Source organism: Flavobacterium sp. IC2-16 (assembly GCF_055521455.1).
Genome location: NZ_CM145480.1, coordinates 634,386 through 692,056, shown reverse-complemented (window position 1 = coordinate 692,056; position 57,671 = coordinate 634,386). Strand labels below are relative to the sequence as shown.

At 35.3% G+C, this 57,671-nt stretch carries 48 protein-coding genes and 1 tRNA gene (2 of these 49 cut by a window edge); 27 read left to right on the top strand and 22 right to left on the bottom strand.

The annotated features are described in order from the left end of the window. From ACZ1JT_RS03105 to ACZ1JT_RS03095, 3 genes are all read left to right on the top strand, one after another. Positions 1–259, top strand: partial view of a DUF3467 domain-containing protein gene (locus ACZ1JT_RS03105; RefSeq protein ID WP_465094706.1) — the 3' portion only. Its footprint begins 50 nt before the window's first position; 259 of the gene's 309 nt are visible here — the last part of the coding sequence; its start codon lies off the left edge, out of view; it ends in the stop codon at positions 257–259. 123 nt (positions 260–382) lie between these two features. After that, positions 383–2,449, top strand: a complete 2,067-nt coding sequence (locus tag ACZ1JT_RS03100) for a hypothetical protein (RefSeq protein ID WP_465094705.1) — start codon at positions 383–385, stop codon at positions 2,447–2,449. Positions 2,450–2,561: 112 nt separating this feature from the next. Next, entirely contained in the window at positions 2,562–5,966 is a 3,405-nt protein-coding gene (locus ACZ1JT_RS03095) for a hypothetical protein (RefSeq protein WP_465094704.1), read from the top strand. 54 nt (positions 5,967–6,020) lie between these two features. Here the strand turns inward: ACZ1JT_RS03095 and ACZ1JT_RS03090 are convergent, their stop codons facing one another. Together ACZ1JT_RS03090 and ACZ1JT_RS03085 are read right to left on the bottom strand one after the other, a co-directional pair. Then, positions 6,021–6,236: a hypothetical protein gene (locus ACZ1JT_RS03090; protein WP_465094703.1), complete on the bottom strand. Its 216-nt coding sequence runs from the start codon at positions 6,234–6,236 to the stop codon at positions 6,021–6,023. Between the two features lie 64 nt (positions 6,237–6,300). Next, positions 6,301–7,890 carry a peptide chain release factor 3 gene (locus tag ACZ1JT_RS03085; protein WP_465094702.1) on the bottom strand — a complete coding sequence of 530 codons (1,590 nt, stop codon included), beginning with the start codon at positions 7,888–7,890 and terminating at the stop codon, positions 6,301–6,303. A 222-nt stretch (positions 7,891–8,112) separates the two neighbouring features. Between ACZ1JT_RS03085 and ACZ1JT_RS03080 the strand changes: the two genes are divergently transcribed. From ACZ1JT_RS03080 to ACZ1JT_RS03070, 3 genes are read left to right on the top strand one after another with little or no spacing between them, the layout of a single operon-like run. Then, a complete protein-coding gene (locus ACZ1JT_RS03080; protein WP_465094701.1) occupies positions 8,113–10,086 on the top strand; it encodes a peptidylprolyl isomerase in 1,974 nt (657 codons plus the stop codon). Positions 10,087–10,134: 48 nt separating this feature from the next. Beyond that, positions 10,135–11,499, top strand: coding sequence for a peptidylprolyl isomerase (locus ACZ1JT_RS03075; protein ID WP_465094700.1), 1,365 nt, complete (start codon positions 10,135–10,137; stop codon positions 11,497–11,499). 21 nt (positions 11,500–11,520) lie between these two features. Next, the gene (locus ACZ1JT_RS03070; protein WP_465094699.1) at positions 11,521–12,474 is read left to right on the top strand and encodes an AAA family ATPase; all 954 of its coding nucleotides are present in this window, start codon (positions 11,521–11,523) and stop codon (positions 12,472–12,474) included. Positions 12,475–12,506: 32 nt separating this feature from the next. Here the strand turns inward: ACZ1JT_RS03070 and ACZ1JT_RS03065 are convergent, their stop codons facing one another. Then, a complete protein-coding gene (locus ACZ1JT_RS03065; RefSeq protein WP_465094698.1) occupies positions 12,507–13,649 on the bottom strand; it encodes a hypothetical protein in 1,143 nt (380 codons plus the stop codon). A 32-nt stretch (positions 13,650–13,681) separates the two neighbouring features. Between ACZ1JT_RS03065 and ACZ1JT_RS03060 the strand changes: the two genes are divergently transcribed. The 5 genes from ACZ1JT_RS03060 (at position 13,682) to ACZ1JT_RS03040 (ending at position 22,067) form a co-directional block, all read left to right on the top strand. Continuing rightward, positions 13,682–14,791 (top strand): acyltransferase family protein, encoded by a 1,110-nt coding sequence (locus tag ACZ1JT_RS03060; protein WP_465094697.1) that lies wholly within the window; start codon positions 13,682–13,684, stop codon positions 14,789–14,791. A gap of 261 nt (positions 14,792–15,052) precedes the next feature. Further along, positions 15,053–17,824 (top strand): bifunctional aconitate hydratase 2/2-methylisocitrate dehydratase, encoded by a 2,772-nt coding sequence (locus ACZ1JT_RS03055; protein ID WP_465094696.1) that lies wholly within the window; start codon positions 15,053–15,055, stop codon positions 17,822–17,824. Positions 17,825–17,952: 128 nt separating this feature from the next. After that, a complete protein-coding gene (locus tag ACZ1JT_RS03050) occupies positions 17,953–20,217 on the top strand; it encodes an aconitate hydratase (RefSeq protein ID WP_465094695.1) in 2,265 nt (754 codons plus the stop codon). Between the two features lie 102 nt (positions 20,218–20,319). Next, positions 20,320–20,868 (top strand): TlpA family protein disulfide reductase, encoded by a 549-nt coding sequence (locus ACZ1JT_RS03045; RefSeq protein ID WP_465094694.1) that lies wholly within the window; start codon positions 20,320–20,322, stop codon positions 20,866–20,868. Between the two features lie 65 nt (positions 20,869–20,933). Beyond that, entirely contained in the window at positions 20,934–22,067 is a 1,134-nt protein-coding gene (locus ACZ1JT_RS03040; RefSeq protein WP_465094693.1) for a C40 family peptidase, read from the top strand. A 16-nt stretch (positions 22,068–22,083) separates the two neighbouring features. Here the strand turns inward: ACZ1JT_RS03040 and ACZ1JT_RS03035 are convergent, their stop codons facing one another. The 4 genes from ACZ1JT_RS03035 to ACZ1JT_RS03020 form a co-directional block, all read right to left on the bottom strand. Next, on the bottom strand, positions 22,084–22,608 hold the full coding sequence (locus ACZ1JT_RS03035; protein WP_465094692.1) for a GNAT family N-acetyltransferase: 525 nt from the start codon (positions 22,606–22,608) through the stop codon (positions 22,084–22,086). A 6-nt stretch (positions 22,609–22,614) separates the two neighbouring features. Continuing rightward, positions 22,615–23,139, bottom strand: a complete 525-nt coding sequence (locus ACZ1JT_RS03030) for a GNAT family N-acetyltransferase (protein WP_465094691.1) — start codon at positions 23,137–23,139, stop codon at positions 22,615–22,617. 75 nt (positions 23,140–23,214) lie between these two features. Then, entirely contained in the window at positions 23,215–24,663 is a 1,449-nt protein-coding gene (locus tag ACZ1JT_RS03025) for a glyceraldehyde-3-phosphate dehydrogenase (protein WP_465094690.1), read from the bottom strand. 138 nt (positions 24,664–24,801) lie between these two features. Further along, on the bottom strand, positions 24,802–26,196 hold the full coding sequence (locus tag ACZ1JT_RS03020; RefSeq protein WP_465094689.1) for a Do family serine endopeptidase: 1,395 nt from the start codon (positions 26,194–26,196) through the stop codon (positions 24,802–24,804). A gap of 134 nt (positions 26,197–26,330) precedes the next feature. Here ACZ1JT_RS03020 and dapF point away from each other — a divergent pair, with 134 nt between their 5' ends. The 5 genes from dapF (at position 26,331) to ACZ1JT_RS02995 (ending at position 30,397) form a co-directional block, all read left to right on the top strand. Next, complete coding sequence (gene dapF / locus ACZ1JT_RS03015; protein WP_465094688.1) at positions 26,331–27,116, top strand: diaminopimelate epimerase; 786 nt, start codon at positions 26,331–26,333, stop codon at positions 27,114–27,116. Then, positions 27,117–27,653, top strand: a complete 537-nt coding sequence (locus ACZ1JT_RS03010; RefSeq protein WP_465094687.1) for a GNAT family N-acetyltransferase — start codon at positions 27,117–27,119, stop codon at positions 27,651–27,653. It begins immediately after the preceding gene. A 4-nt stretch (positions 27,654–27,657) separates the two neighbouring features. Beyond that, positions 27,658–28,698 (top strand): endolytic transglycosylase MltG, encoded by a 1,041-nt coding sequence (gene mltG, locus ACZ1JT_RS03005; RefSeq protein WP_465094686.1) that lies wholly within the window; start codon positions 27,658–27,660, stop codon positions 28,696–28,698. A 3-nt stretch (positions 28,699–28,701) separates the two neighbouring features. Next, positions 28,702–29,658, top strand: coding sequence for a DUF2279 domain-containing protein (locus ACZ1JT_RS03000; protein WP_465094685.1), 957 nt, complete (start codon positions 28,702–28,704; stop codon positions 29,656–29,658). A 97-nt stretch (positions 29,659–29,755) separates the two neighbouring features. Next, a complete protein-coding gene (locus ACZ1JT_RS02995; protein WP_465094684.1) occupies positions 29,756–30,397 on the top strand; it encodes a peptidoglycan-binding protein LysM in 642 nt (213 codons plus the stop codon). Here ACZ1JT_RS02995 and ACZ1JT_RS02990 read toward each other — a convergent pair. The 3 genes from ACZ1JT_RS02990 to dnaA are packed head-to-tail and all read right to left on the bottom strand — an operon-like array spanning position 30,394 to position 33,009. Beyond that, positions 30,394–31,110, bottom strand: a complete 717-nt coding sequence (locus ACZ1JT_RS02990; protein ID WP_465094683.1) for an SAM-dependent methyltransferase — start codon at positions 31,108–31,110, stop codon at positions 30,394–30,396. The genes ACZ1JT_RS02995 and ACZ1JT_RS02990 overlap by 4 nt on opposite strands. Before the next feature lie 8 nt (positions 31,111–31,118). Continuing rightward, positions 31,119–31,580 (bottom strand): low molecular weight protein-tyrosine-phosphatase, encoded by a 462-nt coding sequence (locus ACZ1JT_RS02985; RefSeq protein WP_465094682.1) that lies wholly within the window; start codon positions 31,578–31,580, stop codon positions 31,119–31,121. 1 nt (position 31,581) lies between these two features. Then, positions 31,582–33,009 (bottom strand): chromosomal replication initiator protein DnaA, encoded by a 1,428-nt coding sequence (dnaA, locus tag ACZ1JT_RS02980; RefSeq protein WP_465094681.1) that lies wholly within the window; start codon positions 33,007–33,009, stop codon positions 31,582–31,584. Positions 33,010–33,198: 189 nt separating this feature from the next. On the opposite strand from dnaA, the gene ACZ1JT_RS02975 reads away from it, so the two are divergent. Then, entirely contained in the window at positions 33,199–33,603 is a 405-nt protein-coding gene (locus tag ACZ1JT_RS02975; RefSeq protein WP_465094680.1) for an acyl-CoA thioesterase, read from the top strand. Between the two features lie 10 nt (positions 33,604–33,613). Here the strand turns inward: ACZ1JT_RS02975 and ACZ1JT_RS02970 are convergent, their stop codons facing one another. The 3 genes from ACZ1JT_RS02970 to ribD are packed head-to-tail and all read right to left on the bottom strand — an operon-like array spanning position 33,614 to position 35,865. Next, positions 33,614–34,225: an IMPACT family protein gene (locus ACZ1JT_RS02970; protein ID WP_465095269.1), complete on the bottom strand. Its 612-nt coding sequence runs from the start codon at positions 34,223–34,225 to the stop codon at positions 33,614–33,616. A 3-nt stretch (positions 34,226–34,228) separates the two neighbouring features. Beyond that, a complete protein-coding gene (locus ACZ1JT_RS02965; protein ID WP_465094679.1) occupies positions 34,229–34,828 on the bottom strand; it encodes an HAD family hydrolase in 600 nt (199 codons plus the stop codon). Then, positions 34,825–35,865 (bottom strand): bifunctional diaminohydroxyphosphoribosylaminopyrimidine deaminase/5-amino-6-(5-phosphoribosylamino)uracil reductase RibD, encoded by a 1,041-nt coding sequence (gene ribD / locus ACZ1JT_RS02960; RefSeq protein WP_465095268.1) that lies wholly within the window; start codon positions 35,863–35,865, stop codon positions 34,825–34,827. The genes ACZ1JT_RS02965 and ribD overlap by 4 nt, the downstream gene beginning before the upstream one ends. Positions 35,866–35,975: 110 nt before the next feature. On the opposite strand from ribD, the gene ACZ1JT_RS02955 reads away from it, so the two are divergent. Then, positions 35,976–36,461 (top strand): GNAT family N-acetyltransferase, encoded by a 486-nt coding sequence (locus tag ACZ1JT_RS02955; RefSeq protein WP_465094678.1) that lies wholly within the window; start codon positions 35,976–35,978, stop codon positions 36,459–36,461. Positions 36,462–36,498: 37 nt separating this feature from the next. Further along, positions 36,499–37,362 carry a peptide chain release factor N(5)-glutamine methyltransferase gene (gene prmC, locus ACZ1JT_RS02950; RefSeq protein ID WP_465094677.1) on the top strand — a complete coding sequence of 288 codons (864 nt, stop codon included), beginning with the start codon at positions 36,499–36,501 and terminating at the stop codon, positions 37,360–37,362. Between the two features lie 28 nt (positions 37,363–37,390). Here the strand turns inward: prmC and ACZ1JT_RS02945 are convergent, their stop codons facing one another. Beyond that, the gene (locus ACZ1JT_RS02945; protein ID WP_465094676.1) at positions 37,391–38,638 is read right to left on the bottom strand and encodes an ABC transporter permease; all 1,248 of its coding nucleotides are present in this window, start codon (positions 38,636–38,638) and stop codon (positions 37,391–37,393) included. Between the two features lie 131 nt (positions 38,639–38,769). Here ACZ1JT_RS02945 and ACZ1JT_RS02940 point away from each other — a divergent pair, with 131 nt between their 5' ends. Further along, positions 38,770–39,051, top strand: coding sequence for a four helix bundle protein (locus ACZ1JT_RS02940; protein WP_465094675.1), 282 nt, complete (start codon positions 38,770–38,772; stop codon positions 39,049–39,051). Positions 39,052–39,185: 134 nt separating this feature from the next. Continuing rightward, positions 39,186–40,556, top strand: a complete 1,371-nt coding sequence (hisS, locus tag ACZ1JT_RS02935; protein WP_465094674.1) for a histidine--tRNA ligase — start codon at positions 39,186–39,188, stop codon at positions 40,554–40,556. A gap of 29 nt (positions 40,557–40,585) precedes the next feature. Here the strand turns inward: hisS and ACZ1JT_RS02930 are convergent, their stop codons facing one another. Together ACZ1JT_RS02930 and ACZ1JT_RS02925 are read right to left on the bottom strand one after the other, a co-directional pair. After that, positions 40,586–45,721, bottom strand: coding sequence for a PKD-like domain-containing protein (locus ACZ1JT_RS02930; RefSeq protein WP_465094673.1), 5,136 nt, complete (start codon positions 45,719–45,721; stop codon positions 40,586–40,588). A 332-nt stretch (positions 45,722–46,053) separates the two neighbouring features. Next, positions 46,054–46,127 (bottom strand) — tRNA-Met (locus ACZ1JT_RS02925). Between the two features lie 161 nt (positions 46,128–46,288). On the opposite strand from ACZ1JT_RS02925, the gene ACZ1JT_RS02920 reads away from it, so the two are divergent. Beyond that, a complete protein-coding gene (locus tag ACZ1JT_RS02920; protein WP_465094672.1) occupies positions 46,289–46,681 on the top strand; it encodes an START-like domain-containing protein in 393 nt (130 codons plus the stop codon). 49 nt (positions 46,682–46,730) lie between these two features. Continuing rightward, on the top strand, positions 46,731–47,570 hold the full coding sequence (locus ACZ1JT_RS02915) for an aminotransferase class IV (protein WP_465094671.1): 840 nt from the start codon (positions 46,731–46,733) through the stop codon (positions 47,568–47,570). A 1-nt stretch (position 47,571) separates the two neighbouring features. Here ACZ1JT_RS02915 and ACZ1JT_RS02910 read toward each other — a convergent pair whose 3' ends face one another. From ACZ1JT_RS02910 to ACZ1JT_RS02890, 5 genes are all read right to left on the bottom strand, one after another. After that, complete coding sequence (locus ACZ1JT_RS02910) at positions 47,572–48,132, bottom strand: YqgE/AlgH family protein (protein WP_465094670.1); 561 nt, start codon at positions 48,130–48,132, stop codon at positions 47,572–47,574. A 147-nt stretch (positions 48,133–48,279) separates the two neighbouring features. Beyond that, positions 48,280–48,558: an HU family DNA-binding protein gene (locus ACZ1JT_RS02905; protein WP_465094669.1), complete on the bottom strand. Its 279-nt coding sequence runs from the start codon at positions 48,556–48,558 to the stop codon at positions 48,280–48,282. Positions 48,559–48,744: 186 nt separating this feature from the next. Next, on the bottom strand, positions 48,745–49,692 hold the full coding sequence (gene fmt / locus ACZ1JT_RS02900; protein WP_465094668.1) for a methionyl-tRNA formyltransferase: 948 nt from the start codon (positions 49,690–49,692) through the stop codon (positions 48,745–48,747). Then, positions 49,692–51,581 carry a RecQ family ATP-dependent DNA helicase gene (locus tag ACZ1JT_RS02895; protein WP_465094667.1) on the bottom strand — a complete coding sequence of 630 codons (1,890 nt, stop codon included), beginning with the start codon at positions 51,579–51,581 and terminating at the stop codon, positions 49,692–49,694. Before ACZ1JT_RS02895 ends, fmt begins: the two co-directional genes overlap by 1 nt. A gap of 27 nt (positions 51,582–51,608) precedes the next feature. Further along, on the bottom strand, positions 51,609–52,148 hold the full coding sequence (locus ACZ1JT_RS02890) for an AAA family ATPase (RefSeq protein WP_465094666.1): 540 nt from the start codon (positions 52,146–52,148) through the stop codon (positions 51,609–51,611). A 147-nt stretch (positions 52,149–52,295) separates the two neighbouring features. Between ACZ1JT_RS02890 and ACZ1JT_RS02885 the strand changes: the two genes are divergently transcribed. The 4 genes from ACZ1JT_RS02885 to ACZ1JT_RS02870 all read left to right on the top strand — a co-directional run bounded on the left by ACZ1JT_RS02885 (position 52,296) and on the right by ACZ1JT_RS02870 (position 55,457). After that, positions 52,296–52,580, top strand: coding sequence for a DUF493 family protein (locus ACZ1JT_RS02885; RefSeq protein WP_465094665.1), 285 nt, complete (start codon positions 52,296–52,298; stop codon positions 52,578–52,580). A gap of 11 nt (positions 52,581–52,591) precedes the next feature. Further along, a complete protein-coding gene (locus ACZ1JT_RS02880) occupies positions 52,592–53,302 on the top strand; it encodes a DUF4290 domain-containing protein (protein ID WP_465094664.1) in 711 nt (236 codons plus the stop codon). 12 nt (positions 53,303–53,314) lie between these two features. After that, on the top strand, positions 53,315–54,625 hold the full coding sequence (murA, locus tag ACZ1JT_RS02875) for a UDP-N-acetylglucosamine 1-carboxyvinyltransferase (protein ID WP_465094663.1): 1,311 nt from the start codon (positions 53,315–53,317) through the stop codon (positions 54,623–54,625). 64 nt (positions 54,626–54,689) lie between these two features. Further along, positions 54,690–55,457: a sulfite exporter TauE/SafE family protein gene (locus tag ACZ1JT_RS02870; RefSeq protein WP_465094662.1), complete on the top strand. Its 768-nt coding sequence runs from the start codon at positions 54,690–54,692 to the stop codon at positions 55,455–55,457. Between the two features lie 36 nt (positions 55,458–55,493). On the opposite strand, the gene ACZ1JT_RS02865 is transcribed toward ACZ1JT_RS02870, so the two are convergent. Next, positions 55,494–57,671 carry the 3' portion of a DUF5686 and carboxypeptidase regulatory-like domain-containing protein gene (locus ACZ1JT_RS02865; RefSeq protein WP_465094661.1) on the bottom strand. 306 nt of this gene lie beyond the right edge of the window, so the window shows 2,178 of its 2,484 coding nt (coding positions 307–2,484); its start codon lies off the right edge, out of view; it ends in the stop codon at positions 55,494–55,496.

The window sequence follows — 57,671 nt, the reverse complement described above, 5'->3', positions numbered from 1 at the left end:
AACGGCAGAAGGGATTTATTCCAATCTGGCTATTATTAACCATTCTAATACTGAGTTTGTTTTAGATTTCGTGAGCATCATGCCTGGTGTTCCAAAAGCTAAAGTAAAATCTCGTATTGTTTTGACGCCACAACACGCAAAAAGATTGTTAAGAGCTTTAGGTGAAAATATTCACCGTTTCGAATCGGCACACGGCGAAATTAAAGAGGTGGAGCAGGCTCCAATCCCCTTGAATTTTGGGCCTGCAGGTCAAGCATAAATATAAAAGTCTTTCGTTTGAAAGACTTTTTTTGTATTGATTGCCAGTTTATTAATTGTATCTTTGCCATTATTATTGTATATTGTTCAGCAAAAGCCCCAAATTTGATTAAACTTTTACACGATGAATATTTCGAAAACCTACAAAACGACTTATTTAGTCCTATGTTGTCTATTTGCTAACCTCGCTTTTGCCCAATTGCAGGTTACAAACGATTTAGATAACATCAATACTGATATCTGCTTAAACAGAACAAAGTCTTTTCTTTATTCCGTTAAACAAGGATCTTGCGCTCCTTTTAATGGCGATCTTAATTCAGTTACCTTTACATGGCAAATTGAAACAGCTCCCAATGTTTGGGTGGATGTTAATTCGTTTCCCATTTCTGGAATTTCTTACGGAATTAGTAAATCATTTAATGCAGCTCAGACTCAAATTACAGCAAAACTTATTTTTCAAGCTGGATGGACTGCTCCTGAAGGAACCTACAAATACCGAGTGTTGGCTCAGGGAAGCGTTGGTTGTCCTTTAAATACTTCATTGCCAGAATCTGCTTCGGTTGTTCCTAATACATGGATTGGCGGTACGAGTACAGATTGGGATGATAGTTCCAATTGGAGTTGTGGTCGTGTTCCAGGCTCAAGTGAGCGTGCTTTAGTTCAAGGAGGAAATCCGTGTATTGTTGTTGCAAATAATACCGTGAAAGGGGTTGAAGTTGCAAATGCAGCATCGCTTACTATTAATTCAGGCTATAATTTTACAGTTGAAGGACAAGTTAAAGTTCAGGGAACCGGTAATTTTACATTGCAGAATAACGCAAACCTTCTTCAAAATACCTATACTGGAGCAAATTCAGGTCCAGTTTCTGTCATTCGTAACAGCTCTGCTTTAATGCGTCAGGATTATACGATGTGGTCTTCACCTGTTGTAGGTCAAAATTTATTAAACTTTTCGCCATTAACACTTACAAGTCGATTTTACACCTATAATTCGGCAACAAATGCTTATAGCGCAATCGATCCAACTTCAAATGATTTTCAAACCGGTAAAGGATATTTAATTCGTACACCAAATAATCATCCAACAACACCAACAATTTGGACAGGACAATTTACAGGTGTTCCTAATAATGGAAATATTATTGTGTCATTGTATAATGGAGGTGCAGGTTTCCGATTTAATGCAATTGGTAATCCATATCCATCACCAGTTAAAATGAGCACTTTTGTAAATACCAACAGTTCGAAAATTACTGGAACCTTATATTTTTGGAGAAAAACCAATAATGCTGCTACAGATCCAGGATATTGTACGTGGACGTTAGCTGGTTTTGTAAGCAATGGGGAAGCAGAGGTTTATAATCCCAATGGTATAATTAGAACGGGACAAGGTTTTATAGTGGAAGCTATTAATACTGCTACCACGGTTAACTTTACTAATGCTATGCGTATTGGGAATACAGAAAATCAATTTTTCAGACCAAGTCAAAATGCAGAAGCTCAAATTGCTGTAAACGGAGAACTTTCTGGAGATAAAATTTGGTTGGATATTGTTCGTAATGATGGAGCAAATAATCAAATGTTGGTGGCTTATTTAAGTGCAGCAACAACTGGGGTTGATTATGGTATAGATGGTAAATCGATTGAAAATCCACCAGTTGCTTTAAATATGCTAATTGATAATATGGAGTATGTAGTACAAGGAAAGCCTTCATTTGTTGACACCGATGTTGTGCCTTTACTTTTTAAAACTGATACTCCTGGAGATTTTACTATTAGTATTGATCATGCTGAAGGTGTTTTTACAGCTAGTCAATCGGTTTTTCTGAAGGATAACGATTTGAATGTTACTCATGATTTAAGACAAGCTGCATATTCTTTTTCAAGTGATTCTGGAGTATTTGAAAATCGTTTTGAGATTGTTTACCAAAATTCAAACTTAAGTACGACATCATCAAGTTTGTCCGAAAACAATTTAATTGTTTATAAAGAAAAAGATGTGGTTTTTGTAAAAATGCAGAATTCTAATATAAAATCAATTGTAGTTTATGATTTAAGAGGTAGAAGACTTCAAAACTTTGAATCGGTAAACCAAGCAAATTTTAATTTTTCTTTACCAGTTGACAACCAAGTTCTTTTAGTACGAGTTGAATCAATTGATGGAAAAATAGAAACAAAAAAAATATACTAAGACATTTTTTACACAGCTAAAGTGTTGAAATTGTGTGTTGTTTGTCGATTTTATGCGTTTGGGTTCATGAACTAGCCAATAAATACTTAATTTTGAATTAAATATAAGGCAAATGAATACAACACTACATAGGATAATTTGCAAAAAGACTTTAGGAAATTCAATATCAAAAAACATTTTAAATGTGTTTTTGGTGTTGTTTTTGTTGCTAAATAGTGCTGTTTTTTCTCAATCTATTCAAGTAAACAATGTTAGTCCTAATCCCGTTTGTGCCGGTCAAACTGTAACAATAACGTTTACAACTACTAGTGGAAATGGAGCAAATAGATACGATTCTAATTCTAGATTTTCTGCCTATTTAAGTAGTAATACTGGAGGAACACCCTATACTTTGTTGGGCGCTATTACTTTACTACCCTATACATTCAATACTAGTAACGGTGCAGTAAATGCTAATATTCAGGGGACTATAACATTGCCGTCAAATGCATCTGGCACCTACAAAATAGCTGTTGGTTCAACAAATCCAACTTTTGATGCGAGTACGGGAGCTGGTGCTTCACCAAATTTTACGATTAATGCAATACCAAACGGTGGAACGATTTCTGGAAGCGCAACAGTTTGTCCAGGTACTAATAGTACCGTGTTAACATTGTCTGGTTATACAGGAAGTATTGTGAAATGGCAATCGTCAACAGTAAATGATTTTTCTTCTGGTGTTGTTGATATTGCTAATACTACGGCTTCATATACGGCAACAAATTTATCTGTCACAACCTACTATAGATCGGTTTTAACCAATGGAACATGTCAGTCTTTTAGTAGTATAGCTGCAGTAACGGTTAATCCAAATCCAGGAGTAGCTGCTTCAAATCAGTCTATTTGTTCAGGTTCTCAACCGGCAAATATTGTTTTAACAGGAAGTAATGGGACAATTCAGTGGCAGTCTTCCATAAATAATTTGGTGTATACAAATATTATAGGGGCGACAAGTGCTACATTAACTTCAGCTCAAATGGGTAATCTTTTGGTAACAACCTATTATAGAGCAGCGGTTACTGGAGGTTGCGGTACTGTAAACAGTAATGTAATAACAGTTACTGTTAGTCCACCATCTGTTGGAGGTACAGTCGCTTCAAATGCAACAGTGTGTTCGGGTAACAATTCTACAACATTAACCTTGAGTGGTCATGTTGGCAATGTTGTAAAATGGCAGTCTTCTACACAGCCTAATTTTAATAGTCCGACCGATATCGCAAATACAACAACGTCTCTTACTGTAGTTAATATTACGACTACAACCTATTATAGAGCGGTTGTTCAAAACGGAGGATGCGCAACAGCAAACAGTAGTAGTGTTAAAATAACGGTTCAAAATGCGCCAACCGGAGGAACATTAGCTGGAAGTGCTACTGTGTGTTATGGGACTAACAGCACGACGTTAACATTGTCTGGATTTACAAATACTATTCAAAAGTGGCAATCCTCACCAGTAAGTAATTTTTCATCTGGAGTTACAGATATTGCTAATACGGCCACTACCTATACAGCTACAAATTTAACAGCAACAACGTATTATCGGGTTGTGGTTACAAATGGTACTTGTACCTCATTTAGTACTGTGGCAACAATTACTGTAAATCCACAATTGGTTGCCTCTATTTCGGGAAATAATAGTCCTGTTTGTTCTGGAGGAAACGCTAATTTCTTTTTGACTGGCTCTGCTGGAGTTACAGTAACATATACAATTAATGGTGGTTCTAATCAAACAATTGTTTTAACAGGTGGTTCGGCTACAGTTGTTGTGCCGGCTATAGTTGCAAATCAAACACTATCTCTTGTGTCGGTAAGTTTAGCAAGTTGTACAAGAGCAATTACTGGTACTTCAACAGTAGTTGTAAATGCAACAAATACCTGGACAGGTGCTGTAGATAACACTTGGAATCAAGCTGGAAACTGGAGTTGTTCCATAATTCCTAATGCTTCAACAAGTGTAATTATTAATTCTGGTAACGTGGTTGTGGCTAATGCTAATGCTTTAGCAAATACAATTGCTCTTAACGGAACATCAACACTAACAATAAACTCAGGTAGAAATATAACAGTTACTAATGCTATTACGGTGGCTTCTGGAGCAGCAATGGTAGTACAAAACAATGGTAACTTGCTTCAAGTGAATAATGTGGCAAATACGGGTAATATTACATTACACAGAAATAGCTCTGCATTAATGCGATTGGATTATACTTTATGGTCTTCACCAGTGGCATCTCAAAATCTTTTGGCATTTTCACCGTCAACGTTAACGAATCGCTTTTACGTTTATAATTCAGCGTCAAATGTGTATAGTGCTGTAAGTCCGAGTGGAACTAATTTTCAAACGGCTAAGAGTTATTTAATTCGTATGCCAGACAATCATCCAACAACACCAACCGTTTGGGATGGAGTATATACAGGTGTTCCGAACAACGGAAATATTGTTTTTAGTGCATACAATGGTGGTGCTGGATTTGGATATAATGCTGTTGGAAATCCTTACCCTTCTCCGGTTGATATGACTAGTTTTGTAAATGGGAATTCTACTAATATTACAGGAACACTTTATTTTTGGAGAAAAACCAATAATGCTGCTACAGATCCTGGTTATTGTACATGGACAACAGCTGGTTTTGTGAGTAATGGTGAAGCACAAGTTGTTAACCCGAATGGAATTTTAAGAACGGGGCAAGGTTTTATTGTAGAAATGTTAAACGGAGCCTCTACGGTAGTATTTAATAATACAATGCGTAGTACTAATACAGCCAATCAGTTTTTTAGAGGAAATACTGAAAATAGGGAGTTAACCGGCGATAGAATTTGGTTGAATGTTAATAATGATTCTGGTGCTAACAATCAAATGTTAGTAGGTTATTTTTCCAATGCAACACTTGATGTTGATAATGGAATTGATGGAAAAACTATTGAAGATGCTCCTGTTTCGCTTACCATGGATATTAATGGCGGACTGTATATAATTCAAGGACGTCCAACTTTTGATGTTGCAGATGTGGTTCCGTTACGATTTAAAACAAGTTACTCAGGAATGCATTCTATTTCAATTGATCATATGGATGGTGTTTTTTCGGGAACTCAAAACATTTATCTGCGTGATAATGATTTGAATGTTGTACACGATTTAAAATCTGGATTGTATTCATTTTCATCAGCGGCAGGAACTTATACAAATCGTTTTGAAATCATTTATCAAAATGGAACTTTAGGAACCGATACTGTAGAACAGGCATCGAAAAGTTTATCTGTTTATAAATCGAATTTAAATTCACTGACTATAATGTCTGGAGTATCCGATTTGGCATCAGTTGAGGTTTTTGATGTGGAAGGAAGAAAAATTAAGAGTAATTATACCATAAACTCTAAATCCATTGTATTGGATAATTTGAATATAGCTTCTCAAGTTTTATTGGTTCGAATTACAACGGCAGATAAAATGGTAGTGGTTAAAAAGATAGTGTTTTAATATGCAGCAATAAATAAAAATAAAAAAGTCAACTTTTAAAGTTGACTTTTTTATTTAAGCTTTATTTTGTTCTCTTTTTCGGAAATAATTGAATGTAAAAATTATTCCAATTAGCGCTAACCAAATAAGTTTGCTATTAATTGGTGCTGGAGGCGGATCGTCACCTTCTAAACCACCACTTCCATCATCTGTTCCTGGTTGGGCAAATAATACAAAATCAGATAAGAATAAAAAGCTGAAAATGTAAAATTTCAATACGTTTGACTTCATAAATATTATAATTTGATAGTAAATATATAAATTATAGTTACTAAATTGATTTTCAAAATGTTAATTATTCAAATTCCGACGTGAAATGCAGCTTAACCGTTGGGTATTTGCTTTGTGTCATTTGAATTGAAAAATCAGAATCGGCTAAAAATACCAACTGACCGTATTTGTCGGTAGCTAAAAATTTTTGTTTGATACGTTTAAATTCAGCAAACTCTTCGTTTTTAGGGTCTTCTGGTTTTACCCAACAAGCCTTAAACGCTGGGAAATTCTCATACGAACATTTAGCGCCATATTCGTGCTCCAAACGATATTGGATTACTTCATACTGTAGCGCTCCAACCGTTCCAATTACTTTTCGTCCGTTCATTTCAAGAGTAAACAACTGCGCAACTCCTTCATCCATCAACTGGTCGATTCCCTTTTCTAGCTGTTTTGCTTTCATTGGGTCGGCATTGTTAATGTAACGGAAATGCTCCGGAGAAAAGCTTGGAATTCCTTTAAAACTCATTATTTCCCCTTCGGTAAGTGTATCTCCAATTTTGAAGTTACCGGTATCGTGCAATCCAACAATATCCCCAGGATACGAAATGTCTACGATTTCTTTTTTCTCTGCAAAAAACGCATTTGGACTCGAGAATTTTAAATTTTTCCCATGACGCACGTGTAAATACGGTTTGTTTCTTTCGAAGGTACCCGAAACAATTTTAATAAACGCTAAACGATCGCGGTGTTTAGGGTCCATGTTAGCGTGGATTTTAAATACAAATCCTGAAAATTTATTTTCATCTGGCTTTACTTCACGAGTGTCCGAATCTTTTGGTCGCGGAGTTGGAGCAATTTCAATAAAGCAATCTAATAATTCGCGCACTCCAAAATTATTTAAAGCCGAACCAAAGAAAACCGGTTGCAATTTACCTTCTAGGTATGCTTCTCTGTTAAATGCAGGATATACTTCCGAAACAAGTTCTAGTTCTTCACGAAGTTTATTAGCCGGTTTTTCGCCAATTATTTTTTCAAGTTCTGGGTTGTTTACATCATCGAAAGCTATAGTTTCTTCAATGTTCTTACGGCTATCTCCTTCAAAAATATTGATATTTTTTTCCCAGATATTGTATATTCCTTGGAAATCATATCCCATACCAATAGGGAAACTCAATGGCGTAACATGAAGACCTAGTTTTTTCTCAACTTCATCCATCAAATCAAAAGCATCTTTACCTTCACGGTCCAATTTGTTGATGAAAACAATCATTGGAATATTTCGCATGCGGCAAACTTCAACTAACTTTTCTGTTTGTTCCTCAACCCCTTTAGCTACGTCTATTACTACAATAACACTGTCAACCGCAGTTAAAGTTCTAAAGGTATCTTCAGCAAAATCTTTGTGACCTGGAGTATCAAGAATGTTGATTTTTTTGTCTTTATAATTAAAAGCCAACACCGATGTTGCCACAGAGATTCCTCTTTGACGCTCAATTTCCATGAAATCGGAAGTGGCTCCTTTTTTAATTTTATTGCTTTTTACGGCCCCCGCTTCTTGAATTGCTCCTCCAAACAATAATAGTTTTTCAGTTAAAGTCGTTTTTCCGGCATCGGGGTGGGAAATAATCCCAAATGTTCTTCTTCGTAATATTTCTTTTTGAAAGCTCATGAATCAAAATTTGTGGTTGCAAAAGTAATTATAATTTGCGAGAACTCATTGACTACATACTAAATCTGAAGGAACAACATTATTTGTCTATAATTTTTTGTTAATAGTTTGTCGTATGATTGTATAATAGGTTTGAATTGTTATTTTTGTTGGTTGCAAATCGCTCTGTTTTTAAACAGAGAGGCTGCCTTAAATTATAAAAGTATTTAAAGTTCATAATATATGAAGTTGAAACAGATTTTAGTTAGTCTTTTTATTGTAATAAAGACTGTTGCTTTTGCACAGGAAACAAAAAAAGAAGTTCTTTTTACAATTGATGATAAACCATATTATACCGATGAATTTGCAAGGGTTTATAAGAAGAATCTGGACTTGGTGAAAGACGATTCTCAAAAAGACCTAAATCAATATCTAGATCTTTTCATTGGGTATAAATTGAAAGTAAATAAGGCAAACAAACTTGGCTTGCAAAACGGAATTGCCTATCAAAATGAGTTGCATTCATACAGAACTCAACTTTCTAAAAATTATTTAAGCGATACTAAAGTTACCAAAGAACTAATCGAAGAAGCGTATAAGCGTTCTTTGAAAGAGGTAAATGCATCTCATATTTTATTTTCGTTAGATGAAAACGCCATGCCGGCCGATACTCTAAGAGTATACAATCAGGCTATGGAAGTACGTAAGAAGATTTTAAATGGTGAAATTTTTGAAGATGCTGCAGTTAAATATTCTCAAGATCCTTCTTCTAAAGATAATAAAGGAAATTTAGGATGGTTTAGCGTTTTTAGAATGGTTTATCCTTTCGAATCAGCAGCATTTAAAACGCCAAAAGGAGAAATCTCTAAACCGGTAAGAACCCGTTTTGGATACCATTTGGTAAAAGTAAATGATGTTAGAGATAACAGAGGAGATGTTGTTGTAGCTCATATTATGACTTTAAAAGGAGATAATCCAACTGAAGCTGAAAAATCGAAAACTACAATTGAAGATGTTTATAAGAAATTAAAACAAGGCGAAAACTTCGAAAGTCTAGCACAACAATTTTCTCAAGACCGTTCGTCTTCTGGAAAAGGAGGGGTTTTACAACGTTTCGGTTCGGGAGAATTAAGTTCAGAAATATTCGAAAACAAAGCATTTTCATTAACTGAAAAAGGACAAATAACAGAGCCTTTTCAATCAGAATTTGGATGGCATATCGTTAAATTAATTGAAAAAATACCGGTTAAAACTTTTGAAGAATCAGAAGCTGAACTGGATAATAAAATTAGAAAAGACGATCGTTCGAAATTAATCAGCTCTTCTTTAAATCAAATGTTGCGTAAAAAATATTCGGTAAGTCGCGATGAAAAAATGTATAAAACAGTTAAATCATTGGTAAATGATAAGTTTTATACACAAACTTGGGATGTGCCTACCAATATGAAAGATTACAATGTAAAATTGGCTACCATCAATAAAGACAAAGTAATTAATGCTACGGTGTTTTTGAACTATTTGAGTTCACAACAGCGTAATGCGGTTCAAATTAAACCAATAGCTAAATTGGTTGATTATTACTACGATAAATTCATAGAAGATCAATTGTCTTCGTATTACAATAATAATTTAGAAGGTGAATTTCCTGAATTTGCAAACATTATGGAAGAATACCGTGATGGGTTGTTGTTGTTTGATTTGATGGAAAAAGAAATATGGCAAAAAGCGAAAACAGATTCAGTAGGATTGCAAAAATTCTACGAAATGAATAAGTCGAAATACCAATGGAAAGACCGTATTCAAGCAAATATTTTTTCTTCAACAAGTCTTGATGTTATTAAAAAAGCACAAACGTATTTGAAAAAGAAAAAATCCATTGAATACATAAAAGATAAGCTTAATACTAAAGATGCTATTAACATCATGGTGAAATCGGGAGTTTATGAAATGGATGGAGAAGGATTGCCAAAACATAAAAACTTCGACGACAAAATAACCGACATTGTTCAAGAAGGTAATTATTATTTTGTGACTCAGGTGAATCAGAAAATGCCAAAATCAGACAAAACACTAGAAGAGGCTAAAGGTCGTGTAATTAATGACTATCAACAATATTTAGAACAAAATTGGGTTGATGAACTTAAAAAAGAATTTACTGTAAAAGTGAATCCAGATGTTTTCGAAAGAGTAAAAGCACAATTACAGCAAAAAAAATAATTGCAAACGATAAAGAATATATACGGCTTCGGCTTTAAAATGAATATAATGAAATTGATAACAAATAAGATTGCCCTTTATTTCGGATTGATGATAACTTTTGTGAATGTGGCTCAAGCACAACATTCTAACAAGAAAAAAATAGATGGTGTTATTGCTGTGGTTGGGGATTACATTGTTTTGGATTCCGATGTGGATAAAACATTTGTTGAGTTACAGGCACAAGGAGTCTCAACTGCAAATATTACACGTTGTGAAATGTTGGGTAAATTATTAGAAGATCGTTTGTATGCACACCAGGCAATTCAGGATAGTATTGTGGTAACCGATGCGGAAGTGAATGAATTCATGAATGGTCAGATTGATCAGATGGTGGAGCAGGTTGGAGATATCGATAAAGTGATTAAATTTTACAACAAAAAGAATATCGATGAATTTAGAACCTATTTCTTCGATGTTATCAAAATGAATAAGTTGGCGAGTCAAATGCAACGAAAAATCATTGATGATATTCAAATTACTCCCGAAGAGGTTCGAACTTTCTTTAAGAAAATCCCTCAAGATGAATTACCAATCTTTGGTGCAGAAATGGAAATTGCCCAAATTGTGGTTAAACCAGTTGTTTCGCAAGCTGAAAAACAAAAAGTAATCGATAAGCTGAAACAAATCAAAAAAGAGGTTGAAGAAGGTTCAAGTTTCTTTAGTAGAGCAGTTTTGTATTCTGAAGATCCTGGGTCAAAATCAAATGGAGGATTTTATAAAATAACTAAGAAAACTCAGTTTGTAAAAGAGTTTAAAGACGTGGCTTTTAGTTTGCAGGAAGGTGAAATTTCAGAGCCTTTTGAAACAGAATACGGGTATCATATTATTTATTTGGAAAAAATTCGCGGACAAGAATTGGATTTACGCCATATTTTAATGTCACCAAAAGTTACCGATGAGGCTTTGGCTGAGGCAAAAAAGAAAATTGAAACGATTCGCAAGAGAATAGTGGACGGAGAAATTTCTTTTTCTGAAGCAGCAAAACAATTTTCGGATGAAAAAGAAACACGTAACAATGGTGGAGTTTTAATGAATCCACGTACCATGGAAACGCGTTTTGAATTGACAAAAATGGATCCGGCAATTTATAGTCAGGTTTCTGATTTAAAAGATAATGAAGTATCCTTACCGTTGGTTGATCAAGAACAAAACGGAAACAAAAAATACAAAATAATTACTGTAACCAATCGTTTTGACGAACATACTGCGGATTTCGCTACTGATTATTTAAAAATCAAAGAATTGGCTCTTAAAGAGAAACAAATCATTGCTGTTGGAAAATGGTCAGAAGAAAAAATCAAGCAGACCTATATTAAAATTAACGGCGAATACAGAGATTGTACTTTTACCAACAACTGGCTTAAAAAATAACGCTAATACCTATTTGTAAACATGTCGGACGTAGCAGCAATTCAAAATTTAGTTCAGAAACAACAAGCGCTTAAAGCGGAGGTTTCTAAAATCATTGTTGGTCAGGACGATGTAATGAATCAAATCGTATTGAGTGTTTTTTCTGGAGGGCACGCCTTATTGGTTGGGGTTCCTGGATTGGCTAAAACGTTAATGGTGAATACCATTGCACAGGCTTTGGGTCTTGATTTTAAGCGAATTCAGTTTACGCCCGATTTAATGCCTTCCGATATTTTAGGAAGTGAAATTTTGGATGAAAGCCGAAATTTTAAATTTATTAAAGGACCAATATTTTCCAATATTATCTTAGCTGACGAAATCAATCGTACACCGCCAAAAACTCAAGCAGCTTTATTAGAAGCGATGCAGGAAAAAGCGGTTACTATTGCAGGTCAACATTATAAATTGGATTTACCATTTTTTGTATTGGCTACACAAAACCCAATTGAACAGGAAGGAACTTATCCGTTACCGGAAGCACAATTGGACCGTTTTATGTTTGCTATTAAGTTGGATTATCCTTCTTTCGCAGAAGAAGTACAAGTGGTGAAATCAACGACTACCGATTACAGTGTGAACGTTAATCCGTTGTTTACAGCACAGGAAATTATCGATTTTCAACAATTAATTCGTCGCATTCCAGTTGCAGATAATGTAATTGAGTATGCAGTGACTTTGGTGTCTAAAACACGTCCTAATAATAGTTTGGCAACAGATTATATTAAAAATTATTTGGATTGGGGTGCCGGTCCTCGGGCTTCGCAAAATTTAATTTTAGCGGCTAAAACGCATGCGGCTTTACAAGGTAAATTTTCGCCAGATATTGAAGATGTTCAGGCAGTGGCAACCGGAATTCTTCGTCATCGTATCATTAAAAATTACAAAGCAGATGCAGAAGGAATTTCGGAAGAAATGATTATCAAGAAATTATTTTAAATATAAGGCTCATTTTTAATGAGTCTTTTTTATTATAATCGCTTTTGTATGGTATCATCCAATTCCTTGTCGTAGAAAAATAAAAACATACTGCCCATCATATCTTGTTCAACTTTTGATGTATTGTCGCATGTCATAACAAGTTCGTAACTGTGATTTTTATATAACCAAATTCCTTTTTCAGAACTAAAGGTTTCAATTTTTTCTAATCCAATTCTGTTGTTGTAATTGGTAATGTTACAAGTGAATACAGTTTGGTTTGTGGTTTTGTCAAAAACACTTATCGAAGTAGCAAAAGGGTGTACATGTGGTGCCGAAAAATGCAAACGTAAACTGTCTTTTATCTGTAATTGCTCATCTATAGAACTGCTATAGGTTTTCTTTCCTGTTGGGATTACCCAATGTCCAGAAAGCATATTTCCGGCCTTATCACAATACGTGTGGTTTTTGGTTTCAACAGGTATGCATTGGTTGCTGGCTGGATCTAAAGGTTCTTTAAAAGGATCGTTTTTATCAAATGGTAATTGAATATAAACCGTACGTGTCATGAGCGGTTTTTGAGTTTTATTATAAGCCTCGTATTTTACGGCAACTTCATGTTTTACCTTCTTGTAAATTTTTGGTTGGTTGTGATTTAGCGTTTGTGTGGTTACAAACAAAAAATCTTTTCCAATTATGGGCACGCCATAGCCTTTAGGAAAATCAAAATGTTCCAGTCCGTGCGAAAGTGATGTCATGCGTGGGTATTGCTTCCCAATTCTGTCGGTAAGACCCCATTGGGTATAATATTGCGCGTCGTTAATATCAACATTCATGTGACAAATAAAATCATTGGAAAGTTCTTTGTTGGATTTAGGGTCAAGTGCTTTTACTTCAAAACCGGTAATCCAAAGTAGTTTGTCAGAATTGTCCAATTGTATGTATCGTGACGATTTTGGTCCTTCCATCGATTTGTAAATACCGTCTATTACAAAGGTTGGAGAAAGCATTTTGTATTGATGGGTATTGTTTTTAATCAACCAGTCGTTATCCACCAAACCGGTTTTCTGATAAAGAAATGTTTTTATAATAGCCTGATGTCTGTTGGATAAATTGCAATACACTACTATTCCAAAAAGAGTGGAAAGTATAAAAGTAAAGAGTAAATATTTGTATATATTTGACCGACTGAACATACATAATTGAATTCCAAACAAATGTACTATAAATGAGGGAAGAAAAGCAAAATGTTTCTCGAATATTCGGACTGGATGTGGTTCGAGCTACGGCAATTTCTTTTGTTTTGTTTTCTCATCTCTATTATCTAATCGGAAGTCAAAATCCCGTATTAATTTCTTTTAGCGGTTTATTTGGTTATGCAGGTGTTGAACTTTTCTTTGTTTTGAGTGGCTTTCTTATTGGTTCAATTCTTTTGAAAATGACACTTAAAAACTCGTTTGGCTTATCCGATTTGTTTATTTTTTTCAAACGAAGATGGTTCAGAACGCTACCACTTTACTATTTAATTCTTTTGGTAAATATTGGAATCGCATTCTTTTTTAATTATCCCAAAAAAGAAATCTGGAAGTACTTTTTATTCCTTCAAAACTTCAGTCATGATTCGATTACATTTTTTCCGGAATCATGGAGTCTGTCTGTAGAAGAGTGGGCTTATTTACTCCTTCCTATTTTGATTTTTGTGGGATATAAATGTTTTAAGAGTAATGTGAAATATGGTTTTTTGATAGTTTGCTTAAGCATTGTTTTAATGTCGCATTTGTTACGCTATTTCTATTTTTTGAACCATCAAACGACAGATATGGTTGTTTGGAATGCTAATGTGAAATCTATTGTGGTTTTTCGAATAGATGCAATTGTTGTTGGATTTATAGTAGCTTGGATGTATTACTATTGTGAGTCAATTCTGAAAAAAGTAGCCTTTTATCTGTTTATTGTTTCCGGACATTTGTTTGTACTTCAATTTTTGGTTCTAAATTTAATGGGAGTAGATATTATTTCTTGTCCGATATATTTTCATGTTTTCTATTTCTCATTAACCTCAATTACCTTCGCGTTGGCGCTTCCGTTTTTTATTTTCTGGAAATCGTCTGCTTCTTTTTTGGGAAGAATGATTACGGGATTGAGTAAAATTTCATACGCTGTTTATTTGGTTCATTATTGTGTGATGAGCGCTTTCTTAAAATATTTGGTATATGTTTTAGATTTAACATTGCCGTCTTCACTTTTAGTTTTGATTTATTTTGTACTTACTTTTTCGGTTTCTTTTTTGTTGTACCGTTTTTACGAACAGCCAATTATGAATCTTCGTGACAAGTAAGGTTTATGCTGATTTTTCAATTTTTTGGTTTCTTTTTTTCGGATTTCATAAAATTATTTTCAAAAATTAGCAATTCGTAAAAAAACCAATCAATTTTCTTATTTTACTGAAATATATTCATCAAAATAGAATGTTTATAAATAATATTCTTTTGAAATTAATGAAATGCTAAATATTTTTTAATTTGAATGTTATTGATTAATTTTGTCCTGCTTTTAAAAATAAATTAATAATAACATAACTTTTTCAAATCATATAGAAATGAGTATTTATAGCGACTACATTAAAGAAATTGAAGAGCGAAAAGGTCAGGGACTTCATCCAAAACCTATTGATGGTGCTGAATTGCTAAGTGAAATCATTGCTCAAATCAAAGAATCAAACAATCCAAATAGAGAAGATTCTCTTAAATTTTTTATCTATAACACCTTGCCGGGTACTACTCCAGCTGCAGGTGCTAAGGCTAAATTTTTAAAAGAAATTATTTTAGGCGAATCAATTGTTAATGAAATTACCCCAGCATTTGCCTTCGAATTGCTATCACACATGAAAGGTGGGCCTTCAATCGAAGTCTTGTTGGATTTAGCTTTAGGTAATGATGCAGCAATTGCTAAACAAGCGGCTGATGTTCTTAAAACGCAAGTGTATTTGTACGATGCAGATACAAATCGTTTAAAAGTGGCTTTTGAAAACGGAAATGCGGTAGCGAAAGAAATTTTGGAGAGCTACGCTAAAGCGGAATTCTTTACGAAACTTCCTGAAGTTGCTGAAGAAATTAAAGTGGTTACTTTCATCGCTGGTGAAGGAGATATTTCTACGGACTTACTTTCTCCGGGTAACCAAGCGCACTCGCGTTCCGACCGTGAATTGCACGGAAAATGTATGATTACACCTGAAGCTCAGGAGGAAATCAAAGCGTTGCAAGCACAACATCCTGATAAATCGGTGATGTTGATTGCTGAAAAAGGTACGATGGGTGTAGGTTCTTCTCGTATGTCAGGGGTAAACAACGTGGCACTTTGGACAGGTAAACAAGCGAGTCCTTATGTTCCTTTCGTAAACTTTGCTCCAATCGTTGGTGGAACGAACGGTATTTCTCCAATCTTCCTTACTACAGTTGACGTAACCGGAGGTATCGGAATCGACCTTAAAAACTGGGTTAAAAAGACAGATGAAAACGGAAACTTAGTTCGTAACGAAAATGGTGAGCCTATTTTAGAGCAAGCTTATTCTGTGGCTACAGGTACTGTTTTAACAATCAATACAAAAACTAAAAAATTATACAATGGTAATCAGGAGTTAATCGATATCTCCAGATCGTTCACGCCGCAAAAAATGGAATTCATTAAGGCAGGAGGATCTTATGCTATTGTATTCGGTAAAAAATTACAAACCTTCGCTGCTAAAACTTTAGGAATTGAAGCACCGGTTGTATATGCACCGTCAAAAGAAATCTCTCACGAAGGACAAGGTCTTACAGCAGTTGAAAAAATCTTCAACAGAAATGCTGTTGGAACCACACCAGGAAAAGTGTTACACGCTGGTTCTGATGTTCGTGTAGAAGTAAACATCGTAGGTTCTCAAGATACTACAGGTTTAATGACGGCTCAAGAATTAGAGTCTATGGCTGCAACAACCATTTCAACAATTGTAGATGGTGCTTACCAATCAGGATGTCACACCGCTTCTGTTTGGGACAAAAAAGCGCAGGCTAACATTCCGAAATTGATGAAATTCATGAACGATTTCGGTTTGATTACGGCTCGTGATCCTAAGGGAGTTTATCACGCAATGACTGACGTAATCCACAAAGTACTTAACGATATTACAATCGATGAGTGGGCTATCATCATCGGAGGTGACTCTCATACACGTATGTCTAAAGGTGTTGCTTTTGGTGCCGATTCTGGGACTGTTGCTTTGGCTTTGGCAACTGGAGAAGCTTCTATGCCAATCCCTGAGTCTGTAAAAGTGACATTCAAAGGAGAGATGAAATCGTATATGGATTTCCGTGATGTGGTACATGCAACGCAACAACAAATGTTGAAACAATTTGGTGGTGAAAACGTATTCCAAGGAAGAATTATCGAGGTTCACATCGGAACGTTAACTGCAGATCAGGCCTTTACATTTACAGACTGGACTGCAGAAATGAAAGCAAAAGCTTCTATCTGTATTTCAGAAGATGAAACCTTAATCGAATCATTAGAAATTGCTAAGGGCAGAATTCAAATTATGATTGATAAAGGTATGGATAATGCAAAAGGTGTTCTTCAAGGATTGATCAATAAAGCTAATAAACGTATTGCTGAAATCCGTTCAGGTGAAAAACCAGCGTTAACTCCGGATGCGAATGCAAAATACTACGCGGAAGTTGTAGTAGATCTTGATGTAATTGCTGAGCCAATGATTGCCGACCCAGATGTAAACAACGCTGATGTTTCGAAACGATATACTCACGATACTATCCGTCCGCTTTCATTCTACGGCGGAACGAAAAAAGTAGATCTTGGTTTTATCGGTTCGTGTATGGTTCATAAAGGCGATATGAAAATTTTAGCACAAATGCTTAAAAACGTGGAAGCGCAAAAAGGTAAAGTTGTATTTAACGCACCACTTGTTGTAGCGCCACCTACATATAACATCGTTGACGAATTGAAAGCAGAAGGTGATTGGGAAGTATTGCAAAAATATTCAGGTTTCGAATTTGATGATAATGCACCAAAATCGGCCGCTCGTACAGAGTATGAGAATATGTTGTATTTAGAGCGCCCAGGTTGTAACCTTTGTATGGGGAATCAGGAAAAAGCTGCTAAAGGAGATACGGTAATGGCAACTTCTACACGTTTGTTCCAAGGACGTGTGGTTGAAGATTCTGCTGAGAAAAAAGGAGAATCGTTACTTTCTTCTACGCCGGTTGTAGTATTGTCTACAATTTTGGGAAGAACCCCAACTATTGAAGAATATACAGCAGCAGTAGAGGGTATTAACTTAACAAAGTTTGCACCATCTCATAAATTGCTGGCAAAATAATCATTCAAATACTGATTAAAATTGTAAAGCCTAAGTTGATAAACTTAGGCTTTTTTTATTGTAGCTGCGCTATTTTTCGTAAATTGTAGGGGCGAAAATAAATAACAAAATAATAAGATATAAACACTATGGCTTTTGATATTGAAATGATTGAAAAAGTGTACGCAACTATGGCAGCTCGTGTCGATAAAGCTCGCGAGTTAGTTGGTCGTCCGCTTACCTTATCCGAAAAGATTTTATATTCTCACCTATGGGAAGGAACACCTTCTCAAGCCTTTACGCGAGGTAAAGATTATGTCGATTTTGCTCCAGACCGAGTAGCGTGTCAAGATGCTACGGCGCAAATGGCATTGCTGCAGTTTATGCATGCTGGTAAAAAAACGGTTGCAGTGCCTACAACGGTACATTGTGATCACTTAATACAGGCGAAAAACGGTGCGGCGGAAGATTTGGCTTTTGCCAACAAACAATCGAAAGAAGTGTTCGATTTCCTTTCTTCCGTGTCCAATAAATATGGCATTGGATTTTGGAAGCCGGGTTCGGGAATTATTCACCAAATCGTTTTAGAAAATTATGCATTTCCTGGAGGTATGATGATTGGTACCGATTCGCATACAGTTAATGCTGGGGGATTGGGTATGTTAGCTATAGGAGTAGGTGGTGCAGATGCCGTAGATGTCATGTCGGGGATGTCTTGGGAATTGAAATTTCCAAAACTCATCGGTGTGAAACTAACAGGCAAACTAAACGGATGGACGGCTCCAAAAGACGTTATCTTAAAAGTAGCAGATATTCTTACCGTAAAAGGAGGAACAGGTGCTATTGTAGAATATTTTGGAGAAGGTGCTGAGTCAATGTCATGTACAGGAAAAGGAACTATTTGTAATATGGGTGCCGAAATCGGAGCTACAACATCAACTTTTGGTTACGATGATTCGATGCGAAGATATTTAGTAGCTACCGGTCGTCAGGATGTGGTAAATGCTGCAGATAAAGTGGCATCTTATTTAACTGCTGATGCAGAAGTGTATGCTAATCCGGCTCAATATTTTGATCAATTAATTGAAATCAACTTATCCGAATTAGAGCCACACATCAACGGACCTTTTACACCAGACAGAGGAACTCCAGTTTCTAAAATGAAAGCGGAGGCGGAAGCGAACGGATGGCCCATTAAAGTAGAATGGGGATTGATCGGTTCATGCACCAACTCTTCCTATGAGGATATGTCGAGAGCAGCTTCTATTGTGGAGCAGGCTGTAGCGCATGGTATTACACCAAAAGCAGAATTCGGTATCAACCCGGGTTCGGAACAAATCCGATATACTATCGAAAGAGATGGTATCATTGCTACGTTTGAAAAAATGGGAACTAAAGTATTTACTAATGCTTGTGGACCTTGTATAGGACAATGGGATAGAGCGGGTGCCGACAAACAAGAAAAAAATACCATAGTGCATTCCTTTAACCGTAACTTTTCGAAAAGAGCAGACGGAAATCCAAATACCCATGCGTTTGTAACGTCGCCGGAAATGGTGGCAGCTTTGGCAATTTCAGGACGTTTAGACTTTAATCCTATTACCGATACGTTGTTAAATGATAACGGGCAGGAAGTACGATTAAACCCACCTCATGGTGATGAATTGCCAACAAAAGGTTTTGATGTAGACGATCCAGGATTTCAACCGCCTGCCGCAGATGGTTCTTCTGTAGAAGTTTTGGTTTCGCCAACTTCCGATCGTTTGCAATTATTAGCGCCTTTTGCACCTTGGGATGGAAAAAATATTACTGGAGCTAAATTGTTAATTAAAGCTTTTGGGAAATGTACTACCGATCATATTTCCATGGCAGGTCCTTGGTTGCGATATCGAGGTCATTTGGATAATATTTCCAATAACATGTTGATTGGAGCCGAAAATGCATTCAATCATAAAACAAATTCTGTTAAAAATCAATTGACAGGGGCTTATGATGAGGTGCCAAAAGTGCAAAGGGCATACAAGACTGCAGGAACTCCTTCTATAGTTGTGGGCGATCATAACTACGGGGAAGGTTCGTCTCGCGAACATGCGGCTATGGAACCACGCTTTTTAGGCGTGAAAGCCGTATTGGTTAAGTCGTTTGCTCGTATTCATGAAACTAACTTGAAAAAACAAGGAATGTTAGCCTTAACTTTTGCTAATGAGGCTGATTACGATAAAATTCAGGAAGATGATACCATCAACTTCTTAGATTTAACAGAATTTGCACCTGGAAAACCATTGACTTTGGAATTCGTTCATGCCGATGGTTCTAAAGATAGTATTATGGCAAATCATACCTACAACGAAAGTCAAATTGGATGGTTTGTAGCCGGTTCGGCATTAAATTTAATTGCCGCTGGTAAAGCATAATTAAAACAATACATTATAACTCATAGCGCTCTAGTAATAGGGCGCTTTTTTATTGAAAGAAATAATTAGGTTGCTTATCTTTACGCCAAATTTTTTTGGAATATGAAAAAAATAATTATAGGCATAGTCACACTTTTACTTTTAGCGCTATTTTTTTTTAAAGATGATTTACAAGATAAAATAATAGGTTCAAATTTACCTGAACCAACTATGATTGCATTTGAAAAACAAGTTCCAATTTATTCATACGATTGGCGTTTAATAGGTACTTCAGGTGTGCCATTGTCTTTTGTAGAATATATGCAGCGTAATGTGATTATTAATTATTGGTCTCCTAATAATCCTGAATCAGAAGAAGAGTTAAAACAATGGGCTAAATTATACAATGACTATAAAAATGATTTGTTTTTTATTTTCGCTACAGATGATTCTCAAGCTCATGTAAATGCTTTTTTAAAAAAGACAGGATATGTTTTTCCAGTTTTTTATTCTGGAAGCACACCTTTGAAATCTATAGTTTTAGATAAAACTCCTAAGACATATCTGATAACTAAATCGGGTAGAATTGTTGTGAATTTTTCTGGAGCTGCGAATTGGAATTCGGATCAGTTTCGTGCCTCATTGGATGAGGTTTTAAAACAAAATAAATAGTTAAAAAGGCTGTTTTTAAGAACGGAGTTGGTTATCTTGCCGCTCTTTTTTAAGGATAATTGCAGATGAGATTTTTTGGAGTAGTTTTTTTGTTGTTTTCAACCGTATTTTTTGCACAAGAAAAAATTAAGCACGTAGTGGTTAGTGGTGAGTCTGTGTATAGTATTGCTAAGAAATACAAAGTGAAAGAAGCAGAAATTTATGCTATGAATCCAAATTCCAAAGGTTCATTATTGCAGTTAAAGCAAGTTCTTTGGATTCCGAATAAAAACTTCAAACCTAAAGAAAAAAAGAATAAAAAGAAGTTAGATGTTGCAACAGAAACAAATGAGTTAGCGTTGTACCATGTAGTTTTGCCGAAAGAAACTCTTTTCGGAATCGCTAAAAAATATCATACTACTGTAAAAAAAATATTGGCAGCAAATCCCGATTTAGATAAAAATAAAGTAAAAGCCGGGGATAAAATTTTAATAGCTGGGGCTGAAGAACAGAATACACAAAATACAGTTTCTGAAAATTCTGAGAGTGAAGTTGCGGTTGTTGCCAGTGAAACGGATGATATTGTGATTCATGTGGTTGAGGCAAAACAAACCAAGTACGGAATCGCCAAGCAATACGGTGTTAGTATTGATGATTTGGAAAAATGGAATCCCGAAATAAAAAAAGGTTTAGAAAAAGGGTTTAATCTAAAAATTCATTCCCAAAAAAGCAGTGCAGATACCAATGAAGCGGTAGTTTTAACAACTGAAAATACTACAGTAGAAAGTGGTCAAGAGTCGAGTGTGTTGCCTTTAAGTGCAAATTCGATTGAAAAAGCCGAGTTTTTAATATCTAAAGCTTCCGAGAATTTAGGTGTTCGTTACCGTGGCGGCGGAACCGATAAAAACGGATTTGATTGCTCTGGCTTGATGTTTACAACTTTCAGGAATATAGATGTTACTTTACCAAGATCGTCTCAGGAAATGGCATCTTCAGCAGGATTGAAAATCTCTAGAGATCAAGCCCAAAAAGGGGATTTGATTTTCTTTAAAACCACACGCCGAGCTCGAGTTGGACATGTAGGTATGATTACTGAGGTTCTGGATGATGAAATTAAATTCATACATTCTTCTACAAGTTCTGGTGTTATAATATCTTCAACCAAAGAAGATTATTATGCGAAACGATTCGTTCAGATTAACAGGGTGTTAAACGATTAACCGAAGCTCGTTTTACTTATATATCAAGTCTCAATAGAATGTCGGTTTGGTTATCATTGCCAAATATAAAACCATGTGTTGCAAAAGCTATCATTCCGTTTCTTTTGTAAAAATTGATGGCTTTGATGTTGTTTTCCCACACACCCAACCAAATGTAATCGAGATTGTTTTGTTTTGCTACTTCAATCGCTTTGTCGAAAAGGTGTTGTCCGAATCCTTTTCCGTAATACTCGCTTGAAACGTATATGCGTTCAATTTCCAACGATTTTTCATCATTCAAATCGTTTTGCGCAGCACCAAAATTAACTTTGATATACCCTATTATTTTATTGTTTGTTGTTACTAGATAAAATTCCGAATTTGGGTTGTTGAGTTCTAGGGTTAATTTTTCCAAGCTCAAATTCTCTTCTAGATACAATTGCATGTTTTCTTCAGTGTTGAATTTTGCATACGATTCAAAAAATGTTTTCCTGCTAATGTCTAGGATTTCATTAGTCTGATTTAATGTTGCTTTGGTTATTTTGAAATTTTTCTTATTCATATAAACCTAATATTCCCAATTTCCCTTTTCAATTATATACTCAAAATTATGCTTTTCAGGTTCGCCGTGATAAGCAATATTTATTTCTCGAACTTTATCGGCTCCAATTCGTTCAATCGCTTTTTGTGAACGGTAGTTTGTGGCTCCAATATGAAAATAAACAGCATCAACAAATTGAAAAGCGTAGTTCATCATTAGTCGTTTAACACTCGGATTGTATTTGGAACCCCAATAGTTTCTGCTGAAAAAGGTGTATCCAATTAAAATACTGTTTTTATCGGCATCATAATCGTAAAAACGAGTACTGCCAATAGTTTTATTGGTTTTATTGTCTATGATTTTAAAAGCACCTCCCGATTGCATCGCTCCTTCAAAGAAATTTACAAAAACCTCTTTCTTATAACGATCTTTATTTGGGTGTTGTTCCCATATCATAGGATCGGAAGCTACATCGTATAGTTCTTCAAAATCGTTTTCGTGTAAGGGAAGTAATGAGACTAGATCGTTATGTAATGTGGGTTGGAGGTTCATAAAATGAGTTTGTTAAAAATACAAAATCCGCTTCAATTTCTCAAAGCGGATTTTAGTTATTTAAGTCGATGTCTATTAATAGTACATGTAACGTCTAACTTTAGCAATGTATTTAGCTAAACGAATTACTTGGTGGCTATAGCCGTATTCGTTATCATACCATACATACATAACTACATTTTTGCCATCGTTTGAAACGATTGTTGCGTTACTATCGAAAATAGCAGGAGCAGAAGTTCCAACAATATCAGAAGAAACCAATTCGTTACTTAATGAATATTTGATTTGCTCAACTAGATTTCCTTCTAAGGCATATTTTTTCATGATTGCATTTAAATCTTCTTTAGAAGTTTCTTTTCCAACTTCAAGATTTAAAACTACTAATGAACCGTTAGGCACAGGAACACGAATTGCGTTGGAAGTTAATTTTCCAGCAAGACTTGGTAATGCTTTAGCAACAGCACTTCCAGCGCCAGTTTCGGTAATTACCATGTTTAAAGCAGCAGCTCTACCACGACGGTATTTTTTATGCATGTTGTCAACCAAGTTTTGGTCGTTTGTGTATGCGTGAATTGTTTCTAAATGTCCTTTAACAACACCAAGAGTTTCTTCAATAGCAGCTAAAACAGGAGTAATAGCGTTGGTTGTACATGAAGCTGCCGAGTAAATTTTTACTTCATCCGGATTGTATTCTTCATGGTTAACCCCATATACAATATTAGGAACTCCTTTACCAGGTGCAGTAAGTAATACTTTTTCAACACCTTTAGAAGTTAAATGTCTGCTTAGTGCTTCTTCTGTTGTAAATGCACCCGTATTGTCTATTACTAAAGCATCGTTGATACCGTATGTAGTATAGTCAATTTCTTCAGGAGAATTAGCTGTAATAATATGAACTGTTGCCCCGTTGATAATTAAAGCATTGTTTTCTACATCTGCAGTAACCGAACCTTCAAAGTCACCGTGAACTGAGTCGTAACGTAATAAAGAAGCTCTTTTTTCTAATAAAACAGCGTCGTTTTTATCACGAGTAACAATAGCGCGTAAACGCAATTGCTGTCCTTTACCAACTTTCGACATTAATTCTCTTGCTAATAAACGACCGATACGGCCAAATCCGTATAAAACAACATCTTTAGGCTTTATTTCAGTAGTTTCTTTAGCATGTTTTAGTTTGTCGATAACGAATGCGGTAGCATCATTGTATTTATCGTCTTCTAAATGGTATTCGTATGTTAATTTTCCGATGTCGATTCGAGATGGTGGTAAGTCTAAAGCTTGAATAGCACGTGCGATTTCTACAGAGTCGAAAACATTGATAGGTTTTTGAACGAATTCACCAGCATACTCGTGTAAATTGATGATATCACTTACGTTTCTGTCGATTAATTGGTTTCTGAAAATTACCAATTCGATAGATTTGTCATACCATAAATCGCTGATGATTTTAATGAATTCTACGCCGGCTCTTCTTCTGTCTGCCTGAAATGCCAACTCTTTTTCGTATAAAGCGGAATTGTTCATAAGATGTGTTTGTGTCGTTAAAATTTGGTGCAAAAATATTGATTTTTAATCAGATTGCCATAAAAAAAAGAGGCATAATTTTCTATAAAAAAGAAGCCCAGTGTTTAACTGGGCTCTATTGTGTGTGTTTTTTAAGAATTACAATATCATCTGTAGTCGCTCACCTGCTTGAGTGATTAATTCAATTCTGAATTTTTGATTGCTTGATTTCGAATTCAATATACGTGAAGCTTGTTCCATCGAATTTACTTTGGTACCGTCAATTCGTATAATTATGGAACCTTTTAATACATCGGCGTATTCAAGATAGCGGTCGTTTGTTACTTCTTTGATTTTTACACCTTCATTCAATCGGAATTTTTTCTTGTCTGCAGCATCAAGATCTTCAAACTCAAAACCATTATAATCTACATTAATTAGTTCTTTTTTGGTAAGTGTTACCGGAATTGTTTTCGAATTTCCATCTCGTATAATTCCAACAGAAACTACATCATTTGGTCTTTTCGTGTTGATATACGATGTTAAGTCGGAATATCCTCTAACTGTTTGATTGTCTAATTTTACAATAACATCGCCTTTCTTTAAGCCTGCTTTCTCGGCACCCGAATTTTTTGAAACGGAGTTAATATAAAATCCTTGCGATTGTGAAACGCCTAATTCTTTCGCAGAAATGCTGTTAAGTTCACCGCCTTCAACACCTAGAACTCCGCGTTGTACATTACCATATTCCATTAAGTCTTCAATAATTTTTCGTGTGATGTTGGAAGGAACGGCAAAAGAATATCCCGTGTAGCTGCCAGTTGGTGAAGAAATCATGGTGTTAATTCCGACTAATTCGCCACGTGTATTTACTAAAGCGCCACCGCTATTTCCTGGATTTACTGCAGCATCGGTTTGTATAAACGATTGAATTCCTTGGTTGCTTAAATCACGTGCTTTGGCCGAAACAATTCCAGCTGTTACCGTAGAATTTAAATTGTATGGATTTCCAACCGCTAATACCCATTCACCAATTTTCATATTGTCTGAATTCCCAAAAGTGGCATAAGGTAATTTGTCATCGGCCTCAATTTTAAGTAAAGCGATGTCCATTTTGCTGTCGGTTCCAACTAATTTTGCCTTGTATATTTTGTTGTTGTTTAACGTGACTTCCAGTTCTGTGGCATTTTGAATTACATGGTTGTTGGTTACGATGTATCCGTCTTCAGAAATAATAACTCCAGAGCCGGTTCCAATTTGTGTTTGTTGTTGTCCGCCTCGGTATCCGTAAAAATATTCCATAATAGGATTAGAAGGAACTTCCGAAACCGACACGTTTTTAACGTGAACAACATAATGAACTGCGTTTTCTGCAGCTGCGGTTAAATCTACATTTTCAGAACCTAAAGCTACATTTCGGTTGTAATTTTCTGAAGCAACCGATAATTTGGTTCCTGATTTGGTAGTTGAGGGTTCAATAAAAAGTTTGTATGCGCCAAGCGTTATTGTTCCGCTTAACATAGATACGACTAATAAGCTTGAGAATTTGTTCATAATATGATTTATATTTAATTATTTAACAGTAAAATTAAAAACTTCATGAATTCAACAAAAGTGTTTAACGCTCGTTTAACAGACTTTAACGTGTCGTTAATATTTGTACTTTTGTTACTTATTTGATTATCAATATGAAATGTGTTTTTTATAAATATCAAGGTACGGGTAACGATTTTGTTATGATTGACAATTGTGATTTACAATTCCCCAAAAATGATACCAAATTGATCGAAAAAATATGCGATAGAAGGTTTGGAGTTGGTGCTGATGGGCTTATTTTATTAGAGAATGATGATAAAACCGATTTCAAAATGGTGTATTTTAATTCCGATGGAAATGAAAGTTCAATGTGTGGTAATGGTGGAAGATGTTTGGTTGCTTTTGCGAAGCAGCTTGGTATGATTGATAAGGAAACAACGTTTATTGCGACCGACGGATTACATTTCGCTACAATCGACAATAAAAATGTGGTTTCATTACAAATGAAAGACGTAGATGAGGTTCAGCAACATGCGAGTCATATTTTTTTAGATACGGGTTCGCCACATCACGTGCAAATGGTAGAAAATCTACACATTTTTGATGTAAGAAATGAAGGGGCTAAAATTAGATATGGCAATTTATATGGTGATGCAGGGAGCAATGTGAACTTTGTTACTCAAACCGACGAAAATAAATTTGCTTTACGTACTTATGAAAGAGGTGTAGAAGATGAGACCTTGTCATGTGGTACCGGAGCTACGGCAGTGGCTATTGCAATGAATGCTTCTGGAAAAACAGATAGTTCTCGTATCCAATTGCAAGTTGAAGGAGGAATGCTAGAAGTGACTTTTACCGAAAAAAACGGTTTTTATACGGATGTGTTTCTAAAAGGACCCGCTACATTTGTTTATCAAGGAACCATAGAAATTAATTAAATGATTACTCTCCAAGGGAAAACAGTTTATTTACGAGCACTTGAACCTGAAGATTTAGGGTTCTTATATGCTATAGAAAACGACGAGTCTATTTGGGAAGTTAGTAACACACAAACACCGTATAGTCGTTTTTTGATTCGTCAGTATCTTGAAAATGCACATCAAGATATTTATGAAGCGAAACAGTTGCGTTTGGCTATATGTTACACGGGTTCTTTTGACGCAATTGGATTGATTGATTTGTTCGATTTTGATCCGAGAAACCAACGTGCCGGAATAGGTATAATTGTGCAAGATAATGATAATAGAGGTAAAGGTGTTGGGAGTGAGGCACTTGAGTTGCTTATAAAATACAGTTTTTCTCATTTGCAATTGCATCAACTCTATGCAAATATTAGTATTGAAAATGTAGCGAGTATTAACCTTTTTACTAATTTTGGCTTTCGTTGTATTGGCGTAAAAAAAGATTGGATTCGCATTCATAATCGCTATACAGATGAAGGATTGTATCAATTAATTAACCCAGTTAATCCGTAAGATTTTGAACCTAAAAAGAATTGTTTCAATGATGTCGGTAGCTATTTTGTTAGTGGCTACGGGATTTGGTGCTTATGTTTACACCAAAGCATTTACTAAAAACACCAATTTTTCTGAAAATGAAGTTTTTGTTTATGTTCCAACCAATTCAACTTTCGAAGACGTTAAAAAAATAATTGCGCCCTATGTGGTCGATGTCGATAAATTTACGTTTGTAGCAGAAAAAAGAGGTTATAGTGCTAATGTAAATCCTGGAAAATTTTTATTGACAAATGGCATGAATAGTTTTAGTATTGTTTCAGCTCTGCGTCATAATGTTCCGGTTAAATTAGCATTTAACAACCAAGAATCACTTGGTAAATTAGTGCAGCGAATGGCTTCTCAAATTGAACCTGATAGTTTAACGCTTACTCAGGTTTTTACAGATTCTACTTTCATGGCCGAAAACGGATTTAATAAAGAGACAATTTTATCTATGTTTATTCCGAACACGTATGAATTTTATTGGAATGTTTCACCAACTAAGTTTAGAGATAAACTGGCTAAAGAATACCGAAAATTCTGGAATGAAGAGCGTACTGCCAAAGCTACTGCTTTAGGAATGAGCCCTGTTGAGGTATCAACGTTAGCCTCTATTGTACATGAAGAAACGGTGAAGTCTGATGAAAGACCTAGAGTAGCAGGGGTTTATCTTAATCGATTGAAACAAGATATGCCACTTCAAGCTGATCCAACTGTAATTTACGCAATTAAAGAAAAATCGGGTGATTTTAATCAAGTTATTAAAAGGGTATTTTTAAATGATTTAAAAATTGCCTCACCATATAATACGTATGTTCATAATGGATTGCCTCCAGGACCAATTTCAATGCCTGATATTTCGGCTATTGATGCGGTTTTAAATGCCGAAAAACATAATTATCTTTATTTTTGTGCTAGCGTAGATCGTTTCGGATATCATGAGTTTGCTGAAACCTACGATGACCACCGTGTTATTGCAAAAAAATATGCAGAATGGGTTGCGAAACAAGGATATGATAGGTAATTTTTGAAGGTAGCATCTCAAATAAAAATAGAAGAATCGCAGTTGTTTGTCTTAAAAACAGTTGCGGTTCTTTTTGTTTTCTTTTGTAGCCAACATTTGTTTTCTCAGTCTAAAATCGAATCTTTTTTAACGCCTTCCGATTCGTTGCAACATTCAAGAAGAGCAACGGTTTACGTTGGAGAATCGGTTATACTGGGTGGAACTCTAATTGGGTTAAACCAAATTTGGTATAAAGATTATCCTAAATCTTCCTTTCATTTCATAAACGATAATAACGATTGGTTGCAAATGGATAAAGTAGGACATCTGTATTCAACCTATCATTTGGGTCGATTGGGTAGCGAAACGCTGGCTTGGAGCGGAGCCACTAAAAAAGAACAAATGCTGTATGGCGCTTCTTTGGGTTTTGTGTTTATGACTACGGTTGAGGTTTTCGATGGTTTTTCTAAAGAATGGGGCGCTTCTTGGGGTGATGTTGTGGCTAATGCTACCGGAACCGGTTTGTTTGTATCGCAGCAATTGCTTTGGGATGAGCAGCGCATTATGCCTAAGTTTTCATTTCATACTACACGATACGCAAAATTGCGACCGGAAACTTTAGGGAATAGTTTGAATGAACAGATTTTAAAAGATTATAACGGTCAAACTTATTGGCTTTCAATAAATATTTTTTCGTTTGCTAAAAGTTCAAAAATTCCGAAATGGCTAAATGTGGCTGTTGGATATGGAGCCGATGGAATGGTTTCCGGAAATGGCGATTCGGTTCCAGGGGAATTGGTTGCCGAAAATCATCGAACACGACAATTTTATTTGAGCTTGGATGCCGATTTGACGAAAATAAACACCAAATCGTATGTTTTAAAAACGCTTTTTTCGGTTTTTAACACAATTAAAATTCCTGCTCCCGCTTTAGAAATCAATCAGTTCGGGCGGTCAAAAATGCACTTCATCTACTTTTAGAAAAACTTTAACATTCTGATTTTCAGGTTATTTTTTTTATTGTATCTTTGCAAGCGGAAATTTCATCTCGGTGACAGCGAATGAGAAATCAAAATTTATGACAAAAAAATGGACGTACTTTTTAGGATTGACACTTTTAATTACACTGATTAGTTCAGGTTTTAAAGCTTTCGAGCCGGAGAAACTGGAAGGATTTCATGTTGAAGATGATGAAGTAATCAATTACCTAGTACCAACCAAGGAAGAAACTGAAAAAGTGTATTACAATTTGCCTTTTACAGGGAAATCGTATGTAGGTTTTAAGCAAGCAATTGCTATTAAAGAATCGTTAGGTAAATACCGTTTAGTAAATCCTTTTGGATATATGGGTAAATACCAGTTTGGAAAAAGTACTTTACGTACTATCGGGATTACAAATCCGAATGATTTTCTTAAAAACCCAGCATTGCAGGAAAAAGCTTTTAAAGCATTGTTAGCAAGAAATAAATGGGAACTTCGAAAAGAAATTCAACGCTACGAAGGTAAAACAGTTAACGGAATTAAAGTAACCGAATCGGGATTACTAGCTGCAGCACACTTAGGTGGAGCAGGTTCTGTAAAAAGTTTTTTACGCAGCAATGGTAGAAATACTTTTACCGATGGTTTTGGAACAACTTTAAGAAGTTATATCAAAAAATTTGGTGGCTACGACACTTCTAATATTGTAGCAAATCCAAATGCGAAAGTAAAATTGGATTAAGAAAATTTGTGGATAATAAAAATGCAAGGTCGATTGTGTAAATCGGCCTTATTTTTTTTCCATTGACTAACCGGTAACGTTTTAATAAACTCTGTTGGGAGTGTAATGTCACAAGCAATGCATAATAAGGTGCTTGGTTGAAGAATTTGCAGCAAATCTTCAACTAATTTATTGTTTCGATACGGAGTTTCAATAAACAGTTGCGACTGATTTTTTTCAAAAGATTGTCTTTCAAGATTTTTTAATGCCGATTTTTTCTCTGATTTGTCTATCGGTAAATAGCCATTAAAAGTAAAACTTTGTCCGTTCATTCCAGATGCCATCATGGCTAATAGTATTGACGATGGACCAACTAATGGGATTACTTGTATCCCTTTTTCGTGTGCAAGTTTAACAATTGCCGCTCCAGGATCGGCAACTCCAGGACAACCAGCTTCACTCATTAATCCCATGTTTTTGCCTTCTAACAATGGTTTAATGAATGCGTGATGTTCAGAAACGTCTGTATGTTTGTTTAGTGCAAATAATTTTAACTCCGGCTGTTTTTTTTCGGGTAAAACACTTTTTATGAATCGGCGTGCTGTTTTCTCGTTTTCAACAATATAGTAATCTACAACTTCAATTGTACGCTTAATTGTAATGGGTAGAACTTCTTCGGGATTGTTTTCGCCTAATAATGTTGGAATTAAATAGAGTTTACCAAGCACATTCATAATGGAAGTTATTTAGATTGAAGGTTACGGGCAATTACAGTGCAAGCTTCATCCAAAAGTCTATAGACTAAGTTGAAATCTTCCATATCGCCATAATATGGATCTGGCACATCTTTGTTTTCGTTTGGATATAGCTCGTTTAAAATAAGGATTACTTTTTCTTTGGCATTTTCGTTTGGAGCTAATGAAATCACATTTTGGTAATTTGATTTATCCATTACATAAATATAATCAAAATTATCGAAATCTTTTTTTGTGAATTGTCTACCACGTTGAAAGCTAATATCTATGCCATTATTTTTAGCGGTAACCATCGAACGTTTGTCGGGTTGTTCTCCTACATGCCAATTGCCTGTTCCGGCAGAATCAACAGTAAATTTATCGTGAGGTAATTTGGATTGTAATATGCCTTCTGCTAAAGGGGAACGACAAATGTTCCCCAAGCAGACCATTACTATTTTTGTAGACATTTTATAACGAAAGCTTTTTGTGAATGTCTTCTACGTATTTCTTAAATTGTTTGTCGGTTGAAACTAAGTTGTCAACCGTTTTGCATGCGTGTAAAACGGTAGCGTGATCGCGATCCCCAATTTGAGAGCCAATGGAAGCTAAAGACGATTTGGTGAATTTTTTTGCAAAAAACATAGCCAATTGTCTTGCCTGAACCACATCACGTTTTCTTGTTTTAGATTGCAATGTCTCGATGTCCAATTGGAAATAATCGGATACCACTTTTTGAATGTAATCGATAGAAACTTCGCGTTTGATGTTTTTTACAAACTTTTCAACCACTTGTTTTGCTAATTCTAAAGTTACTTCACGACGATTGAAAGACGATTGAGCGATTAATGAAATAATAGCGCCTTCAAGTTCACGAATGTTTGTCTTGATGTTTTTGGCAACATATTCAATAATTTCTTCTGGCATCTCAACACCATCTCTAAACAAAATGTTTTTTAAGATAGCGGCTCTTGTTTCGTAATCCGGTTGGTGAATTTCCGCAGAAAGTCCCCATTTGAATCGCGATAACAAACGTTGTTCAATATCCTGCATGTCAACAGGAGCTTTGTCGGACGTAAGAATTACTTGTTTTCCGTTTTGATGTAAGTAATTAAAGATGTGGAAAAATACATCCTGAGTTCCAGCTTTTCCAGAAAGGAATTGTACATCATCAATAATTAAAACATCTATAAGCTGATAGAAATGAATAAAATCATTTCGAGTGTTTTTCTTAACAGAATCAGTGTATTGTTGTGTGAAAACCTCGGCAGAAATATATAAAACGGTTTTTTCTGGATGTTTTTCTTTGATTTCTACACCAATTGCATGTGCTAAATGCGTTTTCCCTAGTCCAACACCACCAAAAAACAATAATGGGTTGAAAGAAGTTCCTCCAGGTTTATTGGCAACCGCCATCCCGGCAGAACGTGCTAAACGATTGGATTCTCCTTCAAGGAAATTGTCGAAGTTGTAATTGGAATTCAGTTGCGACTCAATTTTTACATTGCGAATTCCTGGAATTACAAACGGGTTTTTTAATTCAGGGTTTTTGTTCTGAATTGGCGCATCAACTTCTTGCGGTTTTACAGCGGCATGATTGTTACTTGGAAGTTGTTCCGTGAACGGAAGTTTGTTACCAAGTTTGTTCTCCATTTTGATTTTATAGAGTAACTTTGCGCTTGTTCCAAGTTCTTTTGTTAATGCAACTTTTAGTAATTTAACGTAATGCTCTTCAAGCCATTCGTAAAAGAATTTACTTGGTACCTGAATATACAGAGCATTATCGGTGAGCTCTACTGCCTTTATCGGTTCGAACCAGGTCTTGTAAGCCTGCTCCTGAATATTGTCCTTTATAAAAAGAAGACAGTTATTCCATACCGATTGCGCAGTTTTGTTCATATATTCAAGCATAAATATTAGATTATTAATTATCCTACAAAAGTTTCTTGAGGTTACTTTTTTAAGATTTGGGAAGACAAATATGTGGACAAATTTTTTCAAAAAAAAATCATTTTGATATTGATTTTAAAAAAAAAAAATTGTACGTGTTTTTAAAAAATATTTAGAATAAATTAACATAAGCTTTATATGAAAAATCACGAATTGCAAGTGCGTGTTCGTTATGCGGAAACTGACCAAATGGGTGTTGTTTATCATGGTAATTATGCCCAGTATTTTGAAATGGGACGCGTGGAATGGCTTAGAAACCTTGGGGTTTCGTATAGATGGATGGAAGAAAACGGAATTATGCTTCCTGTTGTTTCACTTTCTATGAGTTATAAAAAACCAGCACGTTATGATGATTTGCTAACGGTAAAAACAATCTTCAAAAATCAGACATCTGTTAAGATAGAATTTGACTATGAAATCACTAATGAAGCAGGGGAGTTATTAACAACGGGGAATTCGATTTTGGTGTTTGTAGATATGAAATCCGGGCGACCAACTTTGCCTCCAAATTATGTTACCGAAAAATTAAATGAATTGGTTTAAAATGTAAATTTTATTCTTTTTCAAAAATTTCTACTTCATACAAATTTGAAAAAATGTCGAATACTTGTTCGGCATTTTTTTTTCGGGTAGCAATTTCAATCTCGCAACTCAATTCCATTTTTTGGGAAACGATGTCAAGATTCTTTTCTTTAATAACACGCATTACTTTATTCATGTTTTTATAGTCAAACTGAATCAGATAATGAATGTTAATGGTTTTTTCAATGATATAGGAAGCTTCAAGAGCCATTTGAGCACCTGTTTTGTAGGCTGAAATTAATCCGCCTACACCCAATTTTACGCCTCCAAAATAACGAACAACAACAACTAACACATTGGTTACTTCAAACGATTGAATTTGACCGTAAATAGGCATTCCTGCCGAATTGTTTGGTTCGCCATCATCGTTAGCTCGATAATAGGTATTATCGGTTCCTAGCTGAAAGGCATAACACCAATGTCTTGCGGAATAGTGTTGTTTTCGTAGTTCTTCTAGAATAATTTTTACGTCATCTTCTGAAGTTACAGGATAAGCGTAGCCAAAAAACTTACTGTTTTTTTCTTTGTATAAAACTTCTTCAGAAGGTGCGGATAGTGTTTTATAGGTGTCTTTTTCCACTATCAATTACCAGCTTTTTTCAAATAAATCAACCACATCTTCTTTGCCAACTTCTAAATTCCAAACGTGCATGCCCAAATTAGCGGCAACTTCTGTATTGTGTTTGTTGTCGTCTACAAAAAGAGTTCGCTTCGGATTTAAATCGTGGCGATTGATAATATAATTGAAAATTTCTGGATCGGGTTTGCGTAATCCTATTTCGAATGAAAAGTATACTTTTTCAAAACATTGATAAAATTCACGACTAAAAGTCATTCCAACTTTATGTTCAAATTTATCAATGTGTGTACGATCCGTATTGCTGAGTAAAAAAAGTCTGTATTTTTGAGATAGACGCTGTAGAAATTCTAAGCGATATAATGGGAAATCCATTAAAATGCCATTCCAAGCTTCACGAATTTCTTCGACTTCTTTATTCGGAATAAAGCGCTGGAATGCCGTAAAAAATTCTAATTCGTCAATTTTACCCTTTTCATAGCGTTTGTTTAGACTGTCCAAATCTTCGTTCCAACATACTAAGCCTATTTTACGCATATGATCAAAGGGAGCCTCCTGGCTCAAATTGATAAAAACGTTACCAAAATCAAAGATAATTGTGTCAATCATAGGTTTCTGAATATTAAAAGTTCGTCATCCAAAATCGTCTGCTTCTCGGTTAATTCTCCTGTAAAATTTGGTGCCGTTATTCCTTTGTTAAAATGTAAATTTCCTTTAAAAACTCGTATTTCATCCCAAACATTAGCATCTATAAACGCCTGTAGTGTTTTTCTGCCTCCTTCTATAAGTACCGATTGTATTTCATTCCGAAAAAGAATCTCGGTAACATTACTCACGAGCAGAACATCAAAGTTACAATTTTCGTAAAATATTTGATCAGTATTCGTGAAAAAATTCTGTTCTGTTAACACGATTGTTTTTACAGAATTGTCTTTAATGTGATATTCGTTTGAAATTTTTCCAGTTCTATCAATCGTAACTCGAACGGGATTGTTTCCTTTCCAGTCGCGAACATTTAATTTGGGGTTATCATCCAAAACGGTTTGCGTTCCAACTAAAATTGATTGCTCTTCGGTTCTCCATTTGTGAACATATTGTCTGGAAAATGAATTGGTAATCCAAACTGGTTTTTTTTCTTTTTTTTCCAGTGGAGCAATATAACCATCTTGGGTTTCAGCCCATTTTAAAACGATATAAGGTCGTTTTTTTTGATGGAAAGTAAAAAAGCGTTTGTTTAATTCGCTGCATTCTTCATCCAAAATACCAACCGTTACATTTGTTCCGGCTTCAATTAATTTTTTTATTCCCGTTCCGGCAACTTTTGCAAAAGGATCGACAGTGCCAATTACTACATTTGGGATACGATGTTTTAAAATCAAATCGCAACAAGGTGGTGTTTTTCCATAATGACTGCAAGGTTCTAAGCTAACATAAATAGTCGATTTAGCCAATACTGTTTTATCCTTAACGGAATTTATAGCATGAACTTCGGCGTGTGGTTCGCCAGCTTTTCTGTGCCAACCTTCACCAATTATAGTGTCATTATATACAATTACGCTACCTACTAACGGATTAGGATAGGTTGTGCCCAAGCCATTTTTAGCCAGTTCAATGCAGCGTTTCATGTATTTTTCATCCGGTTTCATCATGGTTTGCCTCATCTTCTTAAAGATACTTTTATTCCGTATTGAATATTCTTTTTTTTCAATTGGGTTTCATGTATCTTCACTCGACAAAAATAAGTTATTTTCGTACAATGAATAAGGTGATATTACGAGAAATCGATAAAAGTGATAATTCGGCAGTTGCAATGGTAATTCGAACGGTTTTAGAAGAGTTTGATGTGCCTAAAGTGGGAACTGCATATGCCGATCCTCAATTGGATTGTATGTTTGAAACCTATGCCGCTGAACGTTCAGCCTATTATGTGGTTGAATGTGATGGGGAGATTATCGGTTGTGCCGGAATTGCACCGTTGGCTAATGGAGATTCAACGGTTTGTGAATTGCAGAAAATGTATTTTCTTCCAAAAACACGCGGACTCGGCATTGGTACCAAAATGATGGAAATTTGTTTGAACAGAGCTAAAGCATTCGGATATGCAAAATGCTACTTGGAAACAATGCCGTATATGGTTGCAGCACAAAAACTGTATGTGAAATCGGGATTTGAATATCTTGATTCTCCAATGGGATGTACAGGGCATTCTGCGTGCCCGGTATGGATGATAAAACAATTATAATTATTGATTAATTTCGCAATGAAATTTAAAAAGTGAAATGCTGCTAAAAGATTATAAATACAATTTTTCCAATGAACTTGCTTCAATTTATGATGAGCAGGAAATAGATAGTTTCTTTTATATTCTATTGGAAGCGTTTCACAGTATGAAGCGAGTTGATCTTGCTTTAAATCCTAACGTTGAAATTGACGGAATGCAATTGTTGCAATGGGAAACCGTTTTAGCACAATTGAAAGAAGAGAAACCAATTCAATATATATTAGGAGAAACCGAATTTTATGGTTTGCCTTTTTATGTTAACGAAAGCACATTGATTCCAAGGCCTGAAACAGAAGAATTGGTAGATTGGATTCTTTCGAATACTAACAATAATAAAACAAAGCCAATTAAAATTTTAGATATTGGTACCGGAACGGGATGTATTGCTATTGCTTTGGCAAAAAACCTTCCAAATGCAAAAGTGTTTGCAATGGATGTCTCCGAAAAAGCGCTTGATACTGCGCGCAAAAATGCCAAACGAAACGATGTTTCAATCACTTTTCTACATCAGAGCGTACTTGAAACCGATAACCTAAACGAGTCTTTCGATATTATTGTTTCTAATCCGCCCTATGTTCGCAACTTAGAAAAGGAAGAAATCAAAAAGAATGTTTTAGCTTTTGAACCTCATTTGGCTTTGTTTGTTGAAGATGATGATGCCTTACTTTTTTATCGAAAAATTACCAATTTGGCAACGTTAAATCTTATGGAGAACGGACAGCTTTATTTTGAAATCAATCAGTATTTAGGTAACGAAATGGTTGAGCTGTTGCAAAAACATAATTTTCAAGCTATTGAACTCCGAAAAGATATTTACGGGAATGATCGTATGCTTCTAGGTAATTGGAAAACCAAGGTGTAATGTTTTATTGCTTATCGATATTTTCTAATTACTCATATCGTAGAGCTTCAACAGGATCTAATTTTGAGGCTTTAATTGCTGGATAAAGTCCAGAGAATAAAGCTACAATTAATGAGGTAATAACGGCTGCAATAATTGCCATCCACGGAATAGAAAAACTGAAACTTAACGCAGCAGAAAGTCCGTAGCCAACTAGCAAACCAAGTAAAATTCCAACAAAACCTCCAATTTGTCCAATCACTAAAGTTTCGGTGAAAAATTGCCATGCAATAGTACTTTTTTTAGCACCAAGCGACTTTCTAACGCCAATTTCTCGAGTACGTTCCGTTACCGAAACAAGCATAATGTTCATTAATGCGATGGAGGAGCCAAAAACGGTAATAATACCAATTACCCATGCACTAATACCTAATACTTCCGTGTTGGATAATAATGTGTTGATAAGTTCGTCGCTTCGTTCTACGCCAAAGTTGTTTTTTTCTACGGGATTTAATTTTCGAACCCTACGCATGGTAATGATGGCATTGTCCACTGCTTGATCCATTAAATCTTTGTTGGCAATCATAACACTCAAGTCGTAATTGATGTTAGGTGCCGAAAAAATCGAACGTGCAATTTGAATCGGAATTAAAACTCTAAAATCCTGGCTGTTTCCAAAGGTTGAACCTTTTTCTTTTAGAACGCCAATAACTTTAAATTTCGCACCACGTATAGAAATCGTTTTGTCTATAGGGTTGACATCTTTAAAAAGATCTTTATCTACATCAGAACCCAGTATGCAAACGAAATTGTTGTTTTCAATGTCAAAACCTGTAAAGTTTCTTCCTTTTACTGCTTCAAGACCTTTATTTGGTAGAAAAACATCATCAATACCTAAAACCGATACTTTTGGGTCTGTTTTTTCCGATTCGTATTTAATTTCTGCAGTACTGGTAGCTGTAAACGATACAGAAGTTGAAGTAAATGGATATTCGTATTTTTCTTTGAAAGCTTTTACTTGCGGATAACTAATAATCGGATTTACTTTTTCTTCGCCATCATTTCTTCTCATTTGTTCTGAAAAATCGTATTGACTAATGGAAAATGTATTGGCACCCATCGAGGCAAAATCCTTTAAAATAGTGTTCTTTAAAGCAGAAACCAAAGTCAAAACTCCAACCAATGCGGTTATTCCAATGGCAATAATTAAAACGGTAAGTATGGTTCGTAGCAAATGGGTTCGAATGGAATCCAATGCTATTTTGGTATTTTCTCTAAATAATCCGACTTTCAGCATAATAGCAATTTGTCACTAAAATACATTATTTGTTACATTCTGAAAGTGAGAATTTAGAATTTAGAATTCAGAAAGTGTAAAAATAGATTTTAATACAACTCAATATATTCGATATTTGCAAGAAAATAGCGATGAAAGAATTTGACTTAAAAAAACGGACAAAATCGTTTACAGTCTCAATTTTGAATTTGGTCGATACTATTCCAATAAAAAATTCAACAAGAGTCATTTCGAATCAGTTAGGGAAATCTGGAAGTTCAGTAGGAGCAAATTATAGAGCCTCGTTAAGAGCTAGAAGTGATAAAGAATATTTGTCTAAAATGAATATTGTTTTAGAAGAAACTGACGAATCTCTGTTTTGGTTAGAAGTACTTCAGGAGTTAAAAGTTGTTGATGATAATGATTTGAAATAACTTTTAAATGAAGCTAATGAATTAACAGCTATTTTTGTAACAACTTTAAAGAACACAAAAAACAGAATTAGCAATACAAAAAACATTTAGATTTCTCTTTTTCAGAATTCTAAATTCTAAATTCTAAATTTATAATGGCTCAAAAACCAAGTATTCCAAAAGGAACCCGTGATTTTTCACCTGCAGAAGTTGCAAAGCGAAACTATATATTTTCTATTATTAAATCGAACTTTGAGAAGTTTGGGTATCAACCTATTGAAACTCCAACTTTTGAAAATTCGGAAACGTTAATGGGAAAATATGGAGAAGAAGGCGATCGTTTGATATTCAAAATTCTGAATTCTGGTGATTATTTGGCTAAAGTCAACGAAGATTTTTTGAAGAATCGTGAGAGTTTGAAATTGACATCCCAAATTTCAGAAAAAGCCTTGCGTTACGATTTAACCGTTCCGTTTGCGCGCTATGTGGTACAGCACCAAAATGAAATTGAATTTCCATTCAAACGATACCAAATTCAGCCGGTTTGGCGTGCCGACCGACCTCAAAAAGGACGTTTTAGAGAATTTTATCAATGCGATGCCGATGTAGTAGGGTCAAATTCGTTATGGCAAGAGGTAGAATTGGTGCAATTGTATGATAGCGTTTTTTCTGCGTTAGGTCTTGAAGGTGCTACAATTAAAATCAACAATAGAAAAATCCTTTCAGGAATTGCTGAAGTTATCGGAGCATCAGATAAATTAATCGATTTTACAGTTGCACTGGATAAACTGGATAAAATTGGGGAAGATGGCGTGAAGAAGGAAATGCTTGAAAAAGGAATTTCTGAAGCTGCTTTGGAAAAAGTACAACCGTTGTTCAACTTTACGGGAACAATTGCTGAGAAAATTGAAAAATTGTCTGCATTATTAGTCAGTTCTGAAGAAGGAATGAAAGGTGTAGCAGAATTAAAGTTTATATGTGATAATGTGCTTGCGTTGGGATTAGATAAATCGATTTTAGATTTAGATGTAACCTTGGCGCGCGGTTTAAATTATTACACTGGGGCAATCTTTGAAGTTACAGCACCAAAATCGGTAGCTATGGGCTCAATTGGTGGTGGAGGTCGTTATGATGATTTAACGGGTATATTCGGATTGAAAAATATGAGTGGAGTAGGTATTTCATTTGGATTGGATAGAATCTACTTAGTGTTAGACGAATTGAACCTTTTTCCTGAAACAGTAACGTCAACATCCAAAGCGTTGTTTTTGAATTTTGGTGATGCAGAAGCGTTGTATTCGATGCATGCTATTTCTAAATTGCGTAAAGAAGGCATTAAAGTAGAAATGTATCCGGATAATACTAAAATTGGAAAACAATTTCAGCATGCCGATAAACGAGGAATTCCATATGCTGTGCTTGTTGGAGGCGACGAAATGGCAAACAATCAATTTGCCTTAAAAGATTTGGCATCGGGTGAACAGAGAAAAGTGAGCTATGATGAGCTTAAAGAAATTTTAAAATAAAAAAAAGCCCTTATTAAGGGCTTTTTTTATTATTTGAGGATTATTTTTTTACTAAATAAACCGTTGGAAGTTTTAATGTTTACAATGTAGACTCCAGAACGTACATGATGTATTGGCAGCGTTATGTTTGGCTGAATGTCATTTTCAACATCCCATTTTTTTACAGCCTGTCCTAATATGCTAAATAATTCAACCGATTGAACGGTTAATCCAATGCTGTTGTTTTTAATATTTAAAACATTATCGGAGTTAACATAAACCAATAAATCGTTTGGTAATTCTTGGTTTTCTGTATTCAAGAGCACATTTGTGAAACGAATAGAAAAACGATTTGTAAGTTCTCCAATTGGAAGGTTAGCTTCAAAATCATTTGCTCTTAAATCGTGATAAAGTCCAGTTTCATTATCGAATAAATAAATTTGAAAATCATTTGGAATATTTTCTAAGTTTTCAATTTTTATTTTACTGATACCACTGTTTGCGATTTTAATGCCAATAGGTATAACGCGGTCTAAATTGAAATCTGGTACAGCTTCAATAACAAATTTGCCATTTGAGATATCCAAATACATGTCTTCGTTATTTACATCAATCATTGGGCCGTCATAACCAATATCAAAAGCATTGGTAGTATTTTTATCGGCACCTACAAGTAAATTTCTGCGTAAACCACTTGGCGATTCAAATGAAAGGCGAATTTTTTGTCGCGTATCTATATCGTCATCTTGGTTTTGATTTCTAAAGAAAATGGAACTAGAAGGCGATTCACTTCTAAAAGCACGTTGACTGTTTCTAATTGTAACGGTACCTCCAGTAATTGGATTTGATAAATTAGCGTTGGTTTCGCCAATGTCAGTTCGGATGAAAAATCCTTGTGCTACTGCTATATAGCGTTTAGGGATTTTTGTGCCTGTTGTATTGTTATTGTTAATTAACGGATCGTTTGAAATAGCCACCGTACCGCCCATCAGTGTATACGTTGCGTATCCACCAACATATTGATTTAATAAGTGTGAATATCCACCAAAATGATCCCAAAAATATAGAGCACCGTTGAAAACGTTTGTAGCGGCGTTTCCTCCATCTCGAATATTGTCTTTAATAAAAGTATCGGCATCTAAAGCAGATGGATAAGGATTTCCAATCAAATAAAGTTGATTTAGTGCTACATTTAAGTTAATATCTCCATTGTTAGGTTTGCCTTTGAAAACATAGTTTTGATAATCGGTATTTGCAGCCGAACCAGTAACACCTTTCATGGTAAATCCTTCGCCAACTTTTAATGATCCCGTACTTCCTATAGGTTGCCAAGAGAAATAACTTGTACTTACCGCAGTATATTTATATAGCCATCGGTTGCTTATTTTAATTGGGCTAGTTAATGGACCGTCGGAATAATTCCATCCATCCCCAAAACTAATTGGTCCTGGATTAAAAGGATTAGCATCGGAATTTGTACCATCTTTTAATACGCTAGCAATTGTGTAATTGGTGTTGTTGTTACTTACAGGAGAGCACCAATAATTATAATGATAACTACTCATTGTACCTTGTTGGTCTCTTAAAAGATTACCAGTGCCGCCCGAAGGATTAGGGGCGCTTCCATTTTGAATTAATTGAGCTTCACCAGTTAATCGTAAATCACCGCTGGTTAGTGTTAAATTGTTGGCAACAGTTAATCGGAAAAGATTTTGCGTATAAACACCTTTGGCTCCATTAGTACATTCAAGGGTAAGATTGTAATAGTTTTCGGAGAAGTTGTTTTCCGGTGCAGTATTCATATACTGAACTTGATTGTTAGTGGAACTGTTAAAAGTTACTGTTCCGGTTCCAGGAATGAAGGTTCCGCTGTTCATCCAATTTCGTTTAATGTATAAGTTGGAATTTGGCATCATGGTTACAGAAGTACCTACACTTATTGTAATGTCTCGTGCAGAAGCAATATTGCTATAAGCAGCTGCATATGGACTTAGCGGATCTATTACCGGCATTCTTGGACTACCAGTTGGGATTAATGCATCAATTGTGGCCGATGGCAATCCTCTTTGCCAGTTTCTGCAATCAAACCAATCGGTACTAACTAAGCCTGTCCATACCCCTGGAGTTCCATCTAAAACGGTTACCGTAACAGAGGAATCGTCAATGTCATCGGTTATGGCAGTACATTTTGAATCGTTTAAAGCCGTAATGGTATAAGTTCGTGTTATTGTCATATTTGGAATGCTAAATGTATAATCGCCACTAGCATTGGGGGTAATATTCGAATAAACCGTCGATGTTGTTCCGTTGAATAAAGTGAAACGATACGGACCATTTCCAGTAAAATGTACTGTAAACGTTGCAGTTCCACCAAAACATACATATTGGTCTTGTGAGATTAAAGCAGTTGGTCTAGGATTTACATTTACAGTTACATAGGCTGTTCCGTCAGTACCAAAGCTATTACAGCCATTTAAAAATGAAGTTACCGCGTATGTAGTTGTAACGGTAGGACTAACAATTATTGTGGAATTATAGCTTAAAACACTACCGTTTGTGGCATCCACCCACTGTGTCGATAAGTTTGTTGGAACATCTGGAATTTCAATATTATCAACTGCCCAAGAACTTCCTGTGTTGCCAAAATAAGCAAAACGGATTCGTAAATTTGGTTGACCAAGATAAGCGTTAAGATTTAGTGTTCTTCCGTTGGTGTTGAAATTCGTATAAGGCGTACGTGTTGCAGGTCCGTTTGCCGACCAAAGTGTAGTGTAAGCGCCTCCATTAACAGAAATTTGTATTGCAATTGAAGCTCCCGGTTGAATATTATAAGCATCAGCAAATGATAATGTTGCAGTTGTTAATCCGAAGGTGTTGAAAACAGGAGTGTATAAGTATGAAGTAAAAGCGCCATTAGCTATTGCAAATTTACCACTTGAAGTATAGTTAATTCCAGAATACGTACCGCCATTAGTAGCACTTAATTGCCATGGATTCGGATTGGTGTTGCTGGAACCTGCATTTAAACAATTTCCGCATCCGCCAACTGCCCAACCTGCTGGATTTGAATTACTGAATGAGCCTCCACTGGCTAGAGTTCCACTGGTTGCATAGCCACTAGTTGCAGTTAAAGTGGATGAACCTCCGTTACAGATTGTAGAAGGAGTTGCTACTACAGGAGCTGGTTTTATATTCGGGATAACGTTTATCATTGAAGATGTGGAATAAGCAACAGGGCAACTAGGACCTCCGTTTTGTACAACAGCTCTAAAAATAGTAGTCTGTGTTATGTTTGCGTAGTTATAAGTGTCAGCGGTATTGGCAATCGGACTCCAAGTTAATCCTGCATCGGTTGAAAATTCCCAACGTACAACATTTCCACGATGACCACTTAAATATAAAATCCCATTAGCATTGTGACATTCGGTTGTTACATTAACAGGTGTAGGAGCATTTGGTCGGGATATAGTTACATCTCCTCCAAAAGAAGTTGCTTCAACGATTACTTCTGCTATTAAAGGTGTTCCATCACATCCATTTCGTGTTGGTGTAACTGTAAATTGAACCGTTTGTTGTGTTGAAGTTGTATTTGATAATGTTCCAACAATACTGCCACTTCCACTATTAGCGATGCCAATAACATTTGTGGTGTTGTTTCTAGTCCAGTTATATGTTGTGCCGGAAATACCAGTAAATGCTATAGTTGATATTGCACTACCTGAGCATATAGTTTGCGATGGATTTGTTGTTGCAACAGTTGGAGTTGGATAAACAATTACCGTTGCGGTTATACTTGAACCATTACAAGAACTATAAGAGGGAATAATTGTAAAGTTTACCGTTTGATTTGCAGTTGTATTGTTAATTAATGTTCCTGAAATATCTCCACTTCCAGTGTTGCTTATTCCAGTAACGTTAGTGGTGTTGCTTCTTGTCCAAGTATAGGTTGTTCCAGTAACATTGCTGGATAAAGCAATTGTTGAAATTGCATCGCCAGAACAGATATTTTGCGTTTGAGGAGATGCTGAAGCGACAGGTTTTGGATTTACAAGTACCGAAACCGATATAGGGTTTCCAGGACATCCGTTAGCCGTAGGGGTAATTGTGAAATTTACAGTTTGAGGAATATTGGTTGTGTTAGTTAACGAACCGCTTATCGTTCCGGTGCCATTATCAGCTATTCCAGTTACATCTACGGTATTATCTCTTGTCCAATCGTAAGTTGTTCCACCAACATTGGAAGATATTCCAAAACTACTAACAGAGTTTCCAGAACATTTAATTTGATTGGGATTAGATGAGCTGATTACGGGTGTTGGATTTACGGTTACCGTTACGGTTATTGGTGTTCCATTGCATCCATTTGCATTAGGTGTAATGGTAAAGGTTACCGTTCGAGGAGTTGTAGTAGTGTTGGTTAGTGAGCCACTAATGTCTCCAGTTCCAGAATCGGCAATCCCAGTTACAATTGCACCGTTGTTTCGAGTCCAATTAAATGTTGTGCCCGAAACAGTTCCGGAAAATAAAATAGCTGCAATGGAATTTCCAGAACAGATAGTTTGACTGCTGATGTTAGATGAAACATCGGGTGTAGGATTAACTAAAACAGTTGTGTATATAGGACTTCCTGTGCAACCATTGGCTGTTGGAATTATGGTAAAAGTAACTGTTTGTGGGGTTGTGGTAGTATTGGTTAATGCACCTGTTATGTTTCCACTGCCCGAATTAGCTATTCCGGCTACATTTGTAGTGTTATCTCTTGTCCAGTTGTAAATTGTTCCTGCAACAGAACCCGAAAAATTCATGGCTGCTATTGAAGCCCCTGAACATCTTTCTTGATTCGGATTGGTTGCAATTGCATTTGGAATAGGATTTACGGTTACAATACCTAGATCGGTATAATCGCAACCTAATGTAGTGTTATAAATATGATAGGAGGTTGTGCTACTCGGACTCACAATGAATGTTAAATCACCAACAGTGAGTTGAGTTTGAGATGCAATTACTGTTGCACCATCCATTAAATCGTATGTTGAACCTACATCTGCATTACTAAGTACAATTGAAGCGTTTTCTCCGGCACAGATTTCGTCATCCGAAACACTTTTTTGTATCAGACAGTCTTGTCCATAAGAAAAGGCTGTAAGAAGTAGAAGTAAGATTCCAAAATAGTAGCTTTTTTTCATAACTGCAGAGTTTAATGTTAAACAATTTGTTTGTTTGTTAAATCTCTGGGTTCCTATTTGAAACGATTCTTATGCTGTGGTATGACATAAGGTTGTTTCATTAATAACAATGATGTTATTAATAGGTTTTGTTTTTGGAATACATGACTAAACTAATGATAAATTAACAGTGAGTTCAATATTATAGCATCTTTTCGATAAATCGAATTTTATTTTCGATGAATAACGTTTCAATAAGAAATTGAAAAAAAACATGAGTAAAGTGTAAATGGCGTAGTTTTTTCTAAATAAAAAAACCCTAACTATTTGATTAGTTAGGGTTTACTTTTTTGTAGCGAAGACGGGAGTTGAACCCGTGACCTCAGGGTTATGAATCCTGCGCTCTAACCAACTGAGCTACCTCGCCAAATGTTGGTCTTACATTCTTCCTGAATGCGGGTGCAAATATAAAACATAATTAATAGCTTCCAAATATATTTTTTGAAAAAAATATTTTTTTCATTTTTTTTCAATTTCCTTTTTTTATTTGAGTAATTACTATATATTTCGGCAAATTTAATAAGTAATATGGAAGGTAAAGTAAGATACGAATTAGAGTTCCCCATTATGTCATCGCCTCAACTACTATATCAATATATATCTACACCTTCAGGATTGCAAGAATGGTTTGCTAATAATGTTAACTCCCGTGGAGAGTTTTTCACCTTTATTTGGGATGATTCGCAGGAAAAAGCCCGTTTAGCCTCAAAAAAAACAGGTGAAAAAGTGAAGTTTCGCTGGGTTGACGAAGAAAATAAAGATGCAGAGTATTATTTTGAACTTCGAATTTTAGAAGATGAAATCACTAAAGATGTGTCCTTAATGGTTGTTGACTTTGCTGAAGAGAATGATTTGGACGAAGCCAAACAACTTTGGGAAAATCAGATTTCTGACTTAAAACATGTAATAGGATCTGTTTAATTTCAATTTATAAAGGTTATATTTGCCCTGATTTATCAGGGCTTTTTTTATGATTAATTATAACGGACAACTAGTCGAATCGGCTGCAATTGCAATTCAAGAAAATAGAGGGTTTCTGTATGGAGATGCTGTTTTTGAAACCATTAAAGTGTTAGATGGGAAAGTACTTTTTCTAGAAGATCACTACTTCAGGTTGATGGCTTCAATGAGAATAGTTCGAATGGAAATTCCTATGAACTTTACAATGGAGTTTTTTGAACGTCAGTTGCTTGATTTGGTTTCGAATTATGATTCTGCTTCGTCGTATCGTTTGCGTTTTTCAGTTTTTAGGCAATCGGGAGGTTTTTATTTGCCTCAGTCTAACAATGTTGAATTTATTGTAACGGCTTCACCTCTTGATAATTCGCTTTACACTATTCCGAATAACGAATATGAAGTAGAGTTGTTCAAAGATTTTTATGTAACCAAACAGTTGTTGTCTACTATAAAGAGTAATAATAAATTGGTTCAAGTAACAGGAAGTATTTTTGCTCATGAAAACGGCTATGCAAATTGCCTACTAATGAATGATGATAAAAACATAGTAGAAGCCCTGCAAAGTAATTTGTTTATGCTTACGGGTAACACATTAATTACGCCTCCAATTACTGATGGTTGTTTAAACGGAATAATGCGAAAACAAATTTTGGCTATTGCCCAAAAAATGGACCATTTGGAAGTGCTCGAGACTTCAATTTCTCCTTTTGATTTGCAAAAAGCAGATGAATTATTTTTAACTAATGTGATTCACGGCATTCAGCCAATCTCTAAATATCGTAAAAAAGAATACGGTTCTGCTTTGGCATCAGAATTACTTACACGCTTGAATGCGCAAATTCGTTTGGGATAATTTAATTAAGAATCGGGTTTTCGGGTGCGTTAGACCAAATAAGGTAATCACCGCCTTGTTCCATGATTTTTTCTTTCCAAAAGTGGGTTGCCGATTTACCAATGATTTTATTGGCATAACCATTGTTGGAAACAATCCATGAATTCTCTTCAAGTTCATCTTCCAATTGATGTGAATCCCAACCTGTATATCCTAAAAAGAAACGAATGTTATTTCGTTTAACTAATCCTTGATTGATGAGGTTTTTGGTATATTCGAAATCACCACCCCAATAAATTCCACTTGATATTTCAATGCTATCTGGAATTAGTTCTGGAATATTATGAATGAAGTACAGATTGTCCTGTTCAACTGGACCTCCGTTGTATATTTTGAAATTGGCGTTTATTTCGGGAATTAAATCATGAATAGTATAACGAAGAGGCTTGTTTAGTATAAAACCAACCGAGCCATCTGTGTTGTGATCGGCCAATAAAACTACAGATCTGTTAAAAGAAAGATCTCCTATAATTGAAGGTTCTGCAATGAGCAAATTTCCTTTTTTTGGTTTGGTTGATATCATCTTCTTGCAGGTTTAAGGTTAGCGTTTAACAATCCTCCAGCGGAATTGAATTAAATTTAACAAAAAATATCTATCAGCCCAAAATAAAATCGTTGAAAAGTAAAAAAAAAGCCCCGAATAATCGGGGCTTATATTGTAAAGCACAAATTATTTTTTGTTTACAGAACCTTCTAAGTCAGCTCCAGCTTTGAATTTTACTACATTTTTAGCAGCAATTTTGATAGTTTTACCTGTTTGAGGGTTTCTACCTTCTCTAGCAGCTCTTTTAGAAACTGACCAAGATCCAAAACCTACTAAAGATACTCTTCCACCTTTTTTCAAAGTTCCTTCAACGTTTTTTAAGAAAGATTCTAAAGCTAATTTAGCAGCTGCTTTAGTGATACCTGCGTCTGCAGCGATTGCATCGATTAATTCTGATTTGTTCATAATAAATAGTTATTAATAGATTGATTAATTAATTAATGTCCTACAAATTTATATGAATTTCCCGATTACACAAGTGTTTTTCAGTTTTTTAGACTTTTTTCTTCAAAAATGTTGATAAGTTACCTGAATTGTTAATAAAGTTGCTTGTTTTTTTCAATATTTCTGTAGTTGTAGTGTTTCTAGGGCTTACAGCGCTATGGCTTTTTCGGAAAACGAAACTCCGTTTAAAAGCTCCGATGCCGTCATTCGTTTTTTTCCTGGAAACTGTAAACTCAAAACTTTTAAATAACCCTTTTCAAGGGCTATATTTAATTCTTTCTTGTTTGTAATAATAGTGCCGGTTGGAATTGAATGGTGTTCTTCTTCAAACAATGTTTCGTAGATTTTTACATTCCATTCCTGATCGTTGTCTTTTATAAAACACCAAGCAGCAGGATATGGCGATAATCCGCGAATAAGATTGTAGATTTCTTGACCCGTCTTGCCAAAATCAATTTTGCAATTATCTTTATTCAGTTTGTAAGCCGTTTTAATGTCTGTATTATTAGGTTGCAATGTAGTTTTTACATTTCCATCTTCAATGTGTTTCAAAGTTTTTAAAACGGTTTCGCTACCCAATAACATTAATCGATCGTGGAGTTCTCCTGCAGTTTCATTTGTTCCAATTTCTAATTCATCGCTTAAAATCATCGCGCCGGTATCAATTTTGTCATCAATGAAAAAAGTAGTTACACCGGTTTTTGTCTCGCCGTTGATGATAGCCCAGTTAATTGGTGCTGCACCTCGGTATTCTGGGAGTAACGATGCGTGTAAATTAAATGTTCCAAGTTTTGGCATTTTCCATACCACTTCGGGTAGCATTCGAAAAGCCACCACCACCTGTAAATTGGCATTTAGACTTTTTAATTCGGCTAGAAAAGTTTCGTCTTTTAAATTGGTTGGCTGCAATAAGCGAAGGTTTTTCTCCAATGCATATTCTTTTACTGCCGAATATTTTATTTTTTGTCCGCGTCCAGCTGGTTTGTCTACTGCGGTAATAACACCTACAATTTCAAAGTTGTTTTTGTATATGGTATCCAGAATTCCAACGGCAAACTCTGGAGTTCCCATGAAAACGATGCGTAATTTTTCCATTATTGTATGCTAAATTGATTTCGATTATTAATGGTTATTTGACCATTTTCTATTAATAATTGTAATGCAAAGATAATTTCCTCTGAAGGTAATTCCAGTATATTTTCAATTTCTCTTGAGGTTAATGCTGTATTTGCTAGTACTTTGATTATTTGACTTGCTACTTCTGCTGGGTTTAGTTTCTTCTTTGTTTTTTGAATACAAACCGAACAAATGCCGCAATCAGTACTTGTGTTTTCTCCAAAATAGCGTAAAATTATTTTGCTCTTGCATTCGCTTTCATTTTCGATATAGGCAACAACCGATTTGTATTGTTCTTTTTTAATGTCATTTTGAATTTCTAAATACTTTGAAATTCGGTTAATTGTTCGGTCATCTTCCCGTACTTCATTGAACAATAAACTGCTATCGTTGGTTTGTACGGTAAGCAGGCAAGCTTCGTTTTTTTGCATGCTTTTTAGAGCTGCAATAACTTTTTCTTCGGATGTATTCGATTTTTTGGCAATGAAACTCGTGTTAAGTGGTGTTTCTATTTCGTAAACTCCAGAATAATTCCGTAAAATAGTTGTTAGTATAGGCTCATCGGAAGGGTTTAAGCTAAGGTAACGTAGCATTTCTCGACTGTCTAATAAAAAACGAATAGTTAATTTTTCCGAAAATTCCTTAGATAATGTTAAGATGCCTTGATTGTCTAAAAATTGTAGCGCATTATAAGTTTTTAGTGTTGGAAATTGATATTGATGACAAAAAGCATTCAGGTTAAACGAAAAACTTTCATTGATACCTTCTCCATATCCAATTTGAAAATAATTGTTCAGTTTGATGTAAACGTTTTTTAAAAAATCTTTATTGGGTAAAACCTCTAAAAACTGATTTTCGGTTGCTTTTATATCGGATGGAGAAAGCAGTAGTATTCCATACGCTTTTTCACCATTTCTACCGGCTCTTCCGGCTTCTTGATAATAGCTTTCTAGGCTTTCCGGTAATTGAACATGAATAACGGTTTTAACATTGGGTTTGTCAATGCCCATTCCGAATGCATTTGTGGCAACCATAACTTGTACGTCGTCATTCAGCCAAGCCTGCATGTTTTTTTCTTTTTCTTTCGAAGTTAACCCGCCATGGTAAAAAGTACTTTTAAAACCAAGGCTTGTAAGTTGTGTGGTGATATCATGACATCCTTTTCGGTTTCGAACGTATATAATTGCCGGTGCTGGATTTTTTGTCAAAATTTGTTGTACCCGATGCAGTTTGTCTTCGGTTTTGAAAACCATATAAGCTAAATTTTCACGGGCGAACGATTTTTTAAAAAATTGAGGCTTGTCTAATTTTAAATGAGTACAAATGTCGTCTTGCACTCTTTGTGTTGCTGTTGCGGTTAAAGCTAGAAACGGAACACCTGGAAAATAGTCTTTGAGTTTGGATATTTTTAAATAGGCCGGACGAAAATCATGTCCCCATTGCGAAACACAATGTGCTTCATCTACAGCGATGAGGTTAACAGGTAAGCTTTTAATTCGTTCTAAAATCCAATCCGATTGTAATCGTTCTGGAGAAACATAAAGTAGTTTGTAATTTCCAAACTGACAATTGTCCAATAATTCTGTAGTTTCATCAGCAGAGATTCCGCCAGTTAAGGCAATAGCTTTAATATTGCGGTTGTTCAAGTTTTGAACTTGGTCTTTCATTAATGCTACTAGCGGTGAAATGACTAAGCAAATTCCGGTTTTCATTAATGCTGGAACCTGAAAGCAAATCGATTTTCCGCCTCCGGTAGGAAGTAGTGCAAAAGTGTCTTTTCCTTCTAAAACCGATTGAATAATTTTATCCTGAGGGTTTCTGAAGGTTTCGTAATTCCAATATTTTTTAAGAATTTCTAAGGCTTCCAATGGCTAATAAATGAAATACGAATATAGTTATTTCACAAGATTTTCAAGTATGAAATCGATACGTTGTTCCAAAGTGCCTTTTGGAACTTCTGTAAGTTTGTAGCCGTAATTCTCGTATGTTTCTATCAGATGTTTGTGTATTAATACGGCTTGTTCGTAGGTTTCATAACGCGCATCGTCACTAGTGTAGATTTCTTCCCAAGGCGGAAGAATGAAAATGTGGGAATATTTATGCTCTTTGCAAGCTTGATCAAAAAAAGCAGGATAAGCATCGCCAATGTAGTGCATATAGGCTAAAACATCTGGAATGCCACGATCTATAAAAACAATTTTAGCGTCTTCTTGAGTGGCATTATGGTATTGTTTTTTTCGACCTTCTAAAAGCAATTCACTGAATAAAAGCGGTTTTTCAAGAAACAATTGCTCGATGCCTTGTTTGCGAGCTTCGTAAATTACTTCGCGCGAAACCTCGGGATAACAAATGTATCCTTTTTGGGTTAAACCATCAATAATAGTGGTTTTTCCAGAACCCGGTCCGCCGATAATTACAACAATTTCCTGAGCCACTTTTTTGAAATAAGGGGCAAATTTACATTTTTTTGTTTTAAAGTATAATCTCTTTTTAGAATATTCGTTGTTAAGTTGGTTAAAAACTCATTAGAACTGTATTCAAAATTGATAAGTCTAATGTATATTTGCTTTTATTTTTTGATGATGGATAAGAAAACAGAAGAATTTTATCAAAGACTTAAAGAAGAATTAATTAATTCTACCATTTGGCCTTCCGAATATTTATTTAAATTTATTGTTGATACCGATACAGACAAGATTTCGGTTATCGAAAATTCATTTAACGGAATGGGTGCGGTTATCAATACTAGCAAATCTAGAACCGGAAAATACACGAGTGTTTCGGTTAATGTGCGTATGAAAAGCGCGCAATCGGTAATTGATAAATACATAGAATTGTCTTCCGTAGAAGGAATTATTTCTTTATAAACTATACAAAAATGCAATATAACTCTGAAGAAGCGATTCACTTTCTTGAATACAATGCCGAACGTCCGCATTTGATAATACCGGAATACGGTCGACATTTACAGAAATTAATCGATCAGGCTACCGAGATTAAAGATAGGGAGGAACGAAACAAAGCGGCGAAATATATAATTTCTGTAATGGGAAGTTTAAATCCGCACTTGCGCGATGTGCCTGATTTTCAACATAAACTTTGGGATCAAATTTTTATCATGTCCGATTTTAAATTGGATGTAGATTCACCATACCCAATCCCAAACAAAGAAATTCTTCTGCAAAAGCCAGAACGATTAACGTATCCTCAAAACTTTCCTAAATATCGTTTCTATGGAAATAACATCAAATTCATGATTGATGTGGCTAACAAATGGGAAGATGGTGATTTGAAAAATGCTTTAATTATGGTTATTGCTAATCATATGAAAAAATCATACTTGAGCTGGAATAAGGATACTGTTAAAGATGAAGTGATTTTTGAGCATTTATACGAACTTTCTGGAGGGACAATCAATCTATTGAAAACCGATGAAGAGCTTTCCAATTCCACCGATTTAATGCGTGTGAACAAAAAGACATCCAATAAAACGCAATTCGGGTCTAATCAGAAGGTGAAAAGCAATAACAACAATAAAAATTTCAACCCAAGAAATAAAAATAATAACAATAATAACAATCGAAAATAATTGTAAGACCCTATGGGAACATTTAAGATAGAAGGCGGAATCCGATTGAAAGGTGAAGTTATTCCGCAAGGAGCAAAAAATGAGGCATTGCAAATTTTATGTCCTGTTTTGTTGACTTCGGAAAAAGTTAGAATAACCAATATTCCTGATATTATTGATGTTAATAAACTGATTACCCTTTTAGGGAATTTAGGTGTTAAAATTCAAAAAAATGGAGCCGGAGATTATACTTTTCAGGCTGATGAAGTAAATGTAAAATATCTTGAAACAGAAGCTTTCAAAAAAGAAGGTGGTTCTTTACGTGGGTCTATCATGATTGTAGGTCCGCTTTTGGCTCGTTTCGGTAGAGGTTATATTCCAAAACCAGGTGGAGATAAAATTGGGCGTCGTCGTTTAGATACTCATTTCGAAGGCTTTATCAATTTAGGAGCTAAGTTTCGTTATGAAAGAGCCGACCATTTTTATGGTGTAGAGATTGATGGTCGTTTGCAAGGTACTTATATGTTGTTGGATGAAGCTTCGGTTACTGGAACAGCAAATATTGTTATGGCTGCAGTTTTAGCAGAAGGAACAACAACTATTTACAACGCTGCTTGCGAACCGTATTTACAACAGTTGTGTAAGATGTTGAACTCAATGGGGGCAAAAATTACCGGAATTGGCTCGAACTTGTTAACAATAGAAGGTGTTGACAAATTGGGTGGCTGTGAGCACCGTGTTTTGCCGGATATGATTGAAATAGGTTCTTGGATTGGTTTAGCGGCCATGACCAAAAGTGAAATTACAATCAAAAATGTAAGTTGGGATAACCTTGGGGTAATTCCGAATGTGTTTCGAAAATTAGGAATTACTTTAGAGCGAAGAGGTGATGATATTTATATTCCATCACACGAAGATGGTTATGAAGTAAAAACTGATATCGACGGTTCAATTTTAACCATAGCTGATGCGCCTTGGCCAGGATTTACGCCTGACTTACTGAGTATTGTTTTGGTAGTAGCTACACAGGCAAAAGGTGATGTGTTGATTCATCAGAAAATGTTCGAAAGCCGATTGTTCTTCGTAGATAAACTTATAGATATGGGTGCTAAAATTATGTTGTGTGATCCGCATAGAGCTGTGGTAATGGGGCATGATTTTAAATCGCAATTAAAAGCAACAACAATGAGTTCGCCAGATATTCGTGCTGGAATTTCATTATTGATTGCAGCTTTAACAGCAAAAGGAACAAGTACGATTCAAAATATTGAACAAATCGACAGAGGTTACGAAAGAATAGATGAGCGCTTAAGAGCTTTAGGAGCTAATATTATTCGTGCGTAATTTTATGGTTTTATAACTTATATAAGAGCTGGATTCGTTAGGATTTAGCTCTTTTCTTTTTACTATGGCAATTGATATTCTAGTTTTTCTTTGTTTAGCCTCTTTTACTGCTGGATTTGTTGATGCAGTTGTTGGTGGTGGCGGTTTGATTCAAACTCCGGTTGCACTTATTCTACTGCCCAATGTGCCCGTTGCCAATATTATCGGGTCTTTAAAAATACCTGCTTTTAGTGGAACAAGTTTTGCAGCGTTTCAATACCTGAAAAAGGTAAAAATGAATTACAAATTGTTGGTAATCATGTCGGTTGTAGCATTTGTATCAGCTTTTATTGGATCTACGGTATTGACAAAAGTGAGTAACGATTTTATGAAGCCGTTACTATTGGTTGTTCTTACTTTATTAGCTGTTTATACATTTGTGAAGAAGAATTTCGGTCAGCATCAAGAGAAGCTGTTTAGTTTTAAAAAGCAATTGGTTTATGCAATTCTTATTAGCGTTACCGTTGGTTTTTACGATGGCTTTATTGGTCCGGGAACAGGAAGCTTCTTTGTAGTAGCTTTTGTTTCGGTGTTAGGATTCGATTTTCTTCACGCTTCGGCAAATGCGAAAATGGTTAATTTGGCGACTAATTTCGGTTCGATTTGCCTATTTGTGCTTAAAGGTAAAATTCTTTGGGCTATGGCATTGCCTATGGCTTTTTGTAATGCGTTAGGAGGTTTTTTAGGAGCTAAACTGGCAATTAGTAAAGGAAACGGATTTATTCGTGGATTCTTTTTAGTTGTAGTTGTCGGCACCTTGATTCGATTTGCCTATGATGTTTTTTGTAAATAAAAAAAGCACACTAGTTGTAGTGCGCTTTTAATTATTTTAATTAATTATATTCAGGAATTTTAAACCGAATACAAACCCATCAGTTTGATATCCGTTTTGGTAGGAGCGTACATAATCAAAACGGAAAAATCGGAATTTACCAAAACCAATGTTATCAAATCCAACGGTATATTCCTGATACGGTTTGAAAGTAGGAACATTCAACTGATGGAAACCAACAATCAAATTCCACTGTAGCTTATTTAATAAAGGTATTTTATTCATGATAAATCCTTTATCGTTGTGTTCTAAATGAGTTTCAATATAAGCATCATTAGTGCTGTTGCTGTAGTAAGGCAACAAGTTAAAAACGTTAAGATAGCTGTTTGATGTCCCGACGTGAGTTTGGTTTCCATTAAAATGTTTATAATCAACAAATGAAATACCATCGGCATTATAAAATTTTCCACCTTTTAGACGAATAGCGAAATCACCTTTGTTTCCAAATGTTTTATCGTAATCCAATTGTCCAAAAAGTAAGTCGTAATTGTAATTGGTTTTACTTCCAGCAAATCCTTTTTCATACCCGAGACTTAGTGTAGGGTAGTCATCATTAGGAATGTTGATTTTGCCATCAGGGCGTGTAATGTATTTGTTTCCAAAACGAATTCGAGTTCCTATTACAGCTTTTACCAAGTTGTGTTTTTCAATTGCAGCAATCGAATTGTCTGTAGGTAATAACGGATTATTGGATGTATAAGGTTTGTCTTTTTTTAGTATGACATAATCGGTGGTATTGAAAAGTGGTTTTCGAGCCGAATATTCGATACTTCCATTTAATGAAACTCCATTGAAAATATTTTGACTGTATCCAATTTTTGCAAATTCTTTGTTGTAGTATTTCGCATAATTGTCCTTAAAGAATAAGGTGCTAATTGAATTGATCAGATTTGAAATGGGATTTGCACTATTAAACTGGTTGATGCTACTTCCCCCAGATGCGGTTATACTAGCGTAGTTTAGATTGTTAAAACGATGGAAAAATTGTCCGTTCATACGAAAACGTTCTTCCGAAAATCCGTAATTGATATCGGTGTTAATCGATGTGAAACTTCCTTTTTCTTCGTTACGTTTATGAAATGAAAAACCAGAATCGAAATTCCAACCCTGTACCGTATTGAAACCAAGCGACATTACATTTAATAATCCTTTGTAATTAAACGACCATTTATGAAATGTATTTTTATAGTTGTAGCCTGTAATTAGGTTTGTTATTTTAAAACGATTGCTTTTGGCATCAATAGAATCCAAATAGGTTTGCGATTTTCGTACTGTTTGAATGCTATCTTTTCTCGAATAATCGGTTATTTCTTCTTCGGTTAAAGGAACTGGTCTAGTGGAGTTCCAGTATATGGAATCTTTTTTGTTCGCATCGGGAACAATTTTGGCAATTTCGCTTGTAAATGTTTTTTTGTCAAATTGATCTTTAAAAAGGTAATTGCTGAAAACATGGGTAAACTTACCGGTAAAGCCCATTCCGAAAATTGAAGCTTTAAAATCGATTGTTTGTTGGTTTTTGGCCCAAATTTTTGTGGAAGGATTATAATTGAAGTTTTGAGTAAATGTGATGTTTTCCAATATAGGTTGCTGCATTCTATAGCCTTTACTTTCCAAATCGATGGCGTAAATAGCCCAAGTATCTTCTACTATATATATATATCCTTCAAAAACGGGCTCTTTATCACGACGTGCTATAACCTTAATTTTATTGATAAGTTGATTGTACTCATCCACAAAAGTGCTTTCCAATTTGTATTTATAGTAGGTAAGGGCATTATCAGCAATTGGGGAAATCATATTTAACCCCATGTTTACATAATTGTCATAGAAATCATAATGAGTTCCTTGAGCGGTATTAAAGCTAAAACCATTATCGTTGCCACTTACTTTAGAAGCAATTATTTCTTCTTTTATCTTATTGGGTTTTTCAAAAGCAATTTTTGAAACCGTTTCAGAGAGGTATAAAATTCCGGAACCTGTTGAATCGAGGTTGCCATCCATATCACCAACTTCAACACCCATAAATTTTTTAGGAATGTTTTTAGCCCTAAAAATTCCTCTAGAGTAAAAATCGGCTTCAAATTTATCGCTCTTATTGGAATTTGCTTTTCGGCTTTTAATAGCACTTCTAATAATGGCATATGCGGGATCTTCGGCGTTAGGTTTAATAACCAT

Excerpts from the sequence above, each read along its gene's own strand:
- ACZ1JT_RS03050 (WP_465094695.1), top strand. The coding sequence starts at position 17,953 with ATGGCTTTTGATATTGAAATGATTGAAAAAGTGTACGCAACTATGGCA.
- ACZ1JT_RS03075 (WP_465094700.1), top strand. The coding sequence starts at position 10,135 with ATGAAATTGATAACAAATAAGATTGCCCTTTATTTCGGATTGATGATA.
- ACZ1JT_RS03065 (WP_465094698.1), bottom strand. The coding sequence starts at position 13,649 with ATGTTCAGTCGGTCAAATATATACAAATATTTACTCTTTACTTTTATA.
- ACZ1JT_RS03060 (WP_465094697.1), top strand. The coding sequence starts at position 13,682 with ATGAGGGAAGAAAAGCAAAATGTTTCTCGAATATTCGGACTGGATGTG.
- ACZ1JT_RS02905 (WP_465094669.1), bottom strand. The coding sequence starts at position 48,558 with ATGAACAAATCAGAATTAATCGATGCAATCGCTGCAGACGCAGGTATC.
- hisS (WP_465094674.1), top strand. The coding sequence starts at position 39,186 with ATGGCTCAAAAACCAAGTATTCCAAAAGGAACCCGTGATTTTTCACCT.
- ACZ1JT_RS03035 (WP_465094692.1), bottom strand. The coding sequence starts at position 22,608 with ATGAATAAGAAAAATTTCAAAATAACCAAAGCAACATTAAATCAGACT.
- ACZ1JT_RS03045 (WP_465094694.1), top strand. The coding sequence starts at position 20,320 with ATGAAAAAAATAATTATAGGCATAGTCACACTTTTACTTTTAGCGCTA.
- ACZ1JT_RS02910 (WP_465094670.1), bottom strand. The coding sequence starts at position 48,132 with ATGATATCAACCAAACCAAAAAAAGGAAATTTGCTCATTGCAGAACCT.
- ACZ1JT_RS03020 (WP_465094689.1), bottom strand. The coding sequence starts at position 26,196 with ATGAACAAATTCTCAAGCTTATTAGTCGTATCTATGTTAAGCGGAACA.
- ACZ1JT_RS02870 (WP_465094662.1), top strand. The coding sequence starts at position 54,690 with ATGGCAATTGATATTCTAGTTTTTCTTTGTTTAGCCTCTTTTACTGCT.
- ACZ1JT_RS03070 (WP_465094699.1), top strand. The coding sequence starts at position 11,521 with ATGTCGGACGTAGCAGCAATTCAAAATTTAGTTCAGAAACAACAAGCG.
- prmC (WP_465094677.1), top strand. The coding sequence starts at position 36,499 with ATGCTGCTAAAAGATTATAAATACAATTTTTCCAATGAACTTGCTTCA.
- ACZ1JT_RS02945 (WP_465094676.1), bottom strand. The coding sequence starts at position 38,638 with ATGCTGAAAGTCGGATTATTTAGAGAAAATACCAAAATAGCATTGGAT.
- ACZ1JT_RS03100 (WP_465094705.1), top strand. The coding sequence starts at position 383 with ATGAATATTTCGAAAACCTACAAAACGACTTATTTAGTCCTATGTTGT.
- ACZ1JT_RS02990 (WP_465094683.1), bottom strand. The coding sequence starts at position 31,110 with ATGAATGTGCTTGGTAAACTCTATTTAATTCCAACATTATTAGGCGAA.
- ACZ1JT_RS02930 (WP_465094673.1), bottom strand. The coding sequence starts at position 45,721 with ATGAAAAAAAGCTACTATTTTGGAATCTTACTTCTACTTCTTACAGCC.
- ACZ1JT_RS02995 (WP_465094684.1), top strand. The coding sequence starts at position 29,756 with ATGACAAAAAAATGGACGTACTTTTTAGGATTGACACTTTTAATTACA.
- ACZ1JT_RS02975 (WP_465094680.1), top strand. The coding sequence starts at position 33,199 with ATGAAAAATCACGAATTGCAAGTGCGTGTTCGTTATGCGGAAACTGAC.
- ACZ1JT_RS03025 (WP_465094690.1), bottom strand. The coding sequence starts at position 24,663 with ATGAACAATTCCGCTTTATACGAAAAAGAGTTGGCATTTCAGGCAGAC.
- ACZ1JT_RS03085 (WP_465094702.1), bottom strand. The coding sequence starts at position 7,890 with ATGAGCTTTCAAAAAGAAATATTACGAAGAAGAACATTTGGGATTATT.
- dnaA (WP_465094681.1), bottom strand. The coding sequence starts at position 33,009 with ATGAACAAAACTGCGCAATCGGTATGGAATAACTGTCTTCTTTTTATA.
- ACZ1JT_RS02920 (WP_465094672.1), top strand. The coding sequence starts at position 46,289 with ATGGAAGGTAAAGTAAGATACGAATTAGAGTTCCCCATTATGTCATCG.
- ACZ1JT_RS03055 (WP_465094696.1), top strand. The coding sequence starts at position 15,053 with ATGAGTATTTATAGCGACTACATTAAAGAAATTGAAGAGCGAAAAGGT.
- ACZ1JT_RS02955 (WP_465094678.1), top strand. The coding sequence starts at position 35,976 with ATGAATAAGGTGATATTACGAGAAATCGATAAAAGTGATAATTCGGCA.
- ACZ1JT_RS03095 (WP_465094704.1), top strand. The coding sequence starts at position 2,562 with ATGAATACAACACTACATAGGATAATTTGCAAAAAGACTTTAGGAAAT.
- ACZ1JT_RS03090 (WP_465094703.1), bottom strand. The coding sequence starts at position 6,236 with ATGAAGTCAAACGTATTGAAATTTTACATTTTCAGCTTTTTATTCTTA.
- ACZ1JT_RS02880 (WP_465094664.1), top strand. The coding sequence starts at position 52,592 with ATGCAATATAACTCTGAAGAAGCGATTCACTTTCTTGAATACAATGCC.
- murA (WP_465094663.1), top strand. The coding sequence starts at position 53,315 with ATGGGAACATTTAAGATAGAAGGCGGAATCCGATTGAAAGGTGAAGTT.
- ACZ1JT_RS03010 (WP_465094687.1), top strand. The coding sequence starts at position 27,117 with ATGATTACTCTCCAAGGGAAAACAGTTTATTTACGAGCACTTGAACCT.
- fmt (WP_465094668.1), bottom strand. The coding sequence starts at position 49,692 with ATGGAAAAATTACGCATCGTTTTCATGGGAACTCCAGAGTTTGCCGTT.
- ACZ1JT_RS02885 (WP_465094665.1), top strand. The coding sequence starts at position 52,296 with ATGGATAAGAAAACAGAAGAATTTTATCAAAGACTTAAAGAAGAATTA.
- ribD (WP_465095268.1), bottom strand. The coding sequence starts at position 35,865 with ATGAAACCGGATGAAAAATACATGAAACGCTGCATTGAACTGGCTAAA.
- ACZ1JT_RS03080 (WP_465094701.1), top strand. The coding sequence starts at position 8,113 with ATGAAGTTGAAACAGATTTTAGTTAGTCTTTTTATTGTAATAAAGACT.
- ACZ1JT_RS02985 (WP_465094682.1), bottom strand. The coding sequence starts at position 31,580 with ATGTCTACAAAAATAGTAATGGTCTGCTTGGGGAACATTTGTCGTTCC.
- ACZ1JT_RS03030 (WP_465094691.1), bottom strand. The coding sequence starts at position 23,139 with ATGAACCTCCAACCCACATTACATAACGATCTAGTCTCATTACTTCCC.
- ACZ1JT_RS02940 (WP_465094675.1), top strand. The coding sequence starts at position 38,770 with ATGAAAGAATTTGACTTAAAAAAACGGACAAAATCGTTTACAGTCTCA.
- ACZ1JT_RS03040 (WP_465094693.1), top strand. The coding sequence starts at position 20,934 with ATGAGATTTTTTGGAGTAGTTTTTTTGTTGTTTTCAACCGTATTTTTT.
- ACZ1JT_RS02965 (WP_465094679.1), bottom strand. The coding sequence starts at position 34,828 with ATGATTGACACAATTATCTTTGATTTTGGTAACGTTTTTATCAATTTG.
- dapF (WP_465094688.1), top strand. The coding sequence starts at position 26,331 with ATGAAATGTGTTTTTTATAAATATCAAGGTACGGGTAACGATTTTGTT.
- ACZ1JT_RS02915 (WP_465094671.1), top strand. The coding sequence starts at position 46,731 with ATGATTAATTATAACGGACAACTAGTCGAATCGGCTGCAATTGCAATT.